Genomic DNA, 57,671 nt, shown 5'->3' on the forward strand with positions numbered 1-57,671 from the left:
ACCGCAGGTGGCACGATTACGGCAGATAACGTGCTGGTGAATGCTATTTCGAAGGAGCGCTTCTTTGGTCTGGCTTACGGCTACATGGCGACGAAAGAGGATTCGCAGGCCGATAAGAAGGATGCAAAGGAGGGCGGCGGAAAAGGATATGGGTTCGGTATCTCCGGGAACATAGTTCTGAACACATTGATTCAGACCGTCGACTCCCATATTTCCGATGCCGATGTTACAGCGCGAAAGAATCTGAATGTGAAAGCAGCGACGGAGTCCTTATTTGCGGGGCTCTCCGGCACGCTGATAACGACGAGTTCGGGCGGCCTTACCGGCGCATACAGCCAGAACACCCAAACGCGCACCACCAAGGCTTACCTGGACAGCGCACTCATCCACGCCGTCGATGTAGCCGTTAAGGCTGAGTCGAAGGACCTGTTCTTTGCCGTGTCGGCTGGAGGTTCGTTCTCTGGCAAATACGTCAATGTTGCAGGGTCGGTGAACAACAACTCGATTACCAATATTACGACGGCAGCGATCGACGACAAATCCGACGTCACTCCGACGGGCACGCTTGCCGTGGATGCCAGTAACAGCGACCTGATCGTGACGGTGGCCGGCGCAGTAACTACGAGCGGAAAGCTTGCAGTCGGTGCCGGGGTTGATATCGAGGACCTTGATAACACGGTGACGGCCCGGATCAACGACTCCAAGGTGGAAGGAAGCAAGAATGTTCAGGTCACGGCAAAGGACAAGAATGACATTTATTCCTTTGCGGCTGCCCTGGCCGTTGCCAGCGATATCGATATCGGCGGGGCAACTGTTATATGGGACGTCGACAGCAACACGCAGTCGATCATCGGCACAGGATCCAACGTCAGCACCCCCGACAACCTGCTGGTAACTTCCTCGAATGACCTCTGGATGCTTGAAGTCGCAGGTAACATCGGCGGCGGCGAAAAAGCTGGCGTCGGTGTCTCCGCAGTGGTCAACACAATTGACCTGACCAGTAAAGCCATCATCGAGGGTGGGGCCACGGTTGAGGCTGACGGAAATGAGACTCCAGCGGCGAATGCCAATTCGGGCGTCATGCTGTCCGCCTCAAATAAAGAGACACTGAAGACGTTTGCTGCCGGCGCGGATGGAGGCGGCAAGGCAGGTGTGGCCGGTTCTGCGGTCGTCAACATTCTAACCGACAACACTGAAGCGTCAGTTGGCTCCGGCGCAAAGGTGAATGAGGACACAAGCAACGCCAATCCGAACCAGACGGTTGCGATCCTCGCGTCTGACAGCACCGACATCCTTTCGGTTGCGGGCGGAGCTGCGGGCGGCGGCAAGGCTGGTATTGGTGCGGGTGCAGATGTCGGCGTCATTGAGAAGCATACGAAGGCGACTGTCGATGATTCGGCTGTGATCAATGCGTTGAACGACATTGTTATCAAAGCAATGTCGGACGAGTCGGTATTCTCCGTCGCTGCGGCTCTCTCCGGAGCGGGGTCATTTAGTTTGGGTGTCTCGGCGTCGGTTTACGTCCTTACCAATGAAACGAAAGCGTACGTAGGCGCTGCAAATCTGGACGCCGGAGACAGCGCTCTGATTTCCGCACAAGATGACACTCACCTGATCCTCCTCGACGGCAACATCGGCGGCAGCGGTTCGACATCCGTAGGTGCTTCCGGGGCCGTTACTGTGATTGACAAAGACACGACGGCGACCACCGGCGCTGTGATCATCAATGCCAGAGGGAATGGCTCACCCGACGAGACGGCTGCCGGAGTTGCGGCCAACAATGGGCAGTTCAATCTCAGTTATCCGAGCTACGCCAGCAAAGAGGTCGGCACGTTCGAGCCACCTGACGCGACGCAATCTGACGTAGATAAAGACAATCTCAAACTGACTGACGTATTCGAAGACAAGGTCTTTACCGGTCATCGCACGGCAACACCTGTCACTACGCAGGTGCAGGGTGTCGCCGTCACGGCAACTTCGACGAATGACCTGCTTACGCTTGCTGCCGGCGGACAGGCGTCCGGCAGCTTTGCGGTTCCGATCTCAGCAGGCGTCAACATCATGGATGACACCACAACGGCCACGATCGGCAAGAACGCGCAGGTTAATCAGACGAAAGGCAGCGTGGCCCCCAATGACCAACAGTCGGTGCTGGTAGCCGCCGGCAGCGATTACGGCCACTTCGGGGTTGCCGGCGGAATTGCCATTTCGGGCACGGGCGCGATCGTGCCGGCGGCAGACCTGAACTTTGTGGAACTGAAGACCACCGCCAACATCGGTGAGAATGCGAAAGTAACTGCTGAGAAGGATGTCAGTGTTAAAGCGCTCGCCCAGGAGGACTTCTACTCGATTGCGGGCGCAATTGCCGGGAGCGGTCAGTTCACACTCGCAGGCTCTGTTTCGTTGATCAAACTCGACAACATCACAAAGGCGTTCATCGACAAAGATGCCACTGTGAAGGCTGGTAACAATATTGAAGTAAAGGCCCAAGACGATACTGATGTTGACATCCTCGCAGGTGCCGGATCTCTCGGCCTTGGTGTTGGAGGTCTGGGCGGGTCGGTTGGAATCTCGCTTATTAATAAAGATACGGACGCGTACATTGGCACCGGTGCCAGCACCGATGCAAATGCCCTCACGAATGTCTGGGCGGATACGTATGAGAACCTCCGCACGTTCGCTATCGCGGGATCGGCCGGTATGTACGTCGGCATTGCAGGCGCAGTCTCAGTCGAAGTCGTTAACTCCGACACCAGCGCCGCAATCATGTCCGACGCGAAGGTAAACCAGAACGTCAGTACCTCGGAGCAGGACGTCAAGGTGCAGGCAGAGAACCTCTCCGACATAGGAACCTTTAATGGTTCGTTAGGAGTGAGCATCGGCGGCGGCATAGCGGGTGCCGTAGACGTAGGGAGCATCAAAAACGACACATCGGCCAGTATTGCGTCGGCCACTGTGGATGCCGGCAGAGATGTTGGTGTAACGGCGACTCAGAGCCGCGACATTGAAAGCGACGACCTCAGCATTGGTGGAGGCCTCGTCGGCCTTGCTGCTTCAGTTGCCGTCTGGGGTGTCAGTTCGCAGGTGGACGCCAATTCACTGAAGTCGGATACGTACCACCCCGATGGCGAGAACAAGGGCAACTACTCTGATGTACAGAGCTTTACAGACGATCAGATCACATCGGACTCCTCAAACAGTACGACCAGCGTGCTGATCGGGAAGCTAACTGGGGCCGACACCACAACCACGCAAGGTGAGCACTTGGCCGATGCGGCCAGTCGTGTGAGTAAAAAGACAGAGGGCAGTCCGGTCACGACCGAGCTGACCTCCACAGTTACGACAAACGGTACAACAGCACAAATCATCGGTGGTGATGTGACCACGGGAGGTGCGCTGAACGTCAAGGCACAGGACGACTTGAAGCTGGTGATGGCCACTGGATCGGGCGCTGTTGGCGTGGGCGGCGTGGGTGGCGCGGTCAACGTGGCTGACGTTGGCACCAACACCGCAGCGACGCTCAATAGCAATGTGAACGCCACCGGAAACGTGAGTGTTACGTCCAGTCGAACTGCAAACTTCGACGGCTTCCAACTTGCGCTGCAGGCGGGTGTCATCGGATTGGGTGCAGCTTATGGCGAACTGAACGACACCAGCACCAACATTGCATCTTTGGGCGGCACTTTGAGCAGCACCAACGGCGTGCTGGTGGATTCCAATACGTATCGCGACTTTTGGATGCAAAGCGCTCAGGGTGGCATCGGCCTTGCGATCGCAGGAGCCTCTATCGCCACAATCGATGCCGGAGGCAGCACTAAAGCTGTGATCGAGGCGAATACTCAGGTTGGGCAGGACGAAGAAAAGGAGGTCCAATCTCTCCAGGTCACGAGCACCGACAACACCACCGCAACCTCAGACGCATGGGCTGTTGGTGGTGGAGCATTGACTCTTCAGGGTGCCGTGCCCATCGCCAAGGTAAAGGGAGAAACGAGTACCACGGTCGGGAACTCGGCCATGGTGAATGTGCAAGGCTCGTTGTCGGTTACTTCTGCGGCGAATCAGACGGCCAAAGCCGACGCACACGGCTTCCAGATTGCTCTCGCAAAAGCGGGAGGATCGTACGCCACCGCATCAGCTGAATCGATCTTGGCGACGTCCATCGGCGAATCAGCTCAGCTCGGAGCGGGTGGAAGTGTTGAGATCAAGGCGACCTACAACGAATTGCCAACAGCTCAGGTTAGCGCATCAGGGACGACGTCAGGCGGCAGCCTGCTTGGGCTAGACGGATCGAGCAGTTCTGCATCGGCTACGCCAAATGTCAGCGTCAAGGTGGGCAAGAACTCGACCATTGTCGCCGAAGACGGAGATCTCGCCATTTCCTCACAAGCCGCGAAACGGGCGACTGCGACCGCGAGCGCTGAGAGTATCGATCTGTTGAAGTTCTCAGGTACCACATCAGCCAGTTCCGCGGTTGGCAACACGAACACCGTGTCGATTGCCGAAGGAGCATCGGTAAGCGGCAATAACGTCAGCATTGCTGCCGATACAACTAGCGTGGCGAGCACCCCGACGGTTGTGGGATCTGCATACGGTATTGCGGATTACAACACCACCGTCGGCAAGGCATACGTGACGGGAAGCACGTCAACGAGTATTGCGGGCGACGTCACCGCAGATGACAATGCAGTGATCCGGGCCACGGTAGCCGAGCGTGCTGTCGCAAAAGTGTATGGTGTGGCCGACGCCGGCCTAGCTGCCGGAGCAACGGTTAGGAGTTACGCAGGTGCTCCGGACAGAACGACGTCCGTTGATACACCGGCGGTTTCGATCGAAGGCACCAGCTCAGTTAGCGCCAAAAATCTGACGGTGCGTGCAGAGATAACAAAACTCCAGGTCGAAGCAGACTCTGACAGCTACACTTCGGCAGTTGCAGATACGTCGCCCACTGCTGAAGCATATGTCTACGTAATCGCCAACCCAAGCGTCACGATTCAATCGGGTGCTGAACTCATAGCCCCTGACAGCATGACGCTTTCCGCAATACTGAATCCCGACGCGGACCTAGTTCATACCTACAGCACCACTTACGCCGAAATCATGAACCTGGGGTTCACCGGCAAGCTCACGAGCATAGCCGAGAATTGGACGACCTTCGATCCAAGCGTGAACGTCGCTGACGGAGCGACGTTGCGGACGGCCAGTTTGACGATCGAGTCGAAGGTGCCTGAGCAATCGGATGACCCGAACGCACCGAAGGTCTACATCAAGGATGCGCAGGCGAAGGGCACCACGGTAGTGACTTGGGTCCTAACGAAAGTCCAGTCGGTAGTTAATGCCATCTTCGGGTGGATTCCCTTCGTCCGGAAGATCATTAAATGGATATTCAAGTGGGTTGCGGAGATCACCCACTCCGACCAGATCATTGAGGCACGGGGAGATTACTTCACTGGACCTGCGATTCACATGAATGGCACGTTGTACCAGGGGATGCCGACAAGCTTCAGTCCGTACCTGGTGGTAGACCCTAACGGCAATATCACGAACGCGACCAGTCTTACGGCCGCCGCTGACGGGACCGGAAACATTGTTGTCAGCGACATCGTCAACAACCTGAAAGCTGCAGTCACAATGAACGCGCCGGGTGGTGTTGTCGATGGCGACTTCGACATTCATCAAAACAATGCGTTCCAGTCGGTGACGTTGATCAACAATTCGATCTACAACCTGATCGTGAACTCCATCACCCCACTATCTACAAATGGCGGCGAAGCGAACCTGAACGTAGATGCCAATGATGTCTCGAACCTGCGCTACACGTTCGTCGCTGAGAACTTGCCGACTCCAATCACGGTTCAGAACAACAGCACTTCGAACGTCGTCTTCAACGGCACTATTTCCAATGCATCCGGCGAACTTGATGTAACGAACACCGGCGGAAGCATCCTGGGAACGGCGAGTGGCTCGTTGCAGGCCCACGACATATCACTTGCTGCAAACCATGGCAGCATCGGAAATTCGACGTCGCCTCTGAACATGTGGCTGGTGTCCGGTAACCCCGCGGCGCAATACGACACGGCGGGTAATCCGACCTTAACCGCTCTTGCCGGACGCGACATAAACGCGAACATCATCGCTACCGAGTATGTCTCCTTACCGGAAGCTGTTCCGGGCCGGCAGGTTGCGGCCGAGATCAACTCCGTTCTCGCCGGTGGTAAGGTGAACCTCAATCTTTCAGGCCAGGTTTTGCTGGCCACTCAAGTTGAAAACACAATCGACCTCAGCTCGCACCCCGCGACGGGCGTTTTCAACTTCAACAACGAGTTCACCGCAGCCGGCGATATCAATCTTGCGACTGCGTCGGGCACGCAACTGAATGTTAACGGGACCATGACAAGCGGTCTCACCGACATTGACTTCGCGATCAATGCGGACGGATCGACGGATCCGTCGAAGATCAATTGGGCAGAGTCGATTGACGGGCAAAATGTGAATGTTACTTCCATCCAGCAGGCAGGTGGACACATCGCTGTTACAGGCGATGCAGTACTCGGCGGCGCCGGAACGATGAAAGTACTGGATGGGTACAGTCATATTGCCGTCAACAACAAATCGTCCCGCACATTGACCATAGGCGATCTGAATGTGGGCACGCGTACCAACGGCAGCATTCAGATAAACGGCGTTGCCGCGCCGTTGAATGGCAATCTCGGAACGGTCAACACGGCTAGCTATGGGTACGGTTCGGGATTGGTCAACGTCACGAACGAGGGTGCGTCGGACGTTGTTCTGACTGGAACAATATCCAATCCAACCGGCACTACCTCGATCGCGAACGCGCTGGGCAATATTACTCGCGCAGGCACATCGCAGGTCGTTCAAACGAAGGACTTGTCTGTTGCCGCTACGAACGGCCAGGCGGGTTCGACCGCACTGCCGCTAAATGTGCAAATGAATGGGGGCAGCGCCACCATCAATGCGAAGTACGACGTTGGTCTCAATGCTGTTTCCGGTGACTTAAAGGTGGCAAGCATTACGTCGACCGCAGGGGATGTAGCGGTCACAGTCAAGGCAGGGAAGATTGATGTGAGGGCGATCAATGCCTTGTCAGGGCTTGTGAGTTTGTGGGGAACGGGATCGATTCTGAATGCGGACAATCGCGAGACCAGCAATATTGCTGCGAATTCAGTCGATCTGGTCTCGACCACTGGCAGTATCGGAACCGCTACTACCGCTTTGAACCTCAACACCGCGCAGGGCGGCAGCATTTCGGCCCAGGCCGCTACCGGTATCAACATCGTTGAGACTACCGGCAATATGAATGCCCTGAGCGTGAGGTCAAATGCTGGGAACGTTTCACTGACATCGCAGGATGCGGACTTAATCGTCGGTATCATCACTGCGAACACCGGAAACGTAGTCCTCGACGCTTATGGTTCCATCCTGAGCGGCGGTGGGATCACGCCTTCCGCCATCGATGGTTCGCTGCTTGCAGATGTGATCGGGAACAACCTCAATTTCAAAGGACAGACTGGAAGCATCGGCACCGAGGAGAATCCGATCTATGTTGACGCGGGTTCCTCCGGAACCATAACAGCAGCGGCCAACAATGACATACATGTGGTCGAGATATCGGGCGACCTCAATGCCAATTCGGTAACCTCGGCGGAGGGCGACATTACGCTTGGAGTAGAGGACGGTGACGCGAATCTGGATACTGTCGCGGCAACCAGTGGCGACGTGGCGGTGGTTGCGAACGGATCCATTCTGAACGCAGGCAGCGCGACAAGTCCGAACGTGTCGGGACAGAACCTGCTATTGAATGCCAACCAAGGCACCATCGGTGAATCCGCGAAAGCCTTGGTGACATCGGCATACGGTTCAACCGAGACGTTTGCGACAGACGGCATCTTCCTGCATCAGCTTAGGGGCCGAATGATCGCGCCCAGCGTGAGCAGCGATGGCGACATCGACGCGACGATTGACTTCGATACGGTTGACCTCCAACTGCTGTCCGCGCCGGACAATGTTGCGTTGGTAGTGAACGGAACCAAACTGAACATCGATACAGTGGAAGATCCCACAATCCTGAAGATCAACCTAACTGGCACCGGCGGCACCACTACGATCGGTGAACTCTACGCCGGCAAGTATGTGTATATCCTTTCGGATTACCTGAGTATTGGCCGGTTCGTTCACACGAGCATGGAACCCATATTCTTTGACATCATGACCACCCTCGGTGGACCGAACCTAAGACCGATTGAGCCCGGCGTGGCGGCGGCGAGCTCTGCAGCCGCTAATCAGGAGCGGTTGGTTAAGGAGAAGCTGGATCCAGCTAACAGGCCCGCATCGCCAGAAACCACGGTGACGGACAAAACTGTAAGTGCGGCGATGGAAGGAGGTGCGCAATGAAAGCGAAGCGCGTGCTGTCCATCATCATCGTTCAGGTGGTCCTATTTTGTGTGTCGCTGTACTCACAAGTACCTTTGGGAGTCGAGCCCGGCGCCGTGCAACACGGCTCCAGGCAGGTACTCGACCACTATGAATCCACAAGCAAGATCTCCGTCCCCTTCACGCTGACAAGCCCTATCAGCGGCAACACGAATCTCAACGCGAGCGCTGTGGCTCCGGCGAGCACTACGGTTGAGATGGTGCTGCTGAATCGCGTGGTCACAGACGCATCCGACATATTGAATTCTGACGACATTCGCGGCGTGACCTCAAAGTATGAGGGCCGGCAGGTATCCATTTCCGAACTCAACGGAATGGTTGCCGACCTGAATGACCTTTACTCGAAGAAGGGATTCACGATGGCGAGAGCGGTCTTGCCACCCCAGTCTGTGCAGGACGGTGTGGTCAGGGTTCGCCTGGTGGAAGGGCGTATCGGCGAAGTCTTCGTCCAAACCGGCACGCATACCCACAACTCCTACGTATTGAACCGTATTCCGCTCAAGACTGGCGAACTGATCGACGTGAATGAACTTCAACGCACGCTGGCGTACTTCAACGCCACAAACGACTTGAAGTTGCATGCGGAGCTTCAACCGGGGCGCGCGTTCGGAACCGCGAATGTCGTTTTGCAGGGCGAAGGGCCGGAAGACGCCGAAGTCACGTTCTTTTTCGACAACGCCGGACGCGACACCATCGGGAATTACAGAGGCGGAACGATGGTGCGCTTCAACAGCCTATTTGGAAACCGTGATCCCCTTTTGGTTGGATTCCTGGGAGCAAACGGTACGCTGTCCGGTTTCGGTAGCTATAGCGTCCCCTTGGGCTTGCACGGATTAAGGATCGGCGGCGGATTCGATTACAACACAATCGAGATAAATTCCGGACCTCTCGAAAGCGTTGGAATCGTAGGCCATGCATTTGATGCGACATTGCGGCTTACCAGTCCGTTGGTCGCACACAGCACCACAACATTGAATGGATTCGCCACTGCCCATCTGAAGAAATCGCTCCTGCAAAGTGAGGGCTATCCTCTTACACACACGCGCGTGAGAAGTATCGAAGTTGGAGCGGACTTTCAGAAGTTCGACAATCATGGTCTCTGGTACTTCAGTAACATGATCAACACCGGATTCCACGATTTGGGCGGCAGCAATACCTTCCTTCGTTATAACGGCACGGTTGCACGGGTGTTCACGTTTAGAAACAACATGCGAACCATCCTCCGCGCCTCTGGACAGGCAAATGCACTGGACCCTCTGCCTCCTATCGAACAATTCCAAATTGGCGGCGTTGCAACGGTTCGGGGATATCCGGAAGGGAGGTTGATTGGTAATAACGGGATGAACCTCACAGGCGAATTCAACATCCCGATGCGTGTTGGCGAAAAGGACCTTTTAGGCACCTACTTATCGAAGCGACTGACGCTAGCTCTGTTTGTGGATCATGGGAAGGTATTCGACGAAGGGTTCAGCGACTCCATTTACGATCATATGACATCACTTACGAGTGCCGGGTTTGGGGTTTCCTTCAACCTGCCGATGCGGCTTACGGGAAGAGTCGATGTAGGTTTCCCGCTCCAAAACCGGAATGGCATCAGCAGTGTCGGAGTGAACTTCTACTTACAGACGACATACCCGTTCTCGAGGATGTGGAACCGCAATAAGTAGGGAGACATTCGCCGCACTGCTTTTACTCAGTCGGCCTCTGCTGTAAACGGGCAAGATTGGTCCTGGCAACTTCTGACCCGCTTTGCACTGCGGTCTTGTACCAGTGGATTGCCTGGTCCCGATTAGGGGGAACTCCTTTCCCCAGTTCATATAATTCGCCAAGCGTGATCTGTGCCTCTGTTACGCCGTGTCTCGCGGCACGCTGAAGCCAGTGATGAGCTGCATTCAGATCGGCTGCAATTCCACGACCAAGTAGGTACATCTTTCCGAGCGTGTATTCGGCGGGAGGATAGCTTTGCTCTGCCGATAGTTTTTCAAGGCGGAAGGCTTCCGTCTCGTCCTGTTGCGCACCGCGACCGGTGCTGTAATGGAGCGCGAGGTTGGCAAATGCCGGAGCGAAGTTCTTCCGTGCTGCCTGACTGTACCAGTGTACGGCGGCCTCGTCGCTCTTTGCGGTGCCTTTGCCATTTGCATACATGTAACCTACGTTGTTCTGGGCCATGGCGAATCCAGCCACTGCCGACCGCAGGTACCAGCGAAAAGCCAGGGCATCGTTTTGTTCGACACCGCATCCAGTGGCATACAGAACCCCGAGATTGTTCTGCGCTTGTGGGTTGCCACGGTGCGCGGATTTCTCATACCAGCGGAATGCCTCAGCGCAATCGCGCGAGACCTGCTCACCTTTTTCAAATTCCAATCCAAGCAAGTATTGCGCATCAGGATCGCCGGAATTCGCCTTCTTTTCCAGACCACATAAGGATTTTGCTGACTCACATGCGCTCTGAGCGCGAGCTATGGAAGGTGCAAAAAGCAAGAACGGAATTACTAAAGCAATAAGCCACATATAGATCACCGGGGACGACTCAGTAAAACAGTCGCGTGCTCTGAACTGTGTAGGAGATCTTGCTTGGGCAGTGACCTTAGCCCGATCGGGGGATGCTGTCAAACAGGGAATGACACTAGAGACAGTCGGATGGACAAATTCGGGAATTCCTCCTGCCCATCTGAGACTTCAGTGCGCAGCAACCCTGAAACCACCTTAGGAATCCTAGTGCAAGCGGTGCCATTGGCGGGTGGCACAAGCTTCAGTTAGGCGGGTGCGAGGATTCGACCAGCAAGACATGCTCACCTTCAGGGTGGAGACATACCGAGGACCTTGCGTCCGCGCTCCTCGGCACATCTCTGCCTACTACTTTTGCTCATATTTGTTCTGACCGGGCGACTGGAATCCTTCGCGCAGGGAACTCAGGGCACAAGCAGCGCGGATACGTCGCTTTCTCCGGATGCTCAGCCTTCGACGAGTGCCGATGAGGTCATTTCTGCCTTACAACAGGATCCTGAGTTACGATCCGAGCTTCGCCGGACCGTAGCGGAAGCGCTTCGTGCACGTGGCACGAATATCAGCGAAGACCAGATCACGGACTCATTGCTGTATGCGCAAATCCAGAACGACCCAACTGCCCGTGCTCGTGCTGCCGATTTCGTGCGAAATAGGGGCAAACTCTCTGACGAACAGCCAGAGGTTTCCAACGATGGGAAGACACCGAAGAAGGAGCTGAACAAAGCGGCAACTCCCCGACCGATGGAAACGCGGCGCCCACGTTACGAAGCTCCTCCCGAGCCCGTCCTCAAGCCGGATAAAAGCCTTCCATACACCGATATACCTTCGCTTTCTGATCTTTATAAACAGCTGCCACGAACGGACCAGCCTCTTGAGCGGTTCGGACAACGGTTCTTCCGGGACGAGGCGCCGCCTGTCTCGCCGGCCGACGTGCCGGTTGGTCCCGACTATGTCCTTGGACCGGGCGATACGGTGCAGATCATTCTTACCGGCAGCATCAATCAAACTCTTCAGCGCGTGGTTGACCGCACAGGTCGCGTCATGCTGCCCGAGGTTGAACCGGAGCTGATTTCGGGCAAGACAGTGGAGCAGGCGCGCGCTCAGATTGAACGCTCCCTTGATCGCGTTTACAACCGCATAAAGGTCAATCTGTCAGTAACACGTCTGCGAACAGTGCGGGTGTATGTAGTCGGCGATGTGAGCAATCCTGGCGCTTATGACCTCAGTTCGCTGGCGACCCCACTCAACGCAGTAGAAGCCGCTGGTGGCCCGACTCGAATCGGTTCGCTTAGGACGGTTCGCCACATTCGCGGCCATGATTTGGTAAGCGAAATTGACCTGTACGACCTGATGCTCAAGGGCGTTACTGGCGACTTTGCTTCGATGCGCTCGGGGGATTCCATTCAAGTGCCGCCTGCCGGAACGCAGGTGGCCGTGACTGGAGCAGTAAAGCGGCCGGCTATCTATGAATTAAAGGGCGAGCGTTCTCTCCAGGATGTACTCAATCTCGCTGGCGGAGTATTGCCGAGCGGTCGATTGAACGAGATCCAGGTTGAGCGGATTGAAGCACACGAACGACGCACGACCGTGAAGCTTCAGGCGGACGACAAAACCCAGAATCTCTCTGCGGCCCTTTCATCTTTCGAAATGAAAGACGGCGACAGGGTGACGGTATTCTCCATCGCTCCGTCGGCAGACGCGACGGTTTACCTGGAAGGACATGTACTGAACCCGGGCAGGCGGCCATTTAGTCAGGGAATGGACGTGCGTTCGCTGATTCAGTCATATCGAGAGTTGCTCCCGGAGCCCTCAGAAAAAGCCGAGATCGTTCGGTTGGCGCCTCCAGATCTCCGGCCCGTGGTGATTCAGTTCAATTTGCCGGATGCATTGACAGGAAAAAAAACAGTCCAGCTTTCGGAATTCGATACGGTCCGCATTTACGGGCGCTACGAACAGGACGCTCCGAAGGTTTCGATTTATGGCGAAGTGGTAAAGCCGGGGTCATACCCGCTTGGCCGGGGGATGACCGTTACGCAGTTGTTGACCATGGCAGGCGGCTTCAAACGCGGTGCGTTAACCGATTTCGCCGACTTGGCCAGCTACGCCGTTGGTGGGAACGGCACTGTGCAGATAGAGCAAAAGACCGTCGACCTGAGTCAGGCACTGCAAGACCATCAGGCAGACGTTCCCCTCAAGGCGGGAGATGTTCTGACCATTCGACAGATAACTGGCTGGACCGATATTGGTGCCTCCGTGGTTGTTTCCGGTGAAGTCGCCAGGCCGGGAACCTACGGCATTGTCGAGGGTGAGAAGCTAAGCTCGCTTCTAAAACGCGTTGGGGGACTTCGCCCAACCGCATATCCATCGGGTGCACTTTTTCAACGAGAGCAGGTCCGTGAGCTTGACAAGCAATCCCGGGAAACGCTGATCAAGCGCGTAGAGGCCGCGCAGCCGCCCGTCGGAGGCGCAAACGCCGGCGAAGCCAGTGCGCTGATGGCCGCGTTTGTGGCGCAAAGGCAACAGATCCTCAGTCGATTGAAAGCCGAACCACCAAGTGGGCGCATGGTGATTCGTATCTCAAGCGACATCAGCAAGTGGGAGAACACTCCCGCGGATATCGAGTTACGCGCAGGAGACACGCTCTTCATTCCCAAGCGCCCTGGTTTTGTTCTTGTTCATGGCCAGGTAAACAATCCCAACGCCATGACTTACGTGCCAAGCAAAAACGCGGGCTGGTATCTGCGCCGCGCCGGAGGAGCAACCGATTCTGGCAACAAAGGCAAAGCTTTCATCATTCGTGCAGACGGTTCTGTCGTCGGCGAGGGCAGCGGTACGGGATGGTTTCGCACGAACGTGCTATCAACCACGCTCTATCCCGGCGACACGGTGGTAATTCCTGAGAAGACGATTGGGAGTTCGATGGCCTGGCGAAGTCTTCTTACGGCAGCTCAACTTGCGGCCAATCTCGCTATCACTGCACGGGTAGTAACGAGTTTCTAGCGATGCGAGGAGTGATTTTGGTGCTCGTCCTTGGCGTCTTGTTCGGCATTCCGATGCAGGCTCAAAAATTCGAGGAATCTCGAAATCCTGCATACATGGCTTCGCCATGGGTGCCGCTCGACAGCTGGGTCTACCCAGCCTTGGAGAAGTTGACAGCCCTGGGATACGTGCAAACTTCGTTTTTGAGTCTGCGGCCATGGACGCGTATGGAATGTGCCCGGCAGATTGAGGAGGTCGATGAACTTCTGGAAACGTCACGGTCCCAAGATGATGACGTGAAACGAATTTTGGCGGATCTTCGCAACGAGTTCGCACCGGAGATTGCACGTTTGAACGGCGAGCGAAATGTGGAAGCCTCTGTCGAGAGTGCCTACACCCGTTTTACAGGGATCGCGGGTCCTGCGTTATCCGACGATTTCCATTTCGGCCGCACAGTTGTGAATGATTACGGACGACCGAACCGCAGGGGTGCGAACGAAATTGTTGGCCTGTCGGCCTTCGCGAATGCTGGACCGCTTGCGGTTTACGGACGTGCAGAGTACCAGCACGCGCCAGGTGCTCCAGCCTATTCGTCCACGGTCGTGGAGGCGATTAGCAAATCCGATTTCCGGCTATACGAGCCGCCGAGTGCAATCGATCCTTATAACCGAGTCCGACTAGTCGAGGGCTACGCAGCATTGGCCTTCTCGGATTATCAACTTTCGTTCGGCAGGCAGAGTCTATGGTGGGGACCAGAGAAGGGTGGACCACTCCTATTCAGCAACAATGCCGAACCCATCACAATGCTTCGCCTTAGCCGGGTTAAGCCTCAAAAACTACCGTTCTTCTTGTCATGGCTGGGGCCGGTCCGCGGTGAGTTTTTCATTGGGCAGTTAGGTGGACATCAGTTCCTTCACACCCAAACAGCAGATTATCCTCAAACGCCGGGAGTGACATTCTCGCCACAACCCTTCATCCACGGTCAGAAGCTGTCTTTTCATCCAACCCCGAACTTCGAGTTCAGCATCTCTCGGACAACCATTTTCGGCGGCCCTGGATTCCCATTCACCATCTCGCGGTTTCTGGACAGTCTGTTTTCGAGAGGCAATTCGTTTGGGTCGTCCGATCCCGGAGACCGGCGTTCAGGGGTTGATTTTACGTTTCGCATACCGAAGGCCAGTGGGCTCACTTTGTACCTGGACGCTTTCGCCGAGGACGAAATTTCGCCGATTGCTTATCCGGATCGTTCAGCAATTCTCGCGGGACTGTACCTTCCACGTGTGCCTGGTACAACCAAGTGGGATTTTCGTCTGGAAGGCGGGTACACGGACCTTCACGGTTTCCTCCATTTCCCGGGCTTCTTCTACGCCAATGTTCGCTACTTGGAGGGTTATACGAACCGAGGTTATCTCCTCGGAAGCTGGATCGGGCGACAAGGAATAGGAATGCAGGCCTGGACTAACTATTGGTTGTCGCCCAGGAACTCTGTTCAGTTTATGTGGAGACATAACCAGGTGGATCGCCAATTCCTGTCGGGAGGAAATCAGCAAGATTTTGCCGTCAGTGCCACATGGACCGTTCGGCAAAACATCGACATTTCACCCAAGTTGCAGATCGAGCGATGGAACTTTCCGTTGCTTTCAGCTGGACCTGAAAGGAACGTCTCGGGTTCCGTTCAATTCACTTATCGCCCGAAACGAGGAGCGAAGTGATGGATCGGTTCAGCAGTGATTACGAAGATGTGCCGATTCCAGCAGATATGGATTTTCGGTCGAATGATGGCCGCAAAAAACAGCGGGGTGACCGCATCTGGGAAAAGCTTTGGGTTCTTTGGCGTCACCGGCGTTTTCTTGGTCGACTTGCAGTCGTGCTGGTTGTCATCACGGCCGCTATCGCGTTCCTAATTCCTGCGCAATACGAATCCGCCGTCAGGATCATGCCGCCCGAGGACAATCACAGCACCCTTGCCTTAGGAACGGCGATGCTTTCCAAAGCTGGACTTCCATCCGGTCTGGGAGCGCTCGCCGGAGCGCTCGGCAGAAATGACAAGGGGGCGCTTTGGGAGAATCTGCTAGGCAGTCGAACCGTTCAAGACCATCTCATCGATAAGTTCGATCTGCAGCGAGTGTATTGGAGGAAGTATCGCCAGGACACGCGCAAGAAACTGGGTGCCCGCACGGATGTCGACGAAGATCGAAAGAGTGGCGTCATCACCATCAAGGTCGCGGACACATCGCGCGAACGCGCCCAGCAAATGGCTCAGGCCTACGTCCAGGAACTCGACAAGCTCTTATCTCAAGTAAGCACGTCCGCAGCGCGTAGAGAACGAGAGTTCATTGAAGGTCGTCTAGCCAAGGTAAAAGAAGACCTAAACACTACGTCGAAGCAATTCAGCCAGTTTGCCGCGGAGAACATGGTCCCTGAACCGCGGGAGCAGACTCGTGCAATGGTGAATTCCGCCGCTGAGTTGCAGGCGCAACTCATGCTTGCGCAGTCGGAGCTTGAGGCGCTTCGACAAACCTATAAGCCCGATAACATTCGTGTCCGCACCGTGCAGGCGCGGATCAATTCGCTTCGGGATGATCTTAGAAAGCTTGGTGGTTCTGCTGATGCGGATGAGAAAAGCACGGTCGCTGAACTGTATCCACCCCTAAGAAGGCTGCCGGGGCTAAGCGTCAATTGGGCTGACTATTACCGGCGAGTTCGCGTTCAGGAGACACTTTTTGAACTTCTGACACAGCAATACGAACTCGCAAGCATTGACGAAGCAAAAGCTATTCCCAGTGTGCGGGTGATCGATCCTGCGAGTTGGCCGGAGAAAAAATCCTGGCCTCCGCGGCTGCTGATCATCCTTGCAGGAACACTGCTGGGCATGGCGGCTGCATCGTATTACCTACTGGCGCGAGAGAAGTGGGCCAGTGTTGACGGCAGTGACAAATGCAAGCTGCTTGTCATTGATGTTGCCAACACCGTGGCGTCACGTGCACGTGCGTGGCGGCACTGGCGAAAAGCGGGTTAGCCAAAAACACGTTGTAAGTAAGCGGGGACCATGGGCTCTGGAGTTTACCCGGGACGAATCGGGCAACGAAATCGAAGTGAGTGGACTGCCGCGGGTGCGCTTGCCAGCAGCGAGCGCGGTCTGAAGCGGTTCATCGACATACTTGGAGGCGCAACCGGTCTGTTGCTCAGTGCGCCAATACTGGCGGTGGCCGCCGTGCTAATTAAATTGGAGTCATCGGGCCCGGTTATCTATCGTTCGCGTCGCATCGGATTGAACGGTATTCCGTTCACCTGCTACAAGCTGCGGTCCATGGTCCCCGACGCGGATGAGATCAAGGACAACTTGCTCCATCTGAACCAGCGAAAGGGCGCAACCTTTAAGATTGCTCGCGATCCCAGAATGACTCGCCTGGGAGCCCTGCTGAGGAAGTTTAGCCTCGACGAACTACCTCAGTTTTATAACGTTCTTGTTGGCGATATGAGCCTGGTTGGACCACGTCCTCATCCCGAAGACGATGTGAAGCGCTACGCGCCAGAGCATTTCGAGCGCCTCATCCTAAAGCCCGGTCTCACCGGACTTTGGCAAGTAACGGCGCGGAGAGATCCTTCGTTCGAGCGTAACCTCGAACTTGATCGGGAGTACATCGATAACTGGAGCCTGGGGCTGGATCTCAAGATTTTATTGATGACCATCCCGGCTGTGGTGCGTGGCGATGGCCAATAGCAAGCGGGCAGCGCGAGTTCAGGATCGCAAACGCTACCTGCGGCTTATCAAACATCGCAATTTCACGAACTCGGTGTTCGGAGTTGCCGATTACCTCGTGCTGCCCGCGTTGATGATCGTGGCAGCTCCGATCCTTGTCCATCGGCTCGGTCTGGAACAATTCGGACTCTGGATGTTGATCACTTCGATTATCAGCAGCGGGGGACTGATCGGCTCTGGGTTCGGCGATGCCGCCGTCCATTACATCAGCACATATCGCGGCCGCGGTGATAGTGCCGGCGTTGAACGCACTCTGCACAGTATGCTTTGGATCAATGCGGTACTCGGGGCCACTCTTGCAATCTTTCTTTGGATCGTAACGCCGATCGCAGTCGGTTCACTCTTCAAGATCTCCGGAAATTTGCATGTACCAGCCGAAACGGCATTGCACTTCGGAGCCATCGCGCTGTCATTGAAGTGCATTGAGAACGTTTTCAGCGGGTGCCTACGCGCGCTCGAGAAATACAGGCCGACTGCCAACATCAATATCGTGACCCGTACCGTTACAGTTGTATCCGCACTGGCGCTCTCATTGTCGGGATTCGGTGTGGTCGCGATCGTCGCAGCGGCAACATTCGCAAATGCGCTCGGCCTGACGCTTCATGCGTTGTGGGTTCGGCGAACTCTTGCACTGCGTACTATCTGCCCGCGATTGCATCGAGACTCGCTGGCTGAGGTCGCACGCTTTGGTTCCTTCTCATGGCTTCAGGCCCTGGCTGGAGTCGCATTCAACCATGCTGATCGCCTACTGATAGGTGCCTATCTCGGGGCGGGCGCAGTAGGAATCTACAGTATCTGTGCGCAGGCGGCGCAGGTGATCCATGGAGTGGTAGCGTCAGGATCGCACTTCATGTTTCCCCATTTGGCTGCTCACAACGGCTCGGGTGACGTAATCGGTGCGGAACGACGTTTTCGGATCGGGCTCGTATTCAACCTCCTCGCGGCCGTTGGCTTAGCCAGTATGTTTGTAATCTTCAGCCATCGCTTGCTGTCTCTGTGGATGGGACCTGAATTCGCGCTACAGGGAACCGTGGTCCTACGGGCCCTCGCCGTCGCCTACGGCATGCTGGCGATGAATGTCGTGAGTCACTACGCGTTGCTCGCAGTCGGCGAAGTCCGGTTCGTATCGTTGCTCAACGTAACCTCGGGAATCGCAGGTCTGGCCACCTCCGTCTTTCTGATTCCATCCCTGGGCATGATCGGCGCGGCCACTGGTCGCATGGTGCAGGGCTTGATCACTTGGGTGAATTTCTGGCGCGTTCATTCTTACTTTGTTGATCGGAAAGGGCCCATGCCGCAAGAGGAGATCCGGCAACTCGAAACCCGGATTGGCATGTCATGAGCGCGAGTACCCAAGCTTCCATTAACGACAAAGTGCCGGCAACGCTCACCGTCCTGTTCTTTCTTCTATTGAGTGGGCCGCCTCGCCTTCGCATTCGAGATGCCACTGCATCACTGGACGCCGTAATTGATCCGGTAGTAGTACTGCACGTGATCGTGTGGCTATCGGCAGGGTATTGGCTGTTTACACAACTCTGGCCGCATCGGCGGGTGCTTTGGCGCAAACTTTCCCTCCCGGAAAGGCTTGGCCTTCTCACCGCGGTAGCCTTGGGCCTTTCTACTGCGACATCAGTATCACCGGCGTTGACAATTTTCCGTGTGTATCAGTTGGCCGTAACTGTGCTGTTTGCCTCAGTGTTTGTGCGGAAGTATGGAGTTCGTAGTGCCCTCACTCACATCTTTTGGAGTTGTGTAGTGCTGTGCGCGGCTGATGCGATAGCAGCATTTGTCGCTCCTGACATGGTGTTTGGAGCGTCTGAGTTTGGCATTATGCGGTTCCGCGGAGACCTGATTGCGCAGACTGGCGTGGTGTCTGTGCTGGCAATCGTGTTGCTGTTCGTGCATCGATTTTCGTTCACTGCTGCCGCGTGCATCGTAGGATTGTGTTTCGCCGTGCTGCTCTTTTCGTTGATGAGGACAGGCTATGCCGCGCTGGTTGTTGCTTTCATCGTCTTCCTCTTGAAGGTACCGACATCGCAAACGCGAAACGCCTTCCTCTTCTCAGGTGCAATCGTGCTGCTTTTCTCCTGGGATTTCTTGGTATCGCGTCTGAACGAATATCGTGACATTGACACGCTGTGGACACTCAGCGACCGGGCAGGCCTGTGGGCTTATTTGGCAAACATGACCATTTCGCAGTCACCCTGGATTGGGCTCGGATACTACTCGGCGTCGCGCGTTTATGGCCCTGAGTACAACCCTGGACTAGGTACTGCACATTCCGGTTTCATGGAAGTGTTTGCCGGAGGTGGAGTTATTGCGCTCGCCGTCTATGTTGCGCTATGGATCGTAATGGCAGTGTTGGCGGCCCAAATATTCCTCAGGAGGCGCGACCGAATCTCGGTTACAGTATTGGCGCTATTCGCCGCGGTTGCTTTGTTCAATTCCATAGGAAGCGCGCTCGAGGCCGACCCAGTTGGCTTCACGTTTTGGATTCTCGTGGTCGTGATGCCGATGATTATGCGGATGCCACTGGATGCGAAATCGAGGTTAGCTCGCGCAGGAGCCATGTGACATGAACGCACCGATGATCACAATCGTTACTCCTTCTTTTCAGCAGGTGGACTTCATCGAAGAATGCCTGGAAAGTGTCCGTTCTCAAGGGTATCGCAACCTTGAGCACCTGGTGTTCGATGGAGGTTCTACCGATGGAACAGTCGAACTGCTGCAGCGACTTTCCGAAACACCCGGTTGGAAGCACCTTCGGTGGGTCAGCGAACCCGACCAAGGGCAGAGCGATGCCCTGAACAAAGGGTTTCGGCAAGCCAGGGGGGAGATCATTGGCTGGTTGAATTCCGACGATCGTTACCGCCAAGGCGCTTTTCACGCCGTGTCAGCGGCGTTCAAAGAGTCCCCTTCGGTGGACCTCTTCTACGGCGATTACACGTGGATCGATGAAGCCGGGAAGCTTTTGCGGTTGCGTCGCGAAATCGAGTTCAACCGGTTCGTCCTTCTTTATCATCGTATCCTCTGGATACCAACTACCTCCAGTTTCTTCCGCCGTAAAATCTTCGAAGACGGCAACTTGCTCGATATTTCGCTTCAATACGCGATGGATTATGAGTTTTTCGTAAGGCTCTCGGAAAAGGGATATCGCATTCGACATCTACCCAAAGTTCTCGCCGATTTCCGGTTTCAGCCGAACAGCAAGACGTGCAAGACAGCCACCAGGCAATTCGAGGAACGGGACCTTATTATTCCGCATTACTCTCGTGTGCTGCGTAATGCAGGTTCGCTGCAAATGCCTTTGCTTCAGGCGTTTAGAGCGGCGGCTGCGCTTCGCAGATGGTCGGAAAAGCTCGTGCGCGGATACTACTTCCAGGGAAACCGGTTGCCAGTGGAGGGCGGTTGATGCGCGTGCTTGTTTCGGCGGTATCGCGTTTCAGTACTCCGACAGGAATCTGCCGTCACGCTGCCAACCTCGTTGTATGCCTGAATTCTCAAGACGCGGTTGACAGCGTCGTGCTGGCAATTGGCAAATGGCAAACGGGATACTTCGCCGCATTGTTGGGAAAAAATCGTCAGCAAGTCAGGGTTGAAGTCGTCGATATACCCAATAATTCGCTGCACCGGAACTGGTGGTTCGCCATGGGCCTTCCTGAGATGGCGGCCCGATGCGCCGTGGACGTTGTTCACTTGAGCTTTCCTGTGCCAGTGACCCGAAATCGATTTCGGGTACCTGTTGTTTGCACCGTTCACGATTTGTATCCGTACGATATTCCGGAGAACTTCGGCTACCCGCGAGTAATCCTGAATCGTCTGTTTCTCCGGAAGTGCATTAGCGAAGTGGATCGGCTTGCCTGCGTATCACAGGCCACGCTCAGTCGACTTTCACACTACTTTCCTGATGCCGTCGCGAAGGCGGTTGTCATACCGAATGTGGCCGTTGCTCCTTCGGTTCCGCCAAAGCCACTGTCGTCGGTCGCGCGGCCGTACCTTCTGTGCGTGGCGCAACATCGGCAGAACAAAAATCTAGATATCGTCCTCAAAGCGTTCGCGCTTGCTCGTCAAGAGAAGGATCTCTCGGATTTCGTTCTCATCATCGTAGGAGCGCCCGGACCGAAAACCAAACAGTTGATCGCGCTTACCCGACCACTGGGGTTGCAGAATCATGTCAAGTTCATCGACAACGTAGATGATGGTGAGCTTCGGTGGCTGTACGAAAACACGGCAGCAGTGATAGCTGCATCATCAATCGAAGGCTTCGGACTCCCCGTCTTGGAAGCATTGGTGACTGGCTCTCCCGTGATCTGTTCCGACATCCCGGCCTTTCGCGAAGTTGGTGGGGGTCATTGTAAGTACTTTTCGCTCGGTCCCAGAGCGGACACGCGGCTGGCAGAGCAGATTGCAGAGGTACTGCGTGCACAGCCACGCGTGGCTAAGGCCATCTTGCCGGACCTCCGTAACACCGGCGCCGACTACCTTAACCTCTACTCAACGCTTATCTCTGCCACATCTCCCATTTCTGAGAGCCCGAATCAATTCGTTACAAAGTGAAACGTAGGATTCCGTTGCAGGCCACCTGCTCACCTCCTCATTGCATCTAGCCGTTACGGAGGATTCTGAATGACGCGTAGTACGAGAGCTTTGGTCACAGGGGCTGGAGGTTTCATTGGGCATCACCTTGTAAAGCGTTTAAAGGCCGACGGCTACTGGGTTCGTGGCGTAGACCTGAAATATCCCGAATACGAAGACTCAGTCGCCGATGAATTTGAAATCCTCGATCTAAGGGAGTTCAGCAATTGCCTTGTCAGTACGCGTGGCGGAATTGACCAGGTATTCAACCTTGCCGCTGACATGGGTGGGATTGGCTACATCACTTCATTCCACGCTCTCGTTGCTCGCAACAACATCCTCATAAACGCGAACATGCTTGAGGCGGCACGACTGAACGCCGTCCGGACATTTTTATTCTCATCTTCAGCCTGCGTGTATGCGCAAGATAAGCAGACCAGTGCCGAAGTCACTCCGTTGAAAGAAGAGGACGCTTATCCTGCCGCTCCCGAGCCTGGATATGGATGGGAGAAGTTGTTCACCGAAGAGCTTTGCCGTTATTTTCAGGACGATTACACGCTGGACTGCCGTATTGTTCGCTTCCACAACGTGTTTGGTCCGCTCGGTACCTACGAGGGAGGACGCGAAAAAGCTCCTGCTGCCATTAGCCGGAAGGTGGCTCTCGCAACGGATGGCAGCGAGATTGAGATATGGGGAGACGGCGAGCAGACGCGGTCTTTCATGTATGTCGATGACTGCGTAGAGGGCCTAATCAGGCTGATGGCGTCAAAGCACAGCGCCCCTCTGAATCTCGGTACCGACCGCCTCGTCACCATCAATGAACTCGTCGATATCGTCTGCGACATTGCCGGCAAGCGACTGCACAAGCGACACATCCTTGGCGCTCCGCAGGGTGTACGTGGTCGTAACAGCGACAATACTCGTCTTCGCGAAGTGCTGGGCTGGGAGCCCTCCGTATCGCTGGAGGATGGGCTGAAAACAACATACAAGTGGATACAGCAGGAGCTTAGGAAGACTGTGCATGGCGAAGCCGCTGCCGCAGAACTCGCTGCTTGATCGCCCGCGGGTACGAGTATTGGGTGTTCCGGTCGATGCCATTGACCTGACCGGCGCTGTGCAGATCGTCGAGCGCGCCATTGATACTGGCCGTCGTGGTTATGTCTGTGTCACCGGCGTGCACGGCATCAGCGAAGCTCAACGAGATGTCCGCTTTCGTGCGGTCCTCGAGCGGGCCATGCTGGTCACGCCAGACGGCATGCCTACTGTCTGGCTTGGGCGGCTCGAGGGTTACGCTCATATGCAACGGGTCTTCGGGCCCGATCTGATGACCGCGATGCTGTCCCGTTCGGAGGAGTGTGGACATACGCACTTCCTTTACGGTGGGAAGCTCGGCATCGCTGACCAACTGCGGTCTAGTTTGTTGCGTAAGTATCCGGGTGCAAAAATCGTGGGTACCTTCACGCCTCCGTTTCGTCCGCTTAGCGACAGTGAGAAACTTGGCTTGCGCGAGAAGCTCGACGTACTGCGACCCGATGTCGTTTGGGTGGGGCTCAGCACGCCTCGGCAGGAAGTCTTCATGGCCGAACACTTAGAGGAGCTTGGTGCCAAAGTGATGATAGGCGTCGGCGCAGCGTTCGATTTCCTGAGCGGAAATCTTAGAGACGCTCCGCAGTGGATGAAAACGGCTGGTCTGCAATGGGCTCACCGCCTTGCGCAGGATCCGCGACGCCTTTGGAAACGCTATCTGATCAACAATAGCTTGTTCCTTTCCTATCTTGCACTTGAAAAGCTGGGATTACGCAGAACCACTTCAGTCCTTGGCGAGTCTCTCGAAGCCACGGAATAAGCCCTGCTACTTGCGTTTGAGCATGAGTTCGCCGAGCGCATACCGCTCAAGAACGATCGGATGATCAAGCGCCTCATTCGCTGATGTCTCGTACCACGGGCCTCTCGGCTGCTTGGCCAGGAAGCGCGCCTTCTCGACTTCGAATCCTTCCAGCAATTGTGGGAGCCGCTCTCGACCATAGACTCGATGCCATGGTTTGTGAACGGTGTCTATTCCCACTGGGACAGTCAACAGCACCACTCCGTCGTAAGAAAGCAGCGAACGGATCTTCTGCATCGCCTTAAGGTCGGCGTCCGGTGCATAAGTCGACCCGTAACGGCCTTCCAGGCCAAAGTGCTCAATCGCGGAACACGCCACAATGACGTCGAAAGCGGGCTGCAGTTGGAGCTGGTTGAAGTCTCCGTGGATAAACGTAAACCCGCTGACCTCTTGCGTGATACGCGTATCGAAATCGACGCCAGTTACCTCGTATCCCCGCGCCAGCATCGCAGGCAGCACTGGTGACTCGCCACAGCCGATCTCCAGAGCTCGCTTGCGCCCTTCAGGGAGGTTCACACAAATCCAGCCCCAGTCGATGATCTTCTCCCCCGCTAGGTCAAATCCACCTTTCGGGGGCCGTGGCTCGCCTCGGAGCCATGCTCGTATGCCGAAATTGCTATCGACACGTTTCGCGAACTGGCCAATTGCCTGGCCGATGGGAATGCTGGGAACAGTAGGCATCAAAGGTGAGATGCGGTTTGGGAGATATTGTGCTGCTCTCGCCAGACTGGACGGCGGCGCCACTCCAAGACGGGCCAATCTGACCGGAGCCCGGGCTTCTTTCTCAACCCAGCCAAGGTGCTTGTGACGTTTATCACAGCCACGAGGTAGTATTAGGAGTAAGGATATCTCATGCGTTTTTGGCGCAGATCGATTTCGGCGACTGTTATGGCGGCAATCGTACTTCTGCCGTTCCTGTCGATGGCGATGTGTGTGCCTCAAGTAAACGCGCCTATGCAGTGCCCGCCGGATTGCCCGATGATGGCCAAAATCAATATGGGTCATCACGGCATGGAGATGAAGTCGTCTAAGACTCCCGGGTCCTGCTGTGAGTTCAGGAGTTCGACTCCGGTACCTGTCACCGAATACAAGACGGTAACGCCGGTTTATTCCGTCGAGCCAGTCATTGCTTCCTCGCCTGTCGTTTCCACGTCGATGATCCGGCCAGTTGCTATTCTCGAAGCTTCGCCACCATCACTGCCGGTCGACTCACAAGCCCAACTCTGTACCTTCCTTATCTGATTTCTCTTCTCGCGTCCTGACGTGCACGGGCGCAGTGTGCCTGTGCGTGTGCGGAACTTTTCAACGAGAAGAGAAAGGTCATGTTTACGAAATCAGTGTTGTTTTTGCTGCTCGCGGCGGCATTGGCCGGCGCACAGCAGGCGTCCGTCAGTGGTCCGCCTCCGCAAAGCAGTGCACCGGTCCTGACACTCGATGAGGTCGTCAGTCAGGTCCAAGCTCAGAACCCGGCGATTTCCAATGCGCAGCGTCTTGTTGAAGCTCGACAGCGTCGAGTGGTGCAGGCCGGAGCCTTGCCCGATCCAACTCTATCGGTGTCGTACATGGGAAGTGCCGTTCCATTCAAGACAATGGAGATGGATCCCTCAAGCTATCGCGGCATAACCGCGATGCAGATGATTCCACTCGGCGGCAAGCGCGAGTTGCGACGCGAGATGGCTCGCAAGGAAGTAACTGCAACTGAAGCCGATCAGCTTGCCGTGAGACGTCGACTGACCGCCGACGCGAAAGCGGCTTACTACGACTACTTCTACTACGGCAAAGCGCTTGAGATTACGAACCGAAACAAGGCTCGACTAGAGCAGTTGGCCGACATCTCAGAAGCCCGTTACAAGGTCGGCAAGGCGATGCAGTCGGATGTGTTGCGGGCGCATGTTGAGGTTTCGATGTTGCTTCAACAGTCCGTTTCGCTCCAACAGCAGCGTGAGACCGCAGTAGCCCGGCTGAACACTCTCATGAATCGCGATCCTGAATCGGCCCTTCCACCCGCTGCAGACGTAGGCAAGAGTGCGCTCCCTACATTCGCCGCACTGGCCGCAATCGCAGAGATTAACGACCCAATGCTCCAGAAGGAGCAAAGCATCGTTGAGCGGAGCAAGGTTGCGATCAACATGGCCCGCAAGGAATACATTCCCGATCTCTCGGTCGGCTACATGTACCAGCAACGCCCGGGCATGGCCGACATGTACGGCCTGCAGTTCTCGCTCAATATACCAATCTTCTACAAGTCGAAGCAGCGCGAGGGTGTGGAGCAGGCCAAGCTGGAGCTCGATTCAGCGGAGAAGAGTCGCGCATCGCGGAAATTGGAGTTGGAGTACGAAGTAAAGCAGATGTACGCAATGGCTCAGAACGCGAACAAGATGCTCGACCTCTATCAAAACGCCATCATTCCACAGGCAGAACTTGCGCTCCAATCGGCGGAGTCTTCCTACGCCGTCGGAACAGTGGACTTCCTCACCGTCGTAACGAACTTCACCACGATCAACGGATACCAGATCGACTATTACCGCCAGCTCGCGGATTACGAAACAGCTTTGGCGCGGATCGAGGCGCTGACAGGCGACCTGACGCAGGTCAGCAAGGAGGCAAAGTAATGAATAGCAACGTTCGCAAAGTCGTTCGTGTGGCCGCCGTGCTCATTGTCGTCGGAGTTGCCGCAGTGCTCATTTTCGGCCGCGGATTGATCCCATCGAGCGCACAGCCATCCCATGCCGGCCAGGCTTCCACAACAACCGCGCAACACGCAGACAGTCGCAAAGTTCTCTATTGGTACGACCCGATGCACCCGAACTACCGGTCTGACAAGCCCGGCACTGCTCCCGATTGCGGTATGGATCTGGTGCCGATGTACGAAGGACAGGGTGGTGTCGAGAACGGGATGATCAAGGTCACTCCCGAAAGGCAGCGTATCCTCGGCATCCGTACAGCACCGGTGGAAGAAAAGGTGGTCACCCGGACCCTGCGTACTTCGGGCCAGGTGGTTCCTGACGAGACGCGAATCGCGCACGTTCACGTAAAAACGCCCGGCTGGATTGAGAATGTGTACGTCGATTTCGTCGGCCAAATGGTGAAGAAGGGACAGCCGCTCTTCACCATCTATAGTCCCGATCTGGTCGCAACCCAGGAAGAATACCTAATCGCCAAGCGAGGCCAGCAACAGCTCGGCTCCTCGTCCTACATGGATGTCGCTCATAACTCCCAGTCGCTGCTCGAATCAGCTCGTCAGCGGCTGGAGCTGTGGGACCTCACTGAGGCCCAGATTCAACGCCTTGATCAGACAGGTCAGGTGAATCGCACCATTACCGTCTATTCGCCCGTTACAGGTTACGTGACCGATCGCAAGGCGTTTCCGCACGTCGCGGTTAATGGTGATTCCGACATTTACACCATTACCGACCTCTCGCGTGTGTGGGTAACTGCGGACGTCTATGAATCGGAACTGCCTTATGTGAAAGTCGGACAGCCCGCGAACATTAAGCTGAGTTATGTTCCGGGAAAGACCTTCTCCGGTCGCGTCACGTACAACTATCCAACTCTTGATCCGCAAACACATACGGCCAAGGTGCGCATTGACGTGCCGAATACCGGCCTGATGCTGAAGCCGAACATGTTCGCCGATGTGGAACTGGAGATCCGCTACGGCAAACATGTGGTGGTGCCCGAGGGCGCTGTATTGAATAGCGGCACCATGCAAACCGTGTTTGTCGTCCACGACGACGGCAAGTTCGAGCCTCGCCAGGTGAATGTCGGGCCGACGGTGGATGGCCAAACCATCATTGAGTTTGGCCTGGAGAAGGGAGAAGCGATCGTCAGTTCCGGCAACTTCCTGCTCGATTCCGAGAGCCGCATGAAATTTGGTTCCGGCGACGAGCACCAGCACTGAGGAGATGAACAATGATTAACAGAATTATCGAGTTCAGTGCCCACCACAAGTTCTTGGTCCTCATGCTTGTAGCTGTTGCCACGGTGTTGGGCTGGCACTCCCTGCGCAACACCAAGCTGGATGCTATCCCCGACCTTAGCGATACGCAGGTAATCGTCTTTGCGAAGTGGGACCGCAGCCCCGACATCATCGAGGACCAGGTCACATACCCAATCACGTCGGCACTTCTGGGAATGCCGAAGGTGAAGGATATCCGCGGCTTCTCCGACTTCGGTTTCTCGTATATCTACATTGTCTTCGATGAGGGGACGGATATTTATTGGGCGCGTTCCCGCACGCTTGAATACCTCAATTCCGTCACGCCTCGGCTGCCGAAAGGCGTCAATGTCGAACTTGCGAAAGACGCGACTGCCGTTGGGTGGGTATACCAGTACGCACTCGTCGATGAGTCGGGCAAGTACAGCTTGGACCAGATGCGCAGCTACCAGGACTGGTACCTCCGCTATGCACTTCAATCCGTTCCGGGTGTCGCCGAGGTGGTTCCTGTCGGCGGTTTCGTTCGCGAATATCAGGTCAACATCGACCCCAATCGCCTGCTCGCCTACAAGATCCCGATCAACATGGTCTCGGAGGCCATCCAGAAGTCGAACAACGAAGTGGGGGCCCGGTTGGTCGAGTTCTCAGGTCGTGAGTACATGGTGCGCGGCAAGGGATACATCAAGTCGCTCGACGACATCCGCAACATCGTCGTAATGACAAATCCGCAATCGGGCACTCCTGTTCGGGTAAAAGATTTGGCGAGCGTGACGTTCGGTCCTGAGATGCGACGCGGTGTTGCGGATCTGGATGGAAAGGGCGAGGTAGTCGGCGGAGTGGTCATCATGCGCTTCGGAGAGAATGCGGAAAAGGTAATTGAGCGCGTGAAGGCAAAAATCGCCGAAGTCCAACCTTCATTCCCGCCGGGCCTTAAGCTCGTTCCGACGTACGATCGCTCCGAATTGATCGATCGCTCCATCGACAACCTGACTCACACTCTCATTGAAGAGTTGATCATCGTCAGCCTGGTTATCCTGGTGTTCCTCTGGCATTTCCCCAGCGCCGCAATCCCGATCATCACGATTCCGATCACGGTGATTCTGGCATTCATCCCGATGCAGCTGTCAGGAATGACGGCCAACATCATGTCGCTGGGCGGAATCGCCGTTGCTATCGGAGCCATGGTGGACGCCGCAGTCGTTGTCGTCGAGCAGACACACAAAAAACTGGAGCATTGGGAGGCAGAAGGCCGCAAGGGCGACTACAAGGACGTAGTCGTTTCAGCCGTGAAGGAAGTTGGCGGTCCAAGCTTCTTCGCGCTGCTGGTGATTGCTGTCTCGTTCCTGCCAGTCTTCGCGCTTGAGGCTCAAGAAGGACGACTCTTCAAGCCACTGGCATTTACGAAAAATTTTGCGATGGCGATCGCGGCTGTTTTGGCTATTACTCTCGATCCAGCCATGCGCCTTCTCTTCACACACGTGAAGGAGTACAACTTCCGTCCGAAGTGGCTGGCTCGCATTACGAATGCTTTGCTCGTCGGCAAGATTCACACTGAAGAGAACCATCCCATCAGCCGGCCATTAATGAAGTTGTACCACCCGGTCGTCGAGTTTGTATTGGAGTGGCGTTGGTTGACAATCGCCGCTGCCATTCTCCTGATGGTCGCTACAATCCCCGTATTTAACAAGCTCGGCTCAGAGTTCATGCCTCCGCTCGATGAAGGCACCTTGCTCTACATGCCGACAACGCTGCCTGGCATCTCCGTTTCGGAAGCCACCCGGATCCTTCAGCAGCAAGACAAGGCGCTCAGTAGCTTCCCGGAAGTCGAGCGGGTCTTTGGTAAGGCTGGTCGCGCTGAAAGCGCTACGGACCCGGCGCCTTACTCGATGATGGAAACTACGATTGTCCTAAAGCCGCACGATCAGTGGCCGAAGCGCAAGCGCTGGTATTCCGATCACGCTCCAGAGTGGACGCAGCGTATTCTTCGCCGTTTTTGGCCTGATCACAAGACCACCGACGAACTGATCTACGGTCCGGGTGGCTTGAACGAAGCAGTCACGTTTCCCGGTGTCGCGAACGCCTGGACGATGCCGATCAAAGCACGTATCGACATGCTGACGACTGGCATCCGGACACCGGTCGGTATCAAAGTACTTGGCTCTGATCTCAAGGAAATCGAGAAAATTGGCCGGGACATCGAGCAGGCACTGAAAGATGTTCCTGGAACGGCGAGCGTCTTTGCCGAGCGCACGACTGGCGGCTACTTCCTGGACTTCGATCTCAAGCGCGATCAACTGGCTCGGTATGGGTTGTCGGTCGATGACGCGCAGATGGTCTTGATTTCCGCCGTCGGCGGAGAACCCGTCACCACAACGATTGAGGGCCGCGAACGCTACCCGGTGAATGTCCGATACTTCCGCGACTACCGCAGCGACATTCAGACACTGGAGCGCGTCCTCGTCACTACTCCTGGAGGCGCACAAATACCCCTCGGCCAGATTGCGACCATTTCGATGAAGACGGGTCCGGGCATGATTCGCGACGAGAATGGTCGTCTCAGCGGCTATGTCTATGTCGATGTTTCAGGCCGCGACGTCGGCAGCTACGTCGATGAGGCACGCCGAATCGTCTCTGACAAAGTGAAGGTGCCCACCGGATACCAACTCACCTGGAGCGGACAGTTCGAGTCAATGCAACGCGTGAAGGAGCGCCTGAAACTCGTGCTGCCGATCACGTTGTTCATCGTCTTTCTGCTGCTCTACGCCAATACGGGATCAGCAGTAAAGACCAGCATCATCCTGCTCGCTGTCCCATTCTCGGCCATTGGTGCGGTCTGGCTGATGTACTGGCTTGGTTACAACATGAGTGTCGCAGTCTGGGTGGGGCTGATTGCTCTTCTTGGCGTCGATGCCGAGACTGCAGTCTTCATGCTGCTGTATCTCGATCTCGCTTACAAAGACGCTCGCAATAAAGGTCGCCTGAACAGTTGGGACGATCTCCGCGAAGCAATCGTACATGGCGCAGTGAAGCGCCTGCGTCCGAAAGTTATGACTGTAGCCTGCATGCTGTTTGGACTGCTACCAATCATGTGGTCCAACGGCGCAGGTGCTGACGTGATGAAACGAATCGCAGCCCCCATGATCGGCGGCATCGTAACCAGCTTCATCATGGAACTGATTGTCTATCCACCAGTTTTTGCAATCTGGAAGTGGAACTGGGAAGTAAAACCCGCGCTCGCATGCAAAGTGCAGGCGCAGGAACTGGTACATGCGGAATAACAATAAGAATGAACGGAGCCAAGCAATGAGAATGAATATATTCGTGACACCCGCCCTCGTAATCGCATTCACACTCTCCGCGTTCGGCGCGCAGACTAAGTTGACCGGCGTTCTCACCGACGATATGTGCACGAAGAAGCACATGATGCCCGGCAAACCCAACGGGGACTGCGTGCGGGAGTGCATCAAGCATGGCGCAAAGTACGTAATCGTTTCAGATGGAAAAGCAATTCCGGTCCAAGGAAAGGAAGACCAACTCAGTGGCCTGGCTGGGAAGAAGGTGATTGTATCCGGTGAGTTGAAGGGAAAAACCCTTGTGGTTACAGCCGTCGAACCGCAACCGTAGGGAACTGATGGGCGTGGGCCGTCCACGATCTGCGGCCCCGCCAATGTCAGCGCAAGAGATTACTCGGGGCGAGTTCGCTTCGCCCCGAGTATCTGTCACGCATCACTGTTCGTCTTCATTCGGCAACGATTTCAAATATTCCACCAAATCCAATTTGTCCTGCGCCGACAATCCCAAGCTCATGCATTTGTCGTAATGGTCTACAACCGCGTTTAAAGTCGCGAACCTACCGTCGTGATAGAACCCTCCTTTCTGATGTGTCCATAGCCCATTGAGTGGCGCAGTCCGGTATCCGCGGTCCGGTGCACGATCCGCCTGGAAGCTATCGACGCAAACGTCGCTTGGTTTGTGAAGATTCCAACCGGGCTCCGTCCAGATCGGCTCCACGTGGCAGGTGCTGCATTGGCCTTTACCGCTGAAGACCTTGTCACCGCGCTCCGCAGCAGTTTTGTCAAAGCTGCCGTCCGGAGGTGCGGGCGCAGGAATTGCCAATTGATACTGGTGCAGAGCAGGCAATTTGGATGTTATGAGATCAGGATTGTTTCTAACGTGGCCAAAGCCATTTGCCGCAGCAATCGGGAACTGCGTCGCATTATCAAGTCGTGGATCGAAAAAGGTGCCCTTGCCATGCATCTCCAGGTTCGCAACGAAAGCGTTCCAGTGCGTCACCGAACCCCAGCCAGTCCATGTGTGGAGGTTCACGCCAGCCAATCCAAAAGCGGGCGGAATCAGTGTGGCGGCGGACACGTTCGTGCCGGTCACTACCCCGTTCGATACCTGCTGCGGATTGAACGCTTTTCCGTCCATTAAAAGGCCAGCATCGAACTTTCCCGGTCCCCAACTGTTCAGCACCGCACGAACCGTAGCGACATCGGTTTTAAGGAGATCGGCAACCGGCTGCAAGTTGGGAGCTGCCGCAACAATCGCACCAACGTTCAGGTCACGGTTGGCCCATCCATCCAGTCGATGGCCAATGCCGGGAGCCATCGAATTGTCCACAGTGGAGTGACACATTGCACACTGAATCCCCGTGGACTTCAGAGAGCCATCGGCATTGAAGATTCCTGTGACGCCAATCACCGCGTTCAGTTTCAACAAAGCGAGGGTGACAGCCGGATCATCGACATCTACCTGGCCCTTCTTTAGTTGTTGCTGGAGTGCTTCAGGGAGAGCGTCGACATCAACTTTCAGGCCGAGCGCCAATGCTGTGCGCGGACTTACGCCCGAGCCAATTCCTCCAAACCGGGCACCTTCAATCGCTTTATGCAGTTGAAGCGTATCTCCCCAAAACTCTTCATCTCCAAAAGTATCGAAGCGAAACGTTTCACGGCCTTCCGTAATGGCGGATTGGACATTCGCCAGAATCGCGCGGTCGAATTCATTTAAGTGCTGATTATGCCGAGGTGATGAAGCGACAGGTTGTTTCCCAACAAAGACGACGGCGCAGCAAATTGCGAGCGCAACGGTGTAGACGATTCCAGTACGTGACATTGGATCGCTCCTCTCACCGCAACGGAGGGTCTACGAGCCGGATAGGTTACAAACTCAAACGAAAAAACTTTATCGTGAAATTTAGCGTAACCAATTGCGGGCATTCACGCTCTTTGTATCGACTGCAACTCCGCAATCTGTGTGGAAAGGCGATATTCTTTAATATCGTCCGGTCGTGCCCACTGCGTACAAATGGCGAATTGTAAACAGTTTGCAATTTATTCGCATAAAAGTCCTTCGCAGTTGCCCAAAGCTGTCAAATACCCGTAATCTCTAAGACATTCCTATGTCCCGTCCAGCTGCTGGGCTATCCAGATGCGCTATTACATCAACGTGAACAACTAGGCGGCGCACGTGCGACTTCGTCTGCAAAGCCAACTCGTGATCGTCATGATTGCCGTTCTTTCCGTGCTGACGATTGTGAGCCTGCTTGTCCTGCGGCACAGCGTTCAAACGGAAGTGAGACGGCAGACGCTGGATGCTGTCGCGAGCTCTGTTCATGCTTTCGACCGGCTTCAAGAGCAGCAATTTGCAAGCCTCCTCAGAACGGCGTCCATGATGGCGGAGCTACCGACACTCAAGGCGGTGTTGGCAACGAAGCATCCGACTACGATCCAGGATGCCTCTGCTGAATTTTGGAAACTCTCGGGCACGGATCTGCTCATTCTCGGCGATACAGCCGGCGTACCGATGGCGGTCCACGCATCGGTAGCGAATCTTGGCACTGAGTCGGCGAATCGGATTCTGGCAGTCCGCAGCGCTGAAGAGCCGGAATCATGGTGGTACGACGAAAGCGGGCTTTACAGGATTGTGAGCCAGCAGGTAACGGCAGGATCGGGCAAAGACCAGCAGGCATTGGGAACAATTGTCCTTGGATTGCGAATCAATGATGCAGTCGCGCAGGAAATCGGCAGGCTTACTGGCACGGAAGTGGTGCTCGGCGTCGGTGACTCCATTTTGGCTACGACGCTGTCATCTTCAGATCGGGCTGGCTTGAAGGATGTTTTGCGAAATCAGTCCGGCGAGCGGGATTCAGTTCCGCGCGAAATCAGGATCGGAAATAGGCGATTCGAAACAGCGTCCATTGTTTTGCAAACCGGCTCCAAGGCAACGGTGCGCTGTTATATGCTCATTCCGCTGGAAGAGACGTACGCGTTTCTCTCGCGACTGAACATTACCATCCTCGTGCTTGCATTAATGGTTGCCCTGCTGGGTGCGGCTCTTCTGCGTGTCATATCCAGTGCGATCACCCGCCCCTTGGAAAAGCTGGTCGCGGCGGTGAAGGCGTTGGCGAGTGGCGACCCTAACTACAGGGTGGAACTCAAAGGCAGCGTTGAGGTAAAGGAGTTGGGTTCTGCCTTCGTTTCCATGCGAAGGGATCTTGTGGAGTCTCAGCAGAGGCAGATCGAAGCGGAAAGGCTCGCGGCACTGGGAAGAGCGGCGGGTTCTATCTCCCACGACCTTCGGCATCATCTGGCTGCACTCGTGGCTAACGCCGAGTTCCTCCACGATTCAAAAGGGCCGGATTCTGACCGTGACGACCTTTACCGCGAGATTCAACGTGCTTCCGACCAGATGACCGTGCTGATCGATTCTTTAGTTGAAATTTCGCGCGAACGCAGCACCTTGTCCCTTGCTGAAGATGAACTCCAGCAAATTGTGGTGCGCGCGCGGGACTCGCTAAAAGCGAATCCAGACTTTCGGCAGCAGCAGATCGACATCACTTCTTCGTGCGATACGCGAGGTATGTTTGATGCGCAGAAGCTTCAGAGAGCGTTCTTCAATCTTCTACTTAATGCCTATGAAGCGACATCGGCCAAGTCGGGAATGGTTTCCGTCGACATCAAAAGCGTGGGAGACACGCTAGAGTGTCGGATCACGGACAACGGCCATGGCATTCCAGACGCAGTGAAGGTGTCGATGTTTGAACCGTTCGTGAGTGCCGGAAAAAATAATGGCACTGGGCTGGGCCTGACCATCGCGACGAAAATCATAAGAGATCACTCGGGCGAGGTCGTGCTGGAGAGCACCTCCTCAGAAGGCACAACCTTTCTGGTTCGTCTTCCACGTAGGTCTGCGCCCGAAAGAACGGCTCCCGCCAGCGCAGTTATGTAGAACAAGGAGTTTGTATGAGTCGGCCATCTACATGCATCCGCCGCTCTATTGGTGTTATGGCGATATTGTTCTGTCTCGGGTTGAGCACAGTCGACGGATTGGCTCAGACAAAGGAGAAAGTCGCGAGTGCCGAACTGACGGAGATGATCGTCCAATTGCGTTCTGAACTGACTGAGACTCGGCAGCGACTGGCCGTAGCGGAGCAGCGGATTGCACGATTGGAGAACTCGTCTGCAGAGGAGCAGGGAGAGGCCGACGCTTCGCCGCATACCAAGGAAAGCTATCCGTCTGCCGTAGATCAGCCGCACCAGATGACCGCCGACAGCGACTATTCGGACGGAGGTACGTTTTCGCTGCTGAGATCGCAAGTGGCGGAACAACAGCAGACGAAAGTCGAGAGCACTTCCAAGTATCGCGTAAAACTGTCCGGGTTCATCCTGATGAACGCATACAGCAATCGGGGCGCGGCGGACCATCCGGATCTCGCGAACCGGGCGTTTCGTGACGGACCAGGGAGTGTGGGCGCTACGTTACGGCAATCGATATTCGGAGCGCAGGTGATTGGCCCTACGCTGGCGGGCGGGCGATCGAGCGCGAATATCAGCATTGATTTGGCGGGAGGATTCCCGCAACGTCCTTATGGCACGACCATGGGCATCTTGCGTTTGAGGCAGGCAAGCGGTCGGATCGACTGGGAGACAACGTCCCTGATGTTCGGCCAGGAAACGCCGATTATTTCGCCGCTATCACCAACAACGTTTGCCACGATAGCCGAACCGGGATTCTCCTGGGCAGGGAATCTCTGGGTATGGACGCCGCAAGTGATCGGAGAAAAGAGGATTCGAACCTCGGATTCGAGCTACTTTTCAATCAGCGGCGGGTTGGCAGCACCAACGACAGAGGATATCCCGTCTTCTTCACAGTTCGTCGGACCCAATGCAGCAGAACTTTCCAGGCGACCCGCATTCGAGTTGACCGCGGGATGGCATGGAACGAGATATGGCCAGCCGATGGTGGTAGGGCTTGGCGGATTCTCAGGGCGACAAAGGTATTCGTTTGGCAGAAGTGCGGATGCATGGGCTGGCACGGCGTATTGGGACCTTCCTCTGTTCAAGTTCCTGTCGTGGAGCGGAGAGGCGTATCGCGGGCAAGCGACCGGAGGGCTTGGAGGGGCGGTATGGCAGTCTGTGGCCTACGACGGCGATCCAGATGCTCAGTCGACAAATATGAAGCCGTTGAATTCAATCGGCGGTTGGTCGCAGGTCAAGGTGAAGGTACACCCCAAGTTGGAGTTCAATGTGGCGGGTGGGCAGGATAATGTTCTCGCCTATGATCTGCGGTGGGCACCGCAACTGACGAGTGAGTACTCATCGCTTTTTGCCAGAAACAGAGTAGGTTTCGTGAACGCAGTGTATCGTCCCAAATCGAATTTGCTGTTGAGCGTGGAGTATCGCAAACTGTGGACGTGGCGGTATACGGGTGCGGGGAATTCGGCTGATCAGGTCAATGTGGGGGCGGGGGTAAGTTTTTGAGGGTGCTTAAGCTGCTTTCGAATTCTGCGCTTTTCCTATGTGCGACGCTCTTCGCCTCGGCACAGGGAATAGTCGTGGCGACCCATATCGATATCGATCATGTACATCACGATGCTATTGGCGACAACAGCAACGCGGTGGTCTGGTTGACACCGTTAGAGGGCGGCAAGGAAGCAAAGCCAGTCCCAAATGCCAAGTTCACCATCAGCCAAAAAGACAAGCAGTTCATCCCGCATGTTCTGGCGGTGCCGATAGGGACAAAGATCCAGTTTCCGAATAAGGACCCTTTCTTCCACAACGTTTTCTCGTTGTACCAGGGAAAGAAGTTCGATTTGGGCCTGTATGAGGCGGGCTCTTCGCGCGAGGTTCTCTTTGATAAACCGGGCGTGTCGTTCATATTCTGCAACATTCATCCGAACATGAGTGCATATGTCCTTGCGTTGGACACAAACTACTTCGACGTGACCCGCAAGGATGGGCAAGTGAGGATTGAGAATGTGCCGCCGGGGAAATATCGATTGCAGGTGTGGTACGAGCGGGCGGAGGACGCTGAACTTGCCAGACTTACTCGTATGTTGGAAGTTGGCGAATCCAACATTAAGGTAGGCACAATTCACGTTAAGGAATCACCGAAGTTCCAGCCCGAGCATAGCAACAAACACGGCAAGCCGTACGATCCTGAACCGCCTCCGTATTAATCCTTGTAATTCAAGGAGCAGACACATCGACGGCAGATGGGATTGTGAGTTACATCGAGAGCCTTCCGAAAATCTACTGCTGCAGGTTTATTGAGAACTTCTTGCAGAGAATGCTGGTTAATGTCCCCGATCTGTTCGTGAAAGAAACATGGACGCACAACTCCGTCTGTTTCGAGAACTGCTGATATCCAAGGCGCGTTGCAGATGGGCGCCGGAGGGAGCGCACCCTCGATGAGCGCTCGGAAGTGCCGAGCGATTCTACGCAGTTTGTCCGGCGATTCTCGAATGTAGCCTGAATCAATCTCAAGTGCGCGCTCAACAATCAGAGATTCGATTTCCGTTTCCAAGGTGCTGACTTGCCTGCTGTCGAGAGCGATTTCATTCTGGCGTTGAACAGGCCACACGAGGTTGCGGTTGAAGGCCGTCGAGGTAACATCTGCCGCAAGAAAAGAGATACTTGCCAGCCCGAGTGATTGCGCGGTGGCAACCGTGTCGCGAAGATGGTCGAAGTTGGATTTCTGAACAGTGGTTCGGGCGGACATTGTAAAGTCCGGACGGAGCCCGCGAATCACGTTGGTTGCGCGCTGAATACGGTCGCAAGCGCCCGGCACTCCACGGATCTGGTCATGAATTGCGGAGGGACCGTCTAGCGAGATGATGCAATCGTCGACATGATCGCAAACGGATTTGCAATGCCGCTCAAGGAGCAAACCGGAAGTTAGCAGCGTGATCCTGATGCCCAGAGACTTGAGGAACGTGCACACGGAAGGGAAATCGGAGTGCATCAAGGGCTCTCCGCCTGTCAGCACAACCCATTTGACCTTCAGTCGTTGCAGATCGTCGCGCAGACCGTGAAGGGTCTGTAGCGAGAGTTCGTGGGACTCGGTGCGCTTCCATATATCGCACATTGTGCAGCGGCAGTTACACCTGCCGTGCAAGTTCAGGATCAAGATAGGAAGCGTTGTAATGTCGCTTACGGCTTCGGAACCAACCCTAGCTTCTTCAGCAGTAGCCATGGCAAACCCTTTTCCCAGCTATGCTGACGGTCGGGCCAAGGATTTTGTGCGCTTCGTCCAGCAAACGCTGCATTGGTGCCCTGACCCAACGGACTGTGCCTTCAATCTCAACAGCTTCCAATTTGGACGTTAATTCGCGAGGCATGCGGTCGTGCAGAGTCGTCGAAAGCAGCTGGATTCTTCCCCCGAGCAGGACTAGTTCCACCTCACGGAAGCTGGATCGAATCAGGGACTCGGCCGGGGAGAGTCCGCGATTCCTGATTGCGACAAGATCGGCAATCGCGCCTTCAAGAAGGGAGCCTTCGCCGTCGCTCAGTTTCAAAACGTCGGAGGAAAAGAGTGTGACGTTCCGGAATAGTTCCGGCGCCGAAAAACCCATCCGTTGATGGGCGAAGTTTAGTTCGTCGAGCAAATCGCCGTTTGCGGTGAGCGGCGAATCGGTGCCGAGCGCAACCCGCTGGATTGAGCGGATGAAGTCGGCGTCTTGCGGATACCGAAAAAGGAAGTCGGCGGAGCTTGGACACCATATGAGTGCCGCACGACGGTAATTCAACAACGAAGCATCGCGTTGGTCTAGGGCAAGTCCATGTACAACGACGGTAGAGGAATTGAGAGCTCCTAGGGAACTAAGTAGTGCGAGTTCTCGACGGCAGCGAGACGTGGTGCCTTCTCCCAGATGGATGATGAAGGGAGTGTCCGGTGAGCCGGACTGAAACCGTTCGAACACGTCTTCTTCGAAAAAAAGAGAATGCGCCCAGCGATAATCGCGCAGCACGCGAACGGGAAACTCAGGATCGCTGAAGTCGGGCTCATATGGATTGTGATGACAAACAGTGGTTACTCCGGCGAGCAGGTTACGGATTGCTCCCCACCACAGACGAACGGAACGAGGCACTTTACGCTGCGTGGCAATCTCGTCTGCGAATTGATTGTGAATGTCTTTGGCCCACTCGGAAGCGCTGGAGTAGGGTCCATTCCCCATCCTAGGGAATAGTGCAAAGTCGAGATGATCGTGAGCGTTGATGAGCCCGGGAAGGAGTAAATACCCGGACAGATCGATGTCCGCTCGCAGCCTGGAGGACGAGTGCGTGATCTGCTGAATACGTCCGCGTGATATGGAAACGCTGCAAGGTCTGGCTACGTTGCTAGAGAACGCGACATCGCCTCCGGACAGTCGGAAGGAGTCGCGGAGCTTGCTCGTCCTGACCACAGGTGCAGCTATCGCAGGCTTGCGAAGGCGCAGGATATAGATCGGCGGCCTACCGGAACAACTGCGGATTACGTCTGCCTTGCCTGCTCTCCGTAAAATCTCACGTTCCGGCGTTCCAAAGAGAGGCTCGATTCTAGCTGATATCTCGAAGCCACAACGGCGAGTCTCCGTTTCAAGCTCGGTGATGCTGCGAGACACTGTTGGCAGCGATACCTCCCGAGCGCCAGAGATGAAGCCCCGTTTCCACTGCAGGAGGTTTGAGGTTTCGGGATGAATATCGGAGATGAAGAACTCCGCACCAGGACGCAGGACGCGCCATACTTCGATGAGCACCTTTTCCAGATTCTGGACATGGCTGACCATAAATGACCCGATCGCGATATCGAAGCGATGGGACCTGAGAGGCATGGCGGTAGCGTCCGCAAGTAACAGATATGCAGAGCATCCAACATGTATGGCAGCGCGCGATAACATTTGTGCGGAGCTGTCGATTCCAACGATGGCACTGGCTTCGCGTGCAGCAAGCACAGCCGACCAGCGGCCCGTTCCACAACCGAGGTCCAGTACAGAGCACCCTCGAATGGAGGGAAGGAGCGGTTTCAGTATTCTGGTTTCGAGCGCGAGCATGGGGTTGGGCTGCTCATCGTACACGGCAGACCACCCATCGAACTGAAGCCGAGTTTCGCTCGTGGCGAGTGAATCAGACACGGCTACAGGCTCTCCCGCTTGGGCTTTCGCAACTCGATGAACTGGTGTGCCCACTCAAGTTCCTTGGGGAATGCGTAGGTTTCTGTTTTGTAGCGCCATGCACTCAGAGTCTTGAGAAGAACTCGGCTCCAACGAGGAGCACGGATATCCTGCACCGTCGGCCAACGCGCATTGATGACGGTTTCAAAGTTGTCAATGAGGTCCTTGGTCGCTTTCGTTAACCATGGCGTGTTCGGGTCTATTCGAAGCGTGAAGTCCATCCAGCGCTTGGTCGCCCACTCTTCCGGCGTGGCTGGGAAAGAAATCTGGCCGTCAATCTTGCCGTACATCGAATCGCGCTGCGGTACAGGAGTGTAGTGATAGATGATGATTTCTGATTCCGGATTTATGTGTTTTATTTTGCGGATGAAGTGAAGCGTTTCGGTGGTATCGCGTTCCGGGTCTCTCGGGTTACCGATCACAAATGAGAATTCGGGAATTATGCCGAATTGACGGATTCTGGCCGCGAGTTCGAGCGTCTGCGCAGTCGTGATTCCTTTTTTCATTTCCTTCAGCGCCCAGTCAGAGCCGGATTCGGCACCAAAGAAAATCATGGTGCATCCTGCGGCGCGAAGTTTCTGAAAGGTATCATCGGAGTACCGGCACATAATGTCGATACGTGCTTCGCACCACCAGCGAAGATTGAGCAGAGTCATGCGATCGGCGAGTTCGCGGGTATGCGACTCGGCCAAAAAGAAATTCATGTCGTAGAACTGGACCGAGTCGGCGCCGTAGCGTTCCTTAAGATGTTCGAGTGTGGAGGCGGTCCGCGCGGGTGATTCCATTAACTCGCGCGTCCCGTATGCGGCATGAACGCCGCAGAAGCTGCATCTGAATGGGCACCCAATACTGGCGTGATGCACCGCCGTGCGTTTTCCGAAGAATGACGGCCGCAGGTACCGCTCAACGAGAACACGGTAAAAGGGGGTGCGAGGGAAGGCATCGGGGCCCTTCATCAGGCGCTCGCAGTTGTGGCGATGCAAACCGAACATATCCTTGTAGGAAAGGCCTGCAACGGTGTCGAGGCTGCGGTTTCCACGAAGCGCGCTTATCAATTCGAGCAGAGTCTCTTCGCCTTGTCCACGCACAACGTAGTCGACGTACTTTGCATTCAGCGCGGCATCCGGATAGATAGAAGGGAAGTATCCACCCCAAACAATTGGCAGCTTCGGATGGCGGAGTCGAATTTCGCGACTGGCTTCCATCGCGGCGACCATCTGCGGACCGGGCATCACGGTTACCCCGAGTAGCTCAATGTGGTCCTTTTCGATAACAGAAAGCAGACTGTTCACCGCATGGTCGTCGAGGTTACCGTCAATGATTACGTAGTCTTCGCGGCCTTCGAGTACGGCCCCGAGAGCCAGGATCGAAAGCGGTAGGCGACAGTTCCGCGGACGCGTCGCCCTGGGATTGAAAAGCAAGATCACTTCCGAACCTCCGCGACGTAGATGCGGAAACGTGAGGGCTCCCGGGTTCCTCTAAGCTTTGCCAGGAGAGGCCGAAGGTGCCAGCGCCACCCATAGAACGGCCTGTATATCTGCCAGCGTATGCCGAATTCGCGTTCAAGTGCTGTCAGTCGGGCATCTGTCATAAACTCCAAGCTGCACAAAGAGTCGGATGCGAATCCGTATTCGCGGCGAAAGGCCTGTCGGCGTTCCGCCACCATCCGGAGGCCGCTATCGGGGTTGGAGTACCAGGCAGTGTCAGCGATGATGACGGATCCACCAGGTCGGAGACACCGAATACTTTCGCCCAGAGTTCGGGCGAAATCTTCGGAGTAGTGGAATGACGCGTTAAATATGGCCATATCGAACTGGTTATCTGCAAACGGCAAGCGATCCAGTTCTGCCTGAAACCGAGGGAAAAGTTCGGGAACGGATCCTCGAAAGAATGTGGCGGCTCCGAGACCATCGGCTTCGTTCGTCAACAAGTCGACCGCGACAGGGCGGTAGCCGCGAATAAGGAGTCGGTAGCTGAGCCAGCAGTTTCCTGCGCCTAGATCAAGGATGCTGGGCGAGTGGCCTTTCCTACGAATGATTGCAGGAAGAATGCGATCTTCAATGTAGCGAAATGTTGTTCCACGAATCTTCCACTGAGCTGCATTCCGGTCGGTATGGTCGGAGTAAGGAAGATTAAGGTAATAAGCGGCATCAGAGCTGCCGCGGCCTTCCTTGGACCGAACAAACTCATACTCCCTGATGAACTGCTCGAAATGCCCGGCCCTTTCGGGAAGAATGCCTCTCCAGATTCCGTTTTCACACGGGATGCTCAGGTTGCAATGGGAGCAGACGGCACGTGTACCGCTTACGCGGTAAAGCGAGTGCTCGCATCTCGGGCAGCGCAGGGCCAGTCCGGTGCCCGCAACGGGGATGTTGATTCGTACGGTTGCACTCATCGGGTCACCTTCTCGAAGACCACCAAGACGTGATCGCCAAGGACGCGAAAGAGCGGCAGGGTAGCGAGTTGTCGATCGAGAGCCTTAAGCATCTGGAGTGTTTTTGGATGTGATCGTGCCCAGTGTTCGAGGTAAGAGGGCGGAATACAAAGGCCGACGGCACTAATGCTTCGAACTCGGAACCAGGGGCTGAACGCTTCTCTCATTTTGGCCAGCGTCGGGTAGGTGACTGTGAATTGCTGCCCGTCGAAGGACTTTACTACCCTGCCGGATAGCCTACGAAACGCGCGCTTAGCATCGAAGCGAACACCGTAATATAGGAGCTCCCACGCGCAAATACGCGAAGATACACAGAGCACCATTTTCGATCCAACTTTCACAACTTTGCATAGAGTGGCAGCGAGTGCGGCAATGTCTTGCACGCAGTTCAGCCCTGAGAAGTTCGACAGCACACCGTCAAATCGCTGGTTAACCAGGTTCGCAATATTCTCGGTTGGGAGACACAGAAACTGAATCGATCCACGCGTGCGCACATTACTCGACTTACGCGACGCAACGTCAATCATCGACTTGGAAGCATCGCAGGCCAGAACGTGTATCTCTCTGTGAGCGAGAAACAGAGCGTCTTCGCCCGTACCGCAGTTCAGTTCGAGAACGCGATCCCCAGGCTTGAAAACCTGTGAGAGCACGGCCCAAACGGATTCTCGCTGCGCCGTCCCAACTACCGAATACGTGAATAGAGTGTCGTATTCGTAAGCGATTGCATCGAAGGCGCGACCTGACGCGGTAAAGGTGCTCAGTGTCATCATCCTTGTGCCTCGCGTTGCGCATCACGGAGAAATCGCCGGGCGGAGTTGATCCTGGCTTCGAGATCGTGGGCGAACTCTGGAGATGTTTCAGCGACTCGCGATGCACGTTGCAGTGCCATTTCGTCACGCAAGAGGGAGTCGGCTGTTTCGTAATAGGATCGAGGATGTCGCCCCCGAAGAGTGATCTCCCGATCGCTCGTCTCGGCCCAGGGCTTGACTTGGGTGAGCCTATCTTTCACTTCCTCGTAGTAAGGCGTGCCTTTGATCGGGTAAGCGACGGTGGTGAAGAATATGTCCGGGTCCGTGCGCTTCAGGTGCTCGAGAGTTGCTTCGATGTCTGAAAGATCCTCGCCTTCGTAACCCCACATCAGAAACATGCCCGTCTGAATGCCGCGTTCGCGGCAGAGTTCAACGGCCGTTTGAACTTCGGATGTTGTCACGTCCCGCTGCATAGCATCGAGGACGCGTTGAGATCCGCTTTCTGAGCCGATCCAAATGCGGAAACAGCCAAGCGTGGCCATGAGTTCGGCGACCTCTGAATTCATCCGGTCGGCACGGGTGATGCACTCGAAAGGAATGTGCAGATTCCGCTGACGCATCTCGCTGGCGTAGGTTCGAAGCCAGGCGTGATGGATAGTAAAGACGTCGTCGGCGATCCACATCATGTCAGGCTGATATTCGGAAATTAGGCATTCAATTTCGTCCACGACAAGAACGGGATTACGTCGCCTGTGGGTCTGGCCATAAACCTGGTGACTGCACCAGCGACAGCGGTAAGGGCACCCACGCGCAGTGATCAGAGAAACAGAGCTCTTGCCGTGGGCGGTGCGCCATGCAGATAGATACTTGCTCATGGCAATGTCGCCACGCGCCGGCAATGGTTGTGCGTCGAGGTCGCGAAGCTGAGCCCGAGGTCCGGTAATCCGGACGGCTTCGCCCTCATCGAGAAACGCGATGCCGGCAATGTGGCGCAGAGACTCAAAGTCGCGTCGCAGAAGAATTGGAAGCAGTTCCTCCATGGTGACTTCGCCTTCGCCGTTGACCACGATATGCGCGCCGCACTCCAAGTATTCTTTCGGATACGCGCCTGGCTCCGGCCCGCCGACCACGCAAATCCAGCCAAGTTCACGCGCCGCCCGAAGTATCTCCACGACGTGCTTTCGCGTCATTAGGTTCGCGTAGATTCCCAGGATGGCAGGCGTTTCTGTGCGGAGTACTTTGTAGAGTTCTTCTCGGGTTGAAAAGGTGGAGTCGAATACCTCCACATCAAATCCTTTTTGGCGTAGATGAGAACAGAGGTACAGGATTCCCAAGGGCGCGTAGGGCTTCATGATCTGAAGCTCTTTCGCGTCCTCGTTCAGGAAGTAGCCGTGCGTCAGAAGGAGGTCCACGTCATGCTCCCTTTCCGTTGAATGCAAGTTGCGCTAAAGGAACAATGGACGATCGTGCGGACGAGTGTGCCAGCGTTGCGTCTGAGTTACGGCTAAATGGCTCCATGCTTTCAACGGACTTCCATATGTCGGATACGGAAAGTCCGGTCGTAACGCCAGCGGTCCAGCTTTCGACTTCGGCATGAAGGGCGTCGCGAATGGCACGGTAGAACGAGTCCGTGTAAGCACCCTTGAATATGACGCAGAGGTCGTCGCTATCTCGCCAATTTCTCTTGTGGCCAAGTTCATCGCGAACGCGGTTATAGAAACCAGTGTTGGGCAACGGATAGGAGAGCGAAACGCCGATATCGTCGGGGCGCGTGCTTCGTACGAGCGATATCGTCTTTTGGATGTCTTCCCATTCTTCGCCGGGATATCCAAACTGCAGGAAGTAGCAGGCTCGGATATCGGCGCTCTTCAGGCGGTTTCGAGCGTCGATGATCTGTTGAACATGCAGACCCTTGTCCATGGCATCAAGCACCTTCTGAGAGCCGGATTCCACGCCCATCCAAACCTCGGAGCACCCTGCTCGCTTCAGATCGGCGACGGTTCGTTCACTCATGAGGTCTGCGCGAGATTGGATCTTGAAGGCGACCTGACATTCACGACTTTGTACCTCATTGGCAAATTCAGTGGTCCAAGTGTGGCTGAGCGCAAACACATCGTCCGCAAACCAGAAATGCTCCGCACTGCAATCGCGCTTCAGGCGTAACATTTCGTCGGCAACAGTGGCCGGCGCACGAAGCCGGAACTTATCGCCGGAGATTGGCTTGGCGCACCAATTGCAGCGATACGGGCAACCACGACTGCTGACCAAATTCAAGGAGAAATAGCCGTGAGCGGTTCTCCAGGCCTCCCGGTATGACTTGATATCAACAAGATCCCAGGCCGGTGAGGGAAGAGCGGTGAAATCGCCAACGTTGTGAGACACGCGGGTGGAAAGTATCGATGATTCCGCCTGAACTACTCCTGGGATAGCGCCAGCAGTGCCGCGCGAAAGCTTACGGCATAAGTCTGCAAGAGCGTATTCGGATTCCCCAAACAGCACATAGTCGACGCTGTGTTGAAGATAGTCTGCCGCGTGATCGGTAGCGTCAGAGCCGTGGCACACGACGACCGCACCGGCCTCCCGCGCAAGAGCAGCCATCTGCCACGCAAGTTCACGCATGCGGCTAAGGCACATCTTCGTGAGGAAGTTAAAGTCATCTTCATAGATGGCTACGATCTTGGGACGGCACGCACCCAGAACATCGGGGAACTCCGATACAGGATCACGCAGCATGGTGTCGAAAAGCGCGACGGATAGGCCCTTTTGGCGTAACACCGAGGCGGCGAATAGAGTCCCAAGAGGGGGATAGGGCTGCATCTTGCGCACCTGCTTACGGTCGTAGAGGAGGTGGTAAGAATGTGTAAGCAGCACGTCGATCAAGCATCACCTCGAAATTCAACAGACGTCTTGCGTGCGCAGTGTTTCGCCGGTCAACAGCGATCGGCGAGTCACGAGTTTCTCAGTAGAGCGCGCTATCCAAAGCTCCCAAGGAAAGGAAAATCGATTTGCGCGAAGCCTCCAGCGAACTGGCGCTGCCAGAAACTTTCGGGCGCTCCGCTGGAGAAGGGGGAAAGTCCTGGTGGCCTTACGTATCTGGTTGTTCAGCAGGAAGTACGCGAGAACGCGGCGTAATCGCGACAGATCCTCGCCGCGCAGCCAGGGCAGCACGTTCGTCCCGAGTGGCATATCAGCCCACTCGCGTAGCGACTGCGGTTCGTGCACGCCCAGTTCTCTCAGCTCAGGCCAGATTGGAATTCCGGGATACGGTGTGAAAATGTTCGGAGAAAAACTGACGTTCCAGAAATGTCCAGCAATGTCGCTCATAGTTCGGAACGTCTCGAGGCGATCGGATTCAGTTTCGCCGGGATATCCGAAGATCAGGTTGAACGTGACGTGAATACCGCCGAGCTCAGCCTTGCGCGCCGTCTCGTACATCTCGTCCACGCGTTGATGACGCTTGTTCATGAGCTTCAGAACGGGAGCGGATGTGGATTCAGTGCCGAAGCCCATGTGCGAAACGCCGCTCTTGCCAAGCAGGCGGGCGTCGTCGTCACTCATGCGGCAGAGAAAGTCCGTCGAAGCTTGAAAGGTCCACCGGAAGCGCACGCTGGAATCATGGATTCCCCTGGCAATTGCGATAGCGCGACGAACATCGACGGGGAAGTTGGAATCCAGAAGTGCGATTTCCTGAAGCCGGTAACGCTCTGCCAAGCCGATCATCTCTTCAACAACCCGTCCGGCAGACAGAGCGTTGAACCGTCGCTTGTAGAAGACCATGTCGGTGCAGTAGTTGCACGCATACGGACATCCCACGCTCGTGGCATAAGCAAGTTTGCGAATACCAGTGACACGCTCGTAAGCGTCTACCTGCGCGAGATCGAAAGCCGGAGTCGGGAGCGAATCCAGGAGTTCCACGCGACGCGAAGGGTTGTGGACGATCTCCGACCCAGACTTCCATGACAATCCGGCAATACCTGACGTCTCAGCGTGATCACGAAGTGCGGAAGCAAGCTCGACGAGAGTGATTTCGCCCTGTCCGCGAACGATGAAGTCTACGAATGGCTCGCGTAATGTCTGTTCAGGCAAAAGACTGGGATGCCATCCACCGAAGGCAATTGGAACATGCGGTAGATGTGACCTTAGCGAATTGGCAATTTCAATGGCGCCAAGAATCATCGGCCCGGTAAGGACTGAAATCCCAACGCATATGGCATCCTTTGCTTCTCGCAGACAGCTGGCTCTGTAGTTCGAATCTATGGCCGCATCGATAATCACGGGTTGGAAGCCGGCTTTTCGTAACGACGACGCGAGCGTAAGTAAGCAAAGAGGAGCGCTCAGCGGTGGGCCGTCGTATGGCGGATAGAACAAGACGACCTTGGGTGTTGAGCGCGTCATCAGCAGGCGGCCTCGGAAGTGCGTGGTTCAAGTCGCTTTGCATCCACTGCTGGCCTAAAGGAGGCGGTGCGCTGCTTAAGCTTGTTGTTGACCCATAATTCCACTGGCGCGGAGTAGAAATCGTGATCGAGACGCCAGCGGGCGGGAATGGAAATACATTTCTGAACCCGCCGAGTAAATCGATCGCGTGAATCGGCTGCAATCGGTATGCGGTCAAAGGCAATGCGTAGATAGTCCCGCATGACCTGCAGGCGGCGATGCTCTCGCCCGTTGAGCCAGGGCAAAACGGTATAACGGGGAAAGAAGTCGGCCCATCCTTCAAGAGTGCTGGGGACCTGGATGCCAAGCTCCGAAGCGTGTTCCATAATTGGCGATCCGGGATAGGGGGTGAAGATGTTCGTCCAGAACTCCGCGCCTGGGAACCGCCGGCAGACGTCCATCATGAAGTCCACGGTCTCGCGGCGTTCTTTCGAGCCTTCGCCTGGGTAGGCAAAGATGATGTTGAACGACGGTCGTATGTCCGCCTCTATACACCGAGACGCACTCTCGTAGATCGAGTCGAAGTCCTGGAACTCTTTATTCATCGCCCTGAGAATCTTTTCGGAGCCCGAATCGACGCCCTGGCAAATCTGGTGCAGTCCACTACGCCGGAGAAGACGCAGGTCTTCAAGGGAGAGCCGTGCCGTTAAATTGGTCGTTGCCTGAATGCTCCACTTAAAACGTGCACCCGCACGAACCAAGCCTTCGCCAATCAGCCGCGCACGATCGAGGTCAACGAGAAAATTGTCGTCAACGATCCAGAGCAACTCGAGGTTGTAACGAGAGGCGAGATCAACTGTTTCTTCAACGAACTGTTCTGGCGATAGCGCATTCCACTTGCGTCCATAGACTCCGGCATTCGTGCAATACGAGCAGTTAAAGGGACACGCCAAGCTAGAGATGTACATGGCCCAGCGACGCCCGCAACTCTTCTCGTAGGCATCGAAATCGGCCAGTTGGTAAGCTTTGGGAGGCAGACTGGCAATGGGTTTCAGCGGACGTTCCTGCGTGAACATCAGTTTGCCATCACGCTTGACGCCAATACCGCTGATGAGATCCATTGCGGAGCGACTTTCGATATGGCGCACCACCTCAAGCATCGCGTCTTCACCTTGGCCGCGCACGACAACGTCAATGAATGGAGCCTCAAGCGTTTGCCGCGGCAACAGAGACGGATGCCAGCCTCCGAGAACAATCGGGAAATCAGGGTTCCACTTCTTCACGGCGCTTGCGATCTCAACGGTGTCGCGAATCATCGGTCCCGTCACGAGTGAGATTCCGAGACATATAGCGTCTTTCACCTCTTCAAGGACTCGTTTCTGAAAATTCGGCGTGATGGTCGAATCGATAAGACAGACTTCGTATCCGGCCCGAAGCAGCGGAGTTGCAACCGCCAAAATCCCCAAGGGGGCTGTGGCTTCGGTGCTCGCGAATTGAGGGAAGAAGAAGACGACCTTTTTTGAACGCGCACCCACGTCGCGGAATATAGGCGTCCCGAGTGGGTCCGGTTGTCACTGATTTGTCACGGAATTGTCATTTTCTTGCGCGACCGTTTCGTTATGCCAAGTTTTCGATACGCTGTTGCCCTGGTGGCAGATGGAAACATTTGTGGTTGACGAAGCTGCTCTTGAGTTGCGGACATGGGTCTGCGTAGCCGGAGTTGCGGTTCGAGTATCGACGAATTCGGAAAGTGTTCTGCGAAGCTTTCGCACGAGGAAGTTCCTGCAACAGCCCGATGCAGCGTTCAGCATCAATGTGGCAGTTCGAACCGGCGCGAGGTCGAAATATGCGACGCCCTATTTTCGCGGCATGGCACACTTGGTGTTTATGGAGTTCGGTCCAGACGACGTGTTCGTTATCGATCTGCTGCGTCGTCGAATAGATGGGATTGTGAAGGAACAGCTGGCTACCGACATCAATTTCTGGAACAAGTTATTTGTGCCTATCTGCATGGGCGTGCTGGGGCCAACGGTCGGAGTGATACCGGTTCATTCTGCTTGTTTAATTCACAACAGCACTGGCCTGTTGCTGGCGGGACAGTCGGGGAGTGGAAAGTCCACTCTGGCGGTAGCATTGGCTCGTGAAGGATTAGGATTCATCTCGGATGACTGGACGTATGTTACACATGCCGCCGATGGCCTAGTAGCGCATGGCTTGCGAGCGCCGATCAAGCTACTACCTGGTAGTGATCGTTACTTTCCGGAATTGCGTGGACGGTCACCGGAGACTTCACTGAATGGCGAACTAGCATTTGAAGTCTGCAGCTGCGATCTGGGCTTTTCGTATGAGGACACGTGCTATCCGAAGCACATTGTGTTCGTGGAGCGAACGCCGGGGTCTAGTGTTGATCTCGAACCGCTAGAGCGCGAGCAAGTGCTCGCCTATTTCACATCGAGTATTGAGCGGCTTCCCGAGGAACTAATGGCGGTAGCGGAGACTCGCGAAACTATTCTTCGACGTGTTGCTGACCTCCCCGGATATGTATTCCGATACGGAGGATCCCCGCGAGACGGAGCTCGCGGCCTAATTGATCAATTAACCATCTGCAAGGAGGTGTTGCGGTGATCCAAACAACGCCCCTTTTTGATCCCCTCAGACGTTTCGTTGACTGTGAGCTTGTCAGTACCGTGAGAATTGGAACTACCGTCGTGAGAATACACACGAACTCGCCGGAGTTGACGAGCAATTTCATGGCGACGTTTACCGAAGTGAAATCAGAAGAAGCCGCATATCAATGTCGAATCGCAGTAGATTATGACGTGAATGCAGTCGAGAACCATGGGGCACGACTAATCACGACTGGCGGAATTTATGTGCGTCTTGGCAATGGATCATTCCTCTGTGAAGATTCTTCTCAGAAGCGGATCGTTGGTTTTCTCGCCCGAGGTACCGACATGCAGCGGGTCGTGCGTCACGTAATAGAACTCGTTTCCGGCGTAGCAAGCCTCACGATCATGTTTACACAAAAATGACAAAACAGTGACTCGACCGTGACATGCCGTTCGTCAACGGCTCGTAACATCGCGCATGTTTCCGAAAGACAACATGCGTTTCATCGAGACAACACGAATGTGGCCGACTCTGTTGTTGGCCTGCCTTTTTGTAGCGGGTTCGCTCGCGATAGCACAGGATTCGATTGTTATCTCCGGCGGCGCCGGCATGGTAGGAACAACAAGCTCGGGCTCAAAGTTCGTTCAGCCTATTCTTGCACCGGTTGCAGTGGTGCCAATCGGAGAGCGGGTTCTTATTGAGAGCCGAGGCGACATTCGCGAGTTCCTGTTTTGGCCTGCAAACGGATCGTACTCTCACCAGTTCTTCGGAAGTCTCGAATATCTGCAGGTCAGCGTTATCGCTAACTCTCATCTGACATTGACCGCGGGTAAATTCCTCACACCCTTCGGCGTATACAACGAGCGGCTGACGCCGATCTGGATCCGAAACTTCCAGGACGCACCAATCATTTTCCCGATAGGGACCCGAACCACCGGTTCGAGCAACGGGGCAATGATCAGAGGTAATGTGGTAGCGCGTCGAGATTGGCAAGTGGATTATGCCGGATACTTCTCGGCGTCAAGTAACGTGGAGCAATTCAAGGCGGGACGCAGTGCGGGGTTGCGTACTAGTTTGTTCCTTCCCAAGCCGGGTCTGGAAATCGGAGGGTCCTACGAACGATATCTGCAAGCGACTCTAACAGGAGATACGGTTACGCCCGGGGCTCTGGACGAAAACGATACAAACATCTTTGGAGCACATCTTTGGTGGCACCCCCCGCAGTCGGCATTTCATTTCAAAAGCGAGTTCGCACACTCACCATCAGGTCACGGTTATTGGATCGAAACGGCTTATCGTTTCGGTAAACCTGCGAGCACGGCATATTTCAGTGGTGTTGAACCGCTCTTCAGAATGCAGCAGTTCATCCGACGAGACCAGCGAGTGGGAGACTCTCTGCCCAGAGAGGGCGCACAGCAGGCGGACTTTGGCGTGAATTACTACATCACGCCCACGCTGCGAGTGAACGGTAGCTATTCGCGGCAGTTTACCCCGCTGGGAGACAGAAACATTTGGAACGTCGCCATTACATACCGATTCTTGGTGCCTATTCCATTGGGATCAAAGAAATGAAAAGCAATGTCGCAATATTCGTACTGCTTTTGGGTGCCATCGCGTTCGCGGTGATGGTGTCGGCCCAAGACTCGACCGTGGGCGGCAAAACTACCAGCACTTCGGCGCCGAATGGCTCTGCACGGCAAAAGCAAGCGCCAGACGCGGCAGACGAAGGAGAGCGGCTCTTCCATGTGCACTGTAGTCGGTGTCACGACGCACCCCAGCAACTGTCTCCGCGTGCCGCGGCGACTGTGCTGAAGCACATGCGCGTGAGGGCATCCTTGAGCCAGGAAACAGAAAAGTTGATTTTGGATTACATCCGACCATAAGGATCGATAAAGGTGATGGGGAAACGGCCATACGTTAAAAGAATCTTTGCAGTAATGGTATTGATCGCATTGATGAACTCGGGACTCGCTGCCGCAGAGGCACGGAAAATTGAGATCACCGCGAAAAGGTTTGAATACTCTCCGGCGGAAATCACTATTAAGCGGGGTGAGACGGTGACCCTGGTTGTCCGCAGCCTCGACGTTGCACATGGACTCAAGTTCAAAGAGCTCGAAGCGCAGACAGAGATCCCTAAGGGAAGAACAGCGGAACTGACACTAACGCCGACCCAGGCGGGCACGTTCGTCGGACAATGCAGTCATTTTTGCGGGTCGGGTCATGGCCAAATGAAGTTGACGCTTCACGTTACGGATTAACAGTGTTTCGCATTCTACAACTCGCGTTCCTTATTTTGCTGGTGGTGGTGGCGGTCGCATGCCGCGCATCAGCGCCGGGAAAGGTCGAGACCGCCTTGATGACACGGGCGAAACGCTTGCTGTTTGTTGGCAACAAGGACGCCAGGAATCCGCTGCAGGCGAACCCGCAAACAATCGAGTCCGGCAAGGAGGCATTTTCCAGCTATTGCATGGTGTGTCATGGATTGGATGGCCAGAACACTGGAGTTCCTTTCGCGGACCGAATGTCCCCGCCAGTGCCTAACCTCACTTCCAAGGAAGTGCAGTCATACACAGACGGTCAACTCAAGTGGATCATCGAAAACGGACTCTCACCGTCAGGAATGCCGGCGTCCAAAGGGATCCTAAATGACGACGAGATCTGGTCGATAGTAGCCTACATCCGTAATCTGCCGAAGCCTGGAAGCCTGGGAGAGCCCTGCATCTATACCGGTGAATGTTCCCAGCCCGAGCCCGGCCAAGTTCAACCGCAGAAAGCCGGTGCGCAGTGAATCATCAGCTTGCGGCGGGGATTCTCAACGTATTCCGGGACGATGCTTTTTGCGATCCAGCGCCCTTGCGTCAATTCCCGGCGCGAGAGTGGTCGCGCACGGAATTCTGGCTCGATGCAAGTGGGCTGGCGCTCTATTTTCTGAATCGTCTTGAGAACCTTCATGCGACCTCATGCATTCCTCCTCAAGTGCTGAACAAACTTGAGAGTAAGCGTAAGGGAAGTGCCAAGCGAGCGGCTGTACAACTGCAGGAACTGGAAAGTCTGACTAATCTCCTGCAGGAGCGTGCGATCCCATTTGTAGTGATGAAGGGCTTTACGCTCATTCCTGACTACTGTCCGGATGCAACTCTTCGTTATCAACTCGATCTCGATTTCCTGGTCCCTGAGATTGACGCGCAAATCTGCAGACACGCACTTCGACGTCTTAGATTCGAGCTTACCGACCACACTACGGAGGTCTGGCAGTTCAAGCGAGGTTCCAGTCGGCTTCCAGGTCTGCCGGACCTTTATCGGCCTCAACGGCAATCGACGGTGGAGCTGCACTTCAGTGTGCGTGGAGCATACGGGCCTGAGATCACGCCGTACTTGATTGACAGAACCGTACTTCGTTCCGTTAAAGGTTTCGTCATACCATCCCTCAGCGATGTAGACCTATTCATTGCGCAAGCGGCTCATTTATTCGGACACATTCGCAGTGAATGGACTCGAGCGTCCTGGCTGCTGGAGTTCAGAAATTTCGTAGCCGGCCGTCGGAATGACGAGGATTTGTGGAGCCGTGTCACAACCGCCGTGGCAGATCGTGATGACTTGAGGACCGCGGTAGGCTGTGCTCTCGAAGCGGCGACAAGAGCGTGGGGAGAGTTCGCACCGCCTGAATTGACGGAATGGTTCTGCCGATACCTGAACCCCGGAGTTCGCCGCTGGTGTGAAGACTATACGCCGCACATCTTGCATGCCGAGTTTCCTGGAACGAAGTTCTATCTGATTCTTGAGCGTGAACTAGGCCAAGACACGGGTGCGTGGAAGCGTCTCCGCCGCGCAAAGCTACTGCCGCTGCGTAAACCGCCAAAAGTAATCCCGCAAGGGGCAGCATTCGGCAAAGAGTCGGCCTCTGCAAGGACACTCGCGGAATTAAGGTACGTACTGTTCAGAGCCCGGTTTCATATCCAACAGGGAATCCGGACGGCATGGCACTTGCGGAAATGGCAGGCGAAGCGCCCAAGTGTTCAGGTTAATCGATGTTTGAGCGAGTCCATCAAAGTAGCTGATTAGTTAAGGGTCATGTTGTTGTTGAACAACCCGGTCCTATGGGCAGGTCACAAGTACCTAAGTGACAGGGCGAAGCTATATGGCAGAAGTCGATAATGCGCCGGCAGTGCGATCCGATTGGCTGGCTGTGCAAACGCGCCCTCGGCACGAGAAGCTAGTTGCGGAAAAATTGCGAATGAAGTCGCTCTCTTCCTATCTGCCACTTCGGCGGTGTCGTCACCGATGGAAGAACGGGGTAACCGCTGATGTTGAACTGCCCTTCTTCCCAGGGTACGTTTTCGCTCAACTCGGTCCCGAGGATCGTCTTCGGGTGCTGCAGACGCCCGGTGTACTCGGTTTTGCAGCTTCACTGCATCGTCCGACGCCAATCTCGAATGCCGAGATTATGAGGCTAAGAACCGCCATCGAAGAATTCAGGGCTGAGCCGCACGTCTTCCTGAATATCGGCGATCGGGCGAGAATTGTCGCGGGCCCATTGTTTGGAATGGAAGGCGTTCTTGTCCGACGTAAGGCCGGAGTCGGAGTCGTCCTAAACATCGAGTTGATCATGCGCTCCATCGTCGTGGAAGTTAGTGCAACAGACATTGAACCAATCCTTCCTTAAGTTGCTGAACCACACGCAGTCAAAGCAAGTGAGGCACGCCATGAAACGCGCCAACTTCGTTCACATAGTTGTAGTTTGCATCCTGATCGCATCTTTTGGCTGGGCACAATCCGACTCACAGAAAGACAAGCCGCTGGGCTCAAATGAAGACCGAGTCCAAAGGCTCACTCTTTCTGCTACGAGAATCATCGAAGTACTCAACGAGCGCCCAGACGTGTTGGTAGAACTGAAGGCTCTGGCAGCAGAGAAGTTCGCCAAGCAAGGCGTGAACATTCAAGTGGCGGACATCACGGACGAAGAGTTGTTCAGACGGATCGGCTCGGACTCGACGCTACGTTCTACTATCTCCACATGGCTGGCGGCCCGTGGCTATGTTTCTAAGGCTGAGTTACAACCACTATCAGATGATCTGGCGACGACTGACGTTCCCAGGGCACGCACCGCACCAAGCGAGTTCATTCGTTCCGAGCGATTGCAGTCGGATGCGCCAGATAGTGAGCCCCTTTCAGCTGATGATGTACCACGACCTACCCCGGCTCAACGTGCGATCAAGCTGAGTTCAAAGATCAAAGAGCCAAGAGCCCAGCGTGAGTCAGACTTAGAACCCCAGGTTCTCCGACGCGAGAGTCCTTACAACCTGATTGCGTTGCGCGACCTATATACGCAGATTCCGGAGCAACATGCGAAACTCCGGAGGTTTGGATCCGAGCTCTTCCTGCGCGATACTTTCCAACCGTCAACCTCAATGGATCTTCCGGCAGGGCCTGATTACGTCCTGGGTCCGGGCGATTCAATCGCGATCAGCATCTGGGGCGGCGTTTCGCAAACTATCGCTAGAACAGTTGATCGCGAAGGAAAGCTGACGCTCCCGGAAGCCGGTCCCGTGGATGTGGTGGGAGTGACCCTGCAATCGGCTGAAAAACTGATTCAACAGAAACTAGAACCGCAATTTCGTAACGCGCGTGTGAGCGTGTCGCTTGCTCGGGTGAAGTCCGTGCGGGTGTATGTCGTTGGCGATGTGCAGCGTCCAGGAGCCTACGACGTTAGCTCCCTTTCCACTCCGCTGAACGCGCTGTTTGCTGCGGGCGGTCCGACGGCAGTGGGCTCGCTGCGAGTCGTTCGCCATATGCGTGGAGATCGGCTTATCAAGGAAATTGATCTTTATGATCTCACGATACGTGGTGTCCGGGGTGACGTGGCGAGACTCGAGGCCGGAGACACAATCCTAGTTCCGCCAGCGGGAATGCAGGTGACGATATCGGGGATGGTGAAGAGGCCTGCGATTTATGAGATTAGAGACAAGGACCGATCGCTGGATCAAATAGTCGACCTTGCAGGTGGCTTGCGAGTCGGGGCTTCACTGCAGGACATTCGCATCGAGCGAATCGAAGCGTCGGAACGTCGTGTGAACCTCAGCCTTACGGTTCCACCAAATGCAGATCCAATCGCGATGCGTCAAACGTTAGGCAATTTCATGGCGCAGGACGGCGACATCATCTCCATTGCGCCGGTGCTCGCATACAGTGAGAGAACGATCTATTTGGACGGTCATGTCTTCCGTCCTGGCAGGCAATCATTTCGCGACGGTATGAGCATCAACGATGTCATCCGGTCCTATCAAGACCTCTTACCCGAACCTTCGGACCATGCAGAGATTGTCCGACTCGTTCCTCCCGACTTCCATCCCACCACGATCCAGTTCAGCCTGCGCGACGCGATGATAGGAAATGAATCAATTGAACTTCAGCCGTTCGATACCATCCGCATCTTCGGGCGTTATGAAGTTGACGCCCCGAAAGTGGCAGTGCGCGGCGAGGTAGTTCGTCCTGGAGAATATCCGATGGTAAGGGGCATGACAGCCGCAGCCCTCATCCGCGCCGCCGGCGGTTTCAAGCGAAGTGCCCTGAGAGAGAAGGCGGACATCGCGAGCTATGACCTGAAGGATGACAGAAAGGTGGCTGTCCGGCATGTGCCTTTCGCTGTGGGACGCGCTCTTGAAAACTCCGATGCGGATATTCCGCTAAAGCCTGGTGACATCGTCACGATTTACCAGATCGCAGGCTGGAGCGAGATTGGAGCGTCGATAACGCTGAATGGCGAAGTGCAATACCCGGGTTCTTACGGCATACAAGACGGTGAACGGTTGAGTTCCGTGATCCACCGTGCCGGGGGCTTTCGTACAGCTGCCTATCCTACCGGTGCCGTACTCCAGCGGGTGCAGGTTCGTGAATTGCAGGAAAGAGGGAAGTTGGAACTCATCCGGCAAATTGAGGCGGCGTCAGCCAGCGCGAAGCCGCTTCCAACGACGTC

Annotated in this window: 41 protein-coding genes (2 of these 41 only partly in view); 29 read left to right on the plus strand and 12 right to left on the minus strand. The window is 55.3% G+C overall.

Annotated features, from left to right (window positions below; translation table 11 throughout):
• Window positions 1-8,412: the 3' portion of a leukotoxin LktA family filamentous adhesin gene (locus VN577_07485; GenBank protein ID HWR14655.1), read on the plus strand. It extends 3,093 nt beyond the left edge of the window; the window shows 8,412 of its 11,505 coding nt (coding positions 3,094-11,505); the start codon falls outside the window, past its left edge; the stop codon is at window positions 8,410-8,412.
• Window positions 8,409-10,118 (plus strand): ShlB/FhaC/HecB family hemolysin secretion/activation protein, encoded by a 1,710-nt coding sequence (locus VN577_07490; GenBank protein ID HWR14656.1) that lies wholly within the window; start codon window positions 8,409-8,411, stop codon window positions 10,116-10,118. The genes VN577_07485 and VN577_07490 overlap by 4 nt, the downstream gene beginning before the upstream one ends.
• A gap of 22 nt (window positions 10,119-10,140) precedes the next feature.
• On the opposite strand, the gene VN577_07495 is transcribed toward VN577_07490, so the two are convergent.
• On the minus strand, window positions 10,141-10,962 hold the full coding sequence (locus tag VN577_07495; GenBank protein HWR14657.1) for a tetratricopeptide repeat protein: 822 nt from the start codon (window positions 10,960-10,962) through the stop codon (window positions 10,141-10,143).
• 351 nt (window positions 10,963-11,313) lie between these two features.
• Between VN577_07495 and VN577_07500 the strand changes: the two genes are divergently transcribed.
• The 10 genes from VN577_07500 (at window position 11,314) to VN577_07545 (ending at window position 24,122) form a co-directional block, all read left to right on the plus strand.
• On the plus strand, window positions 11,314-13,959 hold the full coding sequence (locus VN577_07500; GenBank protein ID HWR14658.1) for an SLBB domain-containing protein: 2,646 nt from the start codon (window positions 11,314-11,316) through the stop codon (window positions 13,957-13,959).
• A 2-nt stretch (window positions 13,960-13,961) separates the two neighbouring features.
• A complete protein-coding gene (locus VN577_07505) occupies window positions 13,962-15,650 on the plus strand; it encodes a capsule assembly Wzi family protein (protein ID HWR14659.1) in 1,689 nt (562 codons plus the stop codon).
• Entirely contained in the window at window positions 15,650-16,957 is a 1,308-nt protein-coding gene (locus tag VN577_07510; protein ID HWR14660.1) for a GNVR domain-containing protein, read from the plus strand. Before VN577_07505 ends, VN577_07510 begins: the two co-directional genes overlap by 1 nt.
• Before the next feature lie 30 nt (window positions 16,958-16,987).
• Window positions 16,988-17,662 carry a sugar transferase gene (locus VN577_07515; protein HWR14661.1) on the plus strand — a complete coding sequence of 225 codons (675 nt, stop codon included), beginning with the start codon at window positions 16,988-16,990 and terminating at the stop codon, window positions 17,660-17,662.
• Window positions 17,652-19,043 (plus strand): oligosaccharide flippase family protein, encoded by a 1,392-nt coding sequence (locus tag VN577_07520; protein HWR14662.1) that lies wholly within the window; start codon window positions 17,652-17,654, stop codon window positions 19,041-19,043. Before VN577_07515 ends, VN577_07520 begins: the two co-directional genes overlap by 11 nt.
• Complete coding sequence (locus VN577_07525) at window positions 19,040-20,275, plus strand: O-antigen ligase family protein (protein ID HWR14663.1); 1,236 nt, start codon at window positions 19,040-19,042, stop codon at window positions 20,273-20,275. Before VN577_07520 ends, VN577_07525 begins: the two co-directional genes overlap by 4 nt.
• A gap of 1 nt (window position 20,276) precedes the next feature.
• Window positions 20,277-21,113, plus strand: coding sequence for a glycosyltransferase family 2 protein (locus VN577_07530; GenBank protein ID HWR14664.1), 837 nt, complete (start codon window positions 20,277-20,279; stop codon window positions 21,111-21,113).
• Window positions 21,113-22,258 carry a glycosyltransferase family 1 protein gene (locus tag VN577_07535; GenBank protein ID HWR14665.1) on the plus strand — a complete coding sequence of 382 codons (1,146 nt, stop codon included), beginning with the start codon at window positions 21,113-21,115 and terminating at the stop codon, window positions 22,256-22,258. Before VN577_07530 ends, VN577_07535 begins: the two co-directional genes overlap by 1 nt.
• Before the next feature lie 69 nt (window positions 22,259-22,327).
• Window positions 22,328-23,332: an NAD-dependent epimerase/dehydratase family protein gene (locus tag VN577_07540; GenBank protein HWR14666.1), complete on the plus strand. Its 1,005-nt coding sequence runs from the start codon at window positions 22,328-22,330 to the stop codon at window positions 23,330-23,332.
• Complete coding sequence (locus VN577_07545) at window positions 23,298-24,122, plus strand: WecB/TagA/CpsF family glycosyltransferase (protein ID HWR14667.1); 825 nt, start codon at window positions 23,298-23,300, stop codon at window positions 24,120-24,122. Before VN577_07540 ends, VN577_07545 begins: the two co-directional genes overlap by 35 nt.
• A 6-nt stretch (window positions 24,123-24,128) precedes the next feature.
• Here the strand turns inward: VN577_07545 and VN577_07550 are convergent, their stop codons facing one another.
• Window positions 24,129-24,842 (minus strand): DUF268 domain-containing protein, encoded by a 714-nt coding sequence (locus tag VN577_07550; GenBank protein ID HWR14668.1) that lies wholly within the window; start codon window positions 24,840-24,842, stop codon window positions 24,129-24,131.
• Window positions 24,843-25,049: 207 nt separating this feature from the next.
• On the opposite strand from VN577_07550, the gene VN577_07555 reads away from it, so the two are divergent.
• The 5 genes from VN577_07555 (at window position 25,050) to VN577_07575 (ending at window position 31,722) form a co-directional block, all read left to right on the plus strand.
• Window positions 25,050-25,403 (plus strand): hypothetical protein, encoded by a 354-nt coding sequence (locus VN577_07555; GenBank protein HWR14669.1) that lies wholly within the window; start codon window positions 25,050-25,052, stop codon window positions 25,401-25,403.
• Window positions 25,404-25,483: 80 nt separating this feature from the next.
• On the plus strand, window positions 25,484-26,773 hold the full coding sequence (locus VN577_07560; protein HWR14670.1) for a TolC family protein: 1,290 nt from the start codon (window positions 25,484-25,486) through the stop codon (window positions 26,771-26,773).
• Entirely contained in the window at window positions 26,773-28,062 is a 1,290-nt protein-coding gene (locus VN577_07565) for an efflux RND transporter periplasmic adaptor subunit (GenBank protein HWR14671.1), read from the plus strand. The genes VN577_07560 and VN577_07565 overlap by 1 nt, the downstream gene beginning before the upstream one ends.
• A gap of 11 nt (window positions 28,063-28,073) precedes the next feature.
• Window positions 28,074-31,376, plus strand: a complete 3,303-nt coding sequence (locus VN577_07570) for a CusA/CzcA family heavy metal efflux RND transporter (protein HWR14672.1) — start codon at window positions 28,074-28,076, stop codon at window positions 31,374-31,376.
• Between the two features lie 25 nt (window positions 31,377-31,401).
• Window positions 31,402-31,722: a hypothetical protein gene (locus tag VN577_07575; GenBank protein HWR14673.1), complete on the plus strand. Its 321-nt coding sequence runs from the start codon at window positions 31,402-31,404 to the stop codon at window positions 31,720-31,722.
• 102 nt (window positions 31,723-31,824) lie between these two features.
• Here VN577_07575 and VN577_07580 read toward each other — a convergent pair whose 3' ends face one another.
• A complete protein-coding gene (locus VN577_07580) occupies window positions 31,825-33,213 on the minus strand; it encodes a hypothetical protein (protein ID HWR14674.1) in 1,389 nt (462 codons plus the stop codon).
• Between the two features lie 354 nt (window positions 33,214-33,567).
• Between VN577_07580 and VN577_07585 the strand changes: the two genes are divergently transcribed.
• The 3 genes from VN577_07585 (at window position 33,568) to VN577_07595 (ending at window position 37,558) form a co-directional block, all read left to right on the plus strand.
• Entirely contained in the window at window positions 33,568-35,328 is a 1,761-nt protein-coding gene (locus VN577_07585) for an ATP-binding protein (GenBank protein HWR14675.1), read from the plus strand.
• Window positions 35,329-35,342: 14 nt separating this feature from the next.
• Complete coding sequence (locus tag VN577_07590) at window positions 35,343-36,860, plus strand: hypothetical protein (GenBank protein ID HWR14676.1); 1,518 nt, start codon at window positions 35,343-35,345, stop codon at window positions 36,858-36,860.
• Between the two features lie 74 nt (window positions 36,861-36,934).
• Complete coding sequence (locus tag VN577_07595; protein HWR14677.1) at window positions 36,935-37,558, plus strand: hypothetical protein; 624 nt, start codon at window positions 36,935-36,937, stop codon at window positions 37,556-37,558.
• Here VN577_07595 and VN577_07600 read toward each other — a convergent pair.
• Genes VN577_07600 through VN577_07640 form a run of 9 tightly spaced genes read right to left on the minus strand, consistent with a single transcriptional unit; the run spans window position 37,555 to window position 49,623 of the window.
• The gene (locus VN577_07600) at window positions 37,555-38,574 is read right to left on the minus strand and encodes a radical SAM protein (GenBank protein HWR14678.1); all 1,020 of its coding nucleotides are present in this window, start codon (window positions 38,572-38,574) and stop codon (window positions 37,555-37,557) included. The two genes, VN577_07595 and VN577_07600, sit on opposite strands and share 4 nt — an antisense overlap.
• Window positions 38,561-40,492, minus strand: a complete 1,932-nt coding sequence (locus tag VN577_07605) for a methyltransferase domain-containing protein (protein ID HWR14679.1) — start codon at window positions 40,490-40,492, stop codon at window positions 38,561-38,563. The genes VN577_07600 and VN577_07605 overlap by 14 nt, the downstream gene beginning before the upstream one ends.
• A 2-nt stretch (window positions 40,493-40,494) precedes the next feature.
• Window positions 40,495-41,958 carry a radical SAM protein gene (locus VN577_07610; GenBank protein ID HWR14680.1) on the minus strand — a complete coding sequence of 488 codons (1,464 nt, stop codon included), beginning with the start codon at window positions 41,956-41,958 and terminating at the stop codon, window positions 40,495-40,497.
• The gene (locus VN577_07615) at window positions 41,955-42,926 is read right to left on the minus strand and encodes a class I SAM-dependent methyltransferase (protein ID HWR14681.1); all 972 of its coding nucleotides are present in this window, start codon (window positions 42,924-42,926) and stop codon (window positions 41,955-41,957) included. The genes VN577_07610 and VN577_07615 overlap by 4 nt, the downstream gene beginning before the upstream one ends.
• Window positions 42,923-43,735 carry a methyltransferase domain-containing protein gene (locus tag VN577_07620; GenBank protein ID HWR14682.1) on the minus strand — a complete coding sequence of 271 codons (813 nt, stop codon included), beginning with the start codon at window positions 43,733-43,735 and terminating at the stop codon, window positions 42,923-42,925. Before VN577_07620 ends, VN577_07615 begins: the two co-directional genes overlap by 4 nt.
• On the minus strand, window positions 43,732-45,126 hold the full coding sequence (locus tag VN577_07625) for a radical SAM protein (protein HWR14683.1): 1,395 nt from the start codon (window positions 45,124-45,126) through the stop codon (window positions 43,732-43,734). Before VN577_07625 ends, VN577_07620 begins: the two co-directional genes overlap by 4 nt.
• 1 nt (window position 45,127) lies before the next feature.
• The gene (locus VN577_07630) at window positions 45,128-46,585 is read right to left on the minus strand and encodes a radical SAM protein (GenBank protein HWR14684.1); all 1,458 of its coding nucleotides are present in this window, start codon (window positions 46,583-46,585) and stop codon (window positions 45,128-45,130) included.
• Window positions 46,586-46,609: 24 nt separating this feature from the next.
• On the minus strand, window positions 46,610-48,109 hold the full coding sequence (locus VN577_07635; GenBank protein ID HWR14685.1) for a radical SAM protein: 1,500 nt from the start codon (window positions 48,107-48,109) through the stop codon (window positions 46,610-46,612).
• Window positions 48,109-49,623: a radical SAM protein gene (locus VN577_07640; GenBank protein ID HWR14686.1), complete on the minus strand. Its 1,515-nt coding sequence runs from the start codon at window positions 49,621-49,623 to the stop codon at window positions 48,109-48,111. The genes VN577_07635 and VN577_07640 overlap by 1 nt, the downstream gene beginning before the upstream one ends.
• A gap of 121 nt (window positions 49,624-49,744) precedes the next feature.
• Between VN577_07640 and VN577_07645 the strand changes: the two genes are divergently transcribed.
• The 9 genes from VN577_07645 to VN577_07685 form a co-directional block, all read left to right on the plus strand.
• On the plus strand, window positions 49,745-50,713 hold the full coding sequence (locus VN577_07645) for a hypothetical protein (protein ID HWR14687.1): 969 nt from the start codon (window positions 49,745-49,747) through the stop codon (window positions 50,711-50,713).
• 125 nt (window positions 50,714-50,838) lie between these two features.
• Window positions 50,839-51,120, plus strand: a complete 282-nt coding sequence (locus tag VN577_07650; protein ID HWR14688.1) for a hypothetical protein — start codon at window positions 50,839-50,841, stop codon at window positions 51,118-51,120.
• A 73-nt stretch (window positions 51,121-51,193) separates the two neighbouring features.
• Window positions 51,194-52,270: a hypothetical protein gene (locus VN577_07655; protein ID HWR14689.1), complete on the plus strand. Its 1,077-nt coding sequence runs from the start codon at window positions 51,194-51,196 to the stop codon at window positions 52,268-52,270.
• Window positions 52,267-52,581: a hypothetical protein gene (locus VN577_07660; GenBank protein ID HWR14690.1), complete on the plus strand. Its 315-nt coding sequence runs from the start codon at window positions 52,267-52,269 to the stop codon at window positions 52,579-52,581. The genes VN577_07655 and VN577_07660 overlap by 4 nt, the downstream gene beginning before the upstream one ends.
• Before the next feature lie 54 nt (window positions 52,582-52,635).
• Window positions 52,636-52,956 (plus strand): cupredoxin domain-containing protein, encoded by a 321-nt coding sequence (locus VN577_07665; GenBank protein ID HWR14691.1) that lies wholly within the window; start codon window positions 52,636-52,638, stop codon window positions 52,954-52,956.
• A 2-nt stretch (window positions 52,957-52,958) separates the two neighbouring features.
• On the plus strand, window positions 52,959-53,486 hold the full coding sequence (locus tag VN577_07670; GenBank protein ID HWR14692.1) for a cytochrome c: 528 nt from the start codon (window positions 52,959-52,961) through the stop codon (window positions 53,484-53,486).
• On the plus strand, window positions 53,483-54,760 hold the full coding sequence (locus VN577_07675) for a nucleotidyltransferase family protein (GenBank protein HWR14693.1): 1,278 nt from the start codon (window positions 53,483-53,485) through the stop codon (window positions 54,758-54,760). The genes VN577_07670 and VN577_07675 overlap by 4 nt, the downstream gene beginning before the upstream one ends.
• A gap of 76 nt (window positions 54,761-54,836) precedes the next feature.
• A complete protein-coding gene (locus VN577_07680; GenBank protein ID HWR14694.1) occupies window positions 54,837-55,361 on the plus strand; it encodes a transcription termination/antitermination NusG family protein in 525 nt (174 codons plus the stop codon).
• A 40-nt stretch (window positions 55,362-55,401) separates the two neighbouring features.
• Window positions 55,402-57,671 carry the 5' portion of an SLBB domain-containing protein gene (locus tag VN577_07685; protein HWR14695.1) on the plus strand. Its footprint extends 520 nt past the window's final position, so only the first 2,270 of its 2,790 coding nucleotides appear in the window; the start codon lies at window positions 55,402-55,404; its stop codon lies beyond the right edge, outside the window.

The organism is Terriglobales bacterium, from assembly GCA_035561515.1.
Classification (GTDB): Bacteria; Acidobacteriota; Terriglobia; order Terriglobales; family Acidobacteriaceae; genus DATMXP01.

Excerpts from the sequence above, each read along its gene's own strand:
- VN577_07490 (HWR14656.1), top strand. The coding sequence starts at position 8,409 with ATGAAAGCGAAGCGCGTGCTGTCCATCATCATCGTTCAGGTGGTCCTA.
- VN577_07495 (HWR14657.1), bottom strand. The coding sequence starts at position 10,962 with ATGTGGCTTATTGCTTTAGTAATTCCGTTCTTGCTTTTTGCACCTTCC.
- VN577_07505 (HWR14659.1), top strand. The coding sequence starts at position 13,962 with ATGCGAGGAGTGATTTTGGTGCTCGTCCTTGGCGTCTTGTTCGGCATT.
- VN577_07510 (HWR14660.1), top strand. The coding sequence starts at position 15,650 with ATGGATCGGTTCAGCAGTGATTACGAAGATGTGCCGATTCCAGCAGAT.
- VN577_07515 (HWR14661.1), top strand. The coding sequence starts at position 16,988 with ATGGGCTCTGGAGTTTACCCGGGACGAATCGGGCAACGAAATCGAAGT.
- VN577_07520 (HWR14662.1), top strand. The coding sequence starts at position 17,652 with ATGGCCAATAGCAAGCGGGCAGCGCGAGTTCAGGATCGCAAACGCTAC.
- VN577_07525 (HWR14663.1), top strand. The coding sequence starts at position 19,040 with ATGAGCGCGAGTACCCAAGCTTCCATTAACGACAAAGTGCCGGCAACG.
- VN577_07530 (HWR14664.1), top strand. The coding sequence starts at position 20,277 with ATGAACGCACCGATGATCACAATCGTTACTCCTTCTTTTCAGCAGGTG.
- VN577_07535 (HWR14665.1), top strand. The coding sequence starts at position 21,113 with ATGCGCGTGCTTGTTTCGGCGGTATCGCGTTTCAGTACTCCGACAGGA.
- VN577_07540 (HWR14666.1), top strand. The coding sequence starts at position 22,328 with ATGACGCGTAGTACGAGAGCTTTGGTCACAGGGGCTGGAGGTTTCATT.
- VN577_07545 (HWR14667.1), top strand. The coding sequence starts at position 23,298 with ATGGCGAAGCCGCTGCCGCAGAACTCGCTGCTTGATCGCCCGCGGGTA.
- VN577_07550 (HWR14668.1), bottom strand. The coding sequence starts at position 24,842 with ATGCCTACTGTTCCCAGCATTCCCATCGGCCAGGCAATTGGCCAGTTC.
- VN577_07555 (HWR14669.1), top strand. The coding sequence starts at position 25,050 with ATGGCGGCAATCGTACTTCTGCCGTTCCTGTCGATGGCGATGTGTGTG.
- VN577_07560 (HWR14670.1), top strand. The coding sequence starts at position 25,484 with ATGTTTACGAAATCAGTGTTGTTTTTGCTGCTCGCGGCGGCATTGGCC.
- VN577_07565 (HWR14671.1), top strand. The coding sequence starts at position 26,773 with ATGAATAGCAACGTTCGCAAAGTCGTTCGTGTGGCCGCCGTGCTCATT.
- VN577_07570 (HWR14672.1), top strand. The coding sequence starts at position 28,074 with ATGATTAACAGAATTATCGAGTTCAGTGCCCACCACAAGTTCTTGGTC.
- VN577_07575 (HWR14673.1), top strand. The coding sequence starts at position 31,402 with ATGAGAATGAATATATTCGTGACACCCGCCCTCGTAATCGCATTCACA.
- VN577_07580 (HWR14674.1), bottom strand. The coding sequence starts at position 33,213 with ATGTCACGTACTGGAATCGTCTACACCGTTGCGCTCGCAATTTGCTGC.
- VN577_07590 (HWR14676.1), top strand. The coding sequence starts at position 35,343 with ATGAGTCGGCCATCTACATGCATCCGCCGCTCTATTGGTGTTATGGCG.
- VN577_07600 (HWR14678.1), bottom strand. The coding sequence starts at position 38,574 with ATGGCTACTGCTGAAGAAGCTAGGGTTGGTTCCGAAGCCGTAAGCGAC.
- VN577_07615 (HWR14681.1), bottom strand. The coding sequence starts at position 42,926 with ATGAGTGCAACCGTACGAATCAACATCCCCGTTGCGGGCACCGGACTG.
- VN577_07620 (HWR14682.1), bottom strand. The coding sequence starts at position 43,735 with ATGATGACACTGAGCACCTTTACCGCGTCAGGTCGCGCCTTCGATGCA.
- VN577_07635 (HWR14685.1), bottom strand. The coding sequence starts at position 48,109 with ATGACGCGCTCAACACCCAAGGTCGTCTTGTTCTATCCGCCATACGAC.
- VN577_07645 (HWR14687.1), top strand. The coding sequence starts at position 49,745 with ATGGAAACATTTGTGGTTGACGAAGCTGCTCTTGAGTTGCGGACATGG.
- VN577_07650 (HWR14688.1), top strand. The coding sequence starts at position 50,839 with ATGGCGACGTTTACCGAAGTGAAATCAGAAGAAGCCGCATATCAATGT.
- VN577_07655 (HWR14689.1), top strand. The coding sequence starts at position 51,194 with ATGCGTTTCATCGAGACAACACGAATGTGGCCGACTCTGTTGTTGGCC.
- VN577_07660 (HWR14690.1), top strand. The coding sequence starts at position 52,267 with ATGAAAAGCAATGTCGCAATATTCGTACTGCTTTTGGGTGCCATCGCG.
- VN577_07665 (HWR14691.1), top strand. The coding sequence starts at position 52,636 with ATGGTATTGATCGCATTGATGAACTCGGGACTCGCTGCCGCAGAGGCA.
- VN577_07680 (HWR14694.1), top strand. The coding sequence starts at position 54,837 with ATGGCAGAAGTCGATAATGCGCCGGCAGTGCGATCCGATTGGCTGGCT.